Source organism: Enterobacter sp. SENG-6 (assembly GCF_001605945.1).
Lineage (GTDB): Bacteria > Pseudomonadota > Gammaproteobacteria > Enterobacterales > Enterobacteriaceae > Enterobacter > Enterobacter cloacae.
Genome location: NZ_LOMM01000044.1, coordinates 1 through 57671, shown reverse-complemented (window position 1 = coordinate 57671; position 57671 = coordinate 1). Strand labels below are relative to the sequence as shown.

The window sequence follows — 57671 nt, the reverse complement described above, 5'->3', positions numbered from 1 at the left end:
GCAGGGGCGGGAAGTGGTGTGCTTACCTGCCAGACCAATAAATCATAAAAATTTATCGGCCTGGCATCAATCATTCGTGGGGTTTATGCCACGTTGCGGGCGTGGCCGGCAAGAACAGCCAGCGCTTCACCGTTTTCGATGGTGATGTATTTACCTTTAACGGCCAGCATGCCGCTTTTCTGGAAACGGCCAAGCAGACGGCTGATGGTTTCCACGGTCAGGCCCAGGTAGTTACCAATATCGCCACGGGTCATGGTGAGACGGAACTCACGTGGAGAGAAGCCACGTTCGGCGAAACGGCGGGAGAGGTTATAGATAAATGCAGCCAGGCGCTCTTCCGCATTCTTTTTGGACAGCAGCAGGATCATGTCCTGATCGCCTTTGATCTCACCGCTCATCAGACGCATCATCTGCTGACGCAGGTTTGGCATTTTGCCTGACAGATCGTCCAGCGTTTCAAACGGGATTTCGCAGACCATTGAGGTTTCCAGCGCCTGCGCAAAGCTCGGGTGATGGCCAGTACCGATGGCGTCAAAGCCGACCAGATCGCCTGCCAGATGGAAGCCGGTGATCTGCTCATCACCCTGTTCGGTGATGGTATAGCTTTTGATGGTGCCAGAACGGATAGCATAGAGCGATTTCAGTTCGTCTCCCGCTTTAAACAGCGTCTGCCCTTTCTGAATAGGCTTTTTACGCTCGATGATGTTATCAAGCTGGTCAAGCTCATGCTCATTCAGGGTAAACGGGATACAGAGCTGGCTGATGCTGCAATCCTGGCAATGGATAGCACAACCGCCAGACTGAATGCGTCGTATAATTCGCTTTTCTGGGATCATAGGTTTGCTCAAGCCTTAATTGATATTGGTCAATTTTAACATCTTTTTGGTAAGTACGTAAGCCTGGCAAACCATCAATAAGGACAAGAGACGGCAACGTGTTGCCATCTTCTTGAAATTCCACAGCTTGATTATGGATTTTTAGCCTAACCGGTAGAAAATTAAGCACAAAAAGCCTGGGAACTACAGCAAAAGATACCCTTCGTGACGCAGTAACCACTCCTTGCGCTGCACGCCGCCGGCATAGCCGGTCATGGTGCCGTTGCGGCCGATCACACGATGGCAGGGCACCACGATACTGACGGGGTTAGAACCGTTCGCGGCACCCACCGCCCGCGCCGCGCCCGCGCGGCCTAACTGTTCTGCGAGCTGGCCGTAGTGCATAACCTGACCACACGGAATATCGCGTAGCGCCTGCCAGACTTCGCGCTGGAATGGCGTACCGGCCGTGGCGGTTGGCAGGTCATTGATGATGCTGAGATCGCCCTCGAAGTACGCCGCCAGCTTGTCGCTCAGCCCACCTGGATTGGTGGCACTGATACGCTCAAAACCCTGGGCGCGGTAATGGATGTTGAGCAGCTCTTCCATGCGATCGCTGTGCTCTTCCCATTCCACGGCACGCAGATGGAACTGCTCGTCGGCGATAACCCACAGCGGCCCAAGCGGCGTTGCAATTTTATCTTCGAGTAATCTCAGCATCCTCTTTCCTTTAATTCAGCCTCGGGTAGATACCCGGTCCTATCGGCAGGCCGACAAGATACCATGCCACCAGCATCACCAGCCATACCCCTAAAAAGATAAGCGGATAGGGTAAAACCAGCGAATAGTAGGTACCCAGCTTCGCCTCCGGTTTATAGCGCTGCAGGAAGCCCAAAAACAGCGGTACGAATGGCGAAACCGGCGCCAGCGGGATCACCGAGGAGTCGGCGATACGGAACAGGATCTGCGCAAAGGCCGGATGGAAGCCCAGCATCATAAACATCGGCACGAAAATGGGGGCCAGAATCGACCAGATGGCGGATCCGCTGGCGATAAACATGCACAGCAGTGACGACAGCAGCGCCAGACCCACAAACGCCGGGACGCCGCTTAACCCGGCGGCTTCCAGCGCATCGGTCAGGCCAACGGCCATAAATTTGCCCATGTTGCTCCAGTTAAACATGGCGACAAACTGGGCCAGCGGGAAGACCATCACGATAAAGCCCGCCATCTCCTTCATCGGCTCAATCATCAGTTGCGGCAGATCGGCCTGGCGGCGGATTTTGCCAGTGGCGATGCCATACGCGAGCGACACGACAAAGAAAAACAGAATGATCAGCGGCACAATGCCCTGTATAAACGGCGAGGGCAGGACGGTATGTTTCACCGGGTCGCGCAGGATACCGTTCTCCGGCACTACCATCAGCGCCACCATCGCGATAAATACCAGCGAGACTATCCCGGCGACACGCAGGCCAAAGCGTTGCTCTTTGCTCAGCGTTTCCAGCTTTTCGTCACTACGGCCTTCCCATTTCCCTAACCGCGGCTCGATGATCTTATCGGTAATCAGCCCGCCAACAAGCGTCAGGACGATGACCGAACTGGCCATAAAGTACCAGTTGTCGATCACGCTGACGTGCATGGCCGCATCGATTGTTTTCGCCGCCTCGGTGCTAATCCCCGAAAGCAGGACATCGGTGGTGACGATCAGCAGATTGGCAGTGAAACCGCATCCCACACCGGCAATTGCCGACAACAGACCCGCCACGGGGTGACGCCCGACGGCAAGGAAGATCAGCGCCCCCATCGGCGGCATGATTACCAGCGCGGCATCAGAAGAGATGTGGCTGAAAAACGCAATAAACAGCACCATATAGCTGGCGTAGCGTGCGCTGACGTGAGAAGCCATTTTCACCATCAGCGCGGGGAGCAGGCCAACGCGCTCAGCCAGTCCGGCCCCCAGCACCAGCGCCAGAATGGCGCCCAGCGGCGCAAAACCGCTGAAGTTTTTAATCACATTTGGTAAAAACCAGTGCAACCCTTCAATGCTCAGCAGGTTCTTTACGCTTACCATGCTGCCATCGGCCGGGCTGCGCACGCTCACCCCTAAGGCGGACAGCACGGCTGTCGCCACCATCAAAACCACGATCAACCAGATAAAAAGCAGGAAAGGGTGTGGCACTTTATTGCCGATCCTTTCAACCCAGCCATAGAGCTTACCGGATGGGGAATGCGAAGGTATGGATGACATACTCATGGGCGTTCCTCGGGACTGTTGTGTTGTTGTGTTGTGTTTTTTATTTTAAAGGTGACGGTGTCACGCCCGCAGGGATCGGACACACGTACGGTTTTTCTTGTGTTTGTTGTTCGAACTCTTCACGACATTTTTTCAGCAGGTCTGCGTCCTGCAGCAGATGTAGCGCGGTGGCGCCCATCACTTTCCCGGCCAGCAGCATGCCTTTATGGGCAATGGACGTTCGCCCCTGAGCCACCAGTTGCCAGGTGTGCAGCGGCGTGCCGACGGTAAAGCAGGGGCTGAAACACTGGGCGACGGGCATTTTCCAGCTAACGTCACCCACGTCCGTGGAGCCTGCCAGCACGTTATCGGTGATGGCGTAAGGCGCGACCTCGTCCACCAGCAGGGTCTCCTGGTGGCGGCGGGCAAAGGCTTTACCTTCGTTCCCCCCGGTTGCAGCAATGTTTCTGAGGCTGTTTTGCAGATCGTTTGCCGTCAGGGTGGCACGGATCTCCCGGGCAAAAGCGCGTTCTTCCTCCGTCCAGGCTGGCGTGCCGTAATGTTGCAGGGCGCGATACATCGCCGCTTCGAGCGTGCGGTTTGGCAGGTAGCTGGAGCAGGCTTTATCAAAGCGACACTCGACTGTGGTTTCGGTCATCAACGCCGCACCCTGCGCGATCTTCTCAATGCGCGCGTAGATTTGCTGCGCGTCGGCCATCTCCGGGGCGCGGATCAGGTACAGCACTTCGGCCTGCGCCTGCACCACGTTGGGTGAGATGCCGCCGGTATCGGTTATGGCGTAATGGACGCGTGCTTTCTCGATGATATGTTCGTTGAGGAAGTTGGTGCCGGTGGTCATCAGCGTCACCGCATCCAGCGCGCTGCGCCCCAGATGCGGCGAGTTTGCCGCATGCGCCGCCACGCCCTTAAAGCGCCAGGCGGCCTGGATATTGGCCAGCGTACTGACGTTAAACATGCCGGCAAACGCTTCCGGGTGCCAGGTGACCGCGGCGTCAACATCGTCAAACAAGCCCTCACGGACCATAAACGTTTTACCGGAACCGCCTTCTTCGCCGGGACAACCGTAAAAACGCACGGTTCCACTCCCGCCGTGCTGCTCCAGCCAGCTTTTCACCGCAACGGCACCTGCAAACGCCGCGGTGCCGAGCAGGTTATGCCCGCAGCCGTGGCCGTTAGCACCGGGCGTGGTGGCGTGTGCCGTCGCGCAATGTGCCTGCTGGCTTAATCCGGCCAGCGCGTCATATTCGCCGAGCAGGGCAATCACCGGTTTACCGCTACCGAAGCTGGCGATAAAGGCATTCGGAATGCCGCCAGCCTCACGGGTCAGGGTGAAGCCTTCCGCTTCCAGCGCGCTGGCCAGCCGCTCTGCGGACCAGAACTCTTCAAAGCGGGTTTCCGGGTGATCCCAGATTTCGTCGGCAATGTCGGTGAACGTCTGACATCGCGTGTCGATTGCATCGGCAATAAAAGCGTAGTTCTCCTGCATTACACACCTCGCGTCCAGGGGAAATTCAGCGCAGTGCGCGCCAGCGTTTCGATAGCGACGGTCATGACGCGCTCATCAAAGTCGAATTTTTCATTGTGATGTCCGGCGCTCAAATCGGTGCCAAACACCATGTAGGAGGCCATGCCGCCGTTTTCTTGCACCCGGGCCATCATCAGCGTGGCGTCTTCAGAACCGGCCGGGGCTTTGACCTTATCAATGGCCTGTTCCACACCGGGCACCTGGCTTGCCTGCTGGCGCAGATAATCCACCCAGGCAGGTGTCGGAGCGCTGGCGGTGGCAGCCCCCATCAGGCGCATCTCAGCCGTCACGCCGTACAGCGCGGCGGCACCGGTAATGACGGATTGCGCGCGTTCGAACACATACTGATTGATCGCCTCGCTCTCGCCGCGGGTTTCGACCTTAAGCAGGGCATGGGCGGGTACCACGTTGCGTCCGCTGCCGGCCTGCATCACTCCCACATTCACCCGGGAAGCCCCTTCGCTGTGTGGCGCAATGCTGTGCAGCGCGAGCGCGGCCTGGGCGGCGGCGAGCAGGGCGTTACGGCCTTCTTCCGGTTTACCGCCTGCGTGTGCGGCAACGCCGGTAAACGTCGCGTCAAACTTGGTTGTCGCCATAAAGTTATCGCTGCCGCAGATCACCGTCCCGGCAGGCACCCCGGTACCAATGTGAATGGCGGTGAAATAGTCCACCCCGTCCAGTGCCCCGGCGGCCACCATGGCGCGTGCGCCGCGAGTGCCTTCTTCGGCAGGCTGGAAGATCAGCCTGATGGTGCCGTTCAGCTGCGCTTTGTTGTGCATGAGCACGTGCGCCAGCCCAAGGCCAATCGTGGTGTGGCCGTCGTGCGCGCAGGCGTGCATCATGCCCGGATTGCAGGAGGCAAAACCGTCGCGGAACGGGCGGTGGCTGTCGTCGAGCGCTTCGCTCAGGTCGAGAGCGTCCATGTCCACGCGAAACGCCAGCGTCGGGCCGGGACGGCCGGTGTTAAGCGTGGCAACCAGGCCGGTGAAGCCGCCTTCAAACGGCGCGAGCCATTTTTCGGGCGCGCCCTGCGCACGGGCGCGGGCAAATTCTCGCGTCAGGGTAGCGTTATCCGGCAACCCCATACGGCTTTCGGCATCCACCACGTCGCGGCCCATCGCCAGGTCATAACCCAGGCTATCCAGGATCTCCGCGACCTTTGCGGCAGTCCGAAATTCCACCCAGCCGGATTCGGCAAAATGGTGAAAATCGCGACGCCATGCGCTCAGTTGCGGGGCTAAGGTTTGGATGTACTGTGCCAGTGAGTCCATATCTGTTCCTGTCATCATTAAAATATGTGAACTGCTTCACGCTGTGATAGTTTTTACTTATCACTAACCGATTTTTCACAGTTTTAACCGTTCAGGAATTACCCTCGCACATCCCTTTCCATTAAAGTAGATGACAGTTTCTTTACTCTGATAAACAACGGTTATCGGTCGGGCTATGTCATTTCAGATTAAATTTCATCAAATTCGGGCGTTCGTTGAAGTGGCGCGTCAGGGCAGCATTCGCGGCGCCAGCAGGACGCTGAATCTTTCGCAACCGGCGTTGACCAAATCGATCAAAGAGCTGGAAGAGGGCATGGCGGCGCAGCTCTTTGTGCGCCGAAGCAAAGGCGTGGCGTTAACCGAGTGTGGCGAAGGCTTCTATCAGCGCGCCAGGCTGATTCTGGAAGAGCTGCGCGCGGCGCAGGATGACATTCGCCAGCGGCAGGGCGAGCTGGCCGGGCAGATCAATATCGGGATGGGGGCGAGTATTTCGCGAAGCCTTATGCCTGCGGTTATCACCCGCTTTCATGCGCAGCATCCGCAGGTTAAGGTGCGAATTATGGAAGGGCAGCTGGTATCGATGATCAATGAATTACGCCAGGGCGAACTGGACTTCACCATCAATACCTATTATCAGGGGCCTTACGATCATGAATTTACGTTTGAAAAGCTATTAGAAAAACCGTTTGCCGTATTTTGCCGGGAGGGGCATCCGGCGACGGGAGCAACCTCCATTAACGATCTGCTGCATTATAACTGGACCATGCCAACGCCCCGGGGAAGTTATTATAAGCAGTTAGAGGATGTATTTAGCCATCGCTCGCAAATACCCCGCATTGGCGTGGTCTGCGAAACATTTTCGTCGTGTATCAGCCTTGTCGCACAAAGCGATTTTTTAAGCATATTGCCGCAGGAGCTGGGTTGTGACCCCCTGTTGGCGGGGCGTCTGGTTATGCTGCCGGTTGTCGAATCACTTCCAAAAGCGACGTATTATTTAATTCAGCGTCGGGATTCGCGCCAGACCCCGCTTACGGAGTCGTTAATTACGCAATTCAGACGCGAGGCGCGGGCAATCGTCTCTGCGTGAAACATCATCCATAAAAAACAGGGCCTGTCCGACATCAGACAGACCCTTCAGTACACACAGCAGTGCATCCCTTCGCATATCCTGGATGTTATATCCATGAGGCAGGTTAATTAAGTTATAACAGCTTTCTCTCAAAATGAAAGGCGGTTGAGTGTTTGATTTTATGGATGTTTAAGCCAAATTGCGTGTTTTATTTACGCTGAAGTTTGAGTTAAGTGATGTTTAATTTTTCCCCGGCTGTCGATTGATATTCATCAGCTTGCTTTCAGCGCCACCCTACCCGGGGGAACGGCTGTTGAGGCACACCCCCCGCGAAGGTATAGTACAGGCTCAGATGTAGCCGGAGGATTTCCATGAACCCTGACGACAAATCACTGTTTCTTGACGCCATGGAGGATGTCCAGCCCCTGAAGCGCTGCGCAGATATTCACTGGCAGCCGAGCCGCAACACGCGGGCGCGCCAGGAGATTGATACCGAGCAACTGGATAACTTCCTCACCCTGGGCTTTCTGGAACTTCTGCCCCTGGATGAGCCGCTGGCATTTCAGCGTGAAGGGATACAACAGGGCGTAATGGATAAGCTGCGCTCGGGGAAATACTCCCGCGAGGCCAGCCTGAACTTGTTACGTCAGCCCGCCGAGCGTTGCCGCCAGATGCTGTACGCCTTTATTCGCCAGGCCGGACGCGACGGATTACGCAATCTGATTATCATTCATGGAAAAGGGCGCGAACAGAATGCTCATCCCAACGTGATACGTAGCTATCTGGCGCGCTGGTTAACAGAGTTTGAGGAAGTACAGGCCTTCTGCGTGGCGCTGCCGCATCACGGCGGCAGCGGGGCCTGTTATGTTTCACTGCGAAAATCCAACGACGCGAAACAGGAGAACTGGGAACGGCACGCCAAGCGCAGCCGTTAACGGGATTAGCGCGGGCGAGGTGCTCGCCCGCGCTGAACTCAGAAGGTTTCCCAGTTGCTGTCGGTGGCGGTGCTTGCCGTGGCCGGGCGCAACAGCTGTGGTGTTTTCACATGCGTTGTACGGGGCGCGGTGGCCTGTTGTTTACCGTTCAGACGAAATGCCGCCACCGCCTGGCGCAGCTGTTCGGACTGATCTTCCAGCGCCGCTGCCGCCGTGGCGGACTGCTGCACCAGCGCGGCGTTTTGCTGGGTGACGCTGTCCATCTGCGAAACGGCCAGGCTCACCTGTTCAATACCGCGACTCTGCTCATCGGACGCAGATGAAATCTCGCCCATGATATCGGTCACGCGGGTGACCGCCGCCACAATTTCCTTCATCGTTGCACCGGCTTCGCTGACCTGTTCAGAGCCGGTATTCACGCGGCTGACAGAGTTCTCGATAAGGCCCTTGATCTCTTTTGCCGCCTGCGCGCTGCGGCTCGCCAGGGTACGTACTTCCCCGGCGACCACCGCAAAGCCACGGCCCTGTTCCCCGGCGCGTGCGGCTTCTACCGCGGCATTCAGTGCCAGAATGTTGGTCTGGAAGGCAATGCTGTCAATCACGCCAGTGATGTGGGCAATTTGCTGCGAACTGTCGGCAATTTCCGTCATCGTGCGGACAACGTTATCCACCACATGACCGCCGCGCGCCGCTGTTTCAGACGCGTTCTTCGCCAGCAGGGTCGCCTGACGGGCGTTGTCGGAGTTCTGTTTCACCGTGGCGGTCAGCTCTTCCATGCTGGCTGCGGTCTCTTCCAGCGAGGCGGCCTGTTCTTCCGTACGGGCGGAAAGATCGTTGCTCCCGGCGGCAATTTCGCCTGCGCCGGTGTAGATGGAGTCGGTACTGCCGCGTACGGCGCTGACCGTGGTGACCAGAGATTGCTGCATCTCATGCAGACCGGCCGCCAGCTGGCCCATCTCATTGCGGCCAGAGAGGGTAATATCCTGCGTCAGGTCGCCCGCCGCAATGGTGCGAATATGGTTCATAATGGTTTGCAGCGGTTTTAACAGCAGGTGCTGTAACCCCTGCCAGATCACCACCAGCACGGCGATAACGGCCAGGAATATAGCCGCCAGCGTCCATTGCATCTGGGTAAAGCTGCTCTGGTTCTCTTCGGCCGCGGCTTTCAGCAGCGTGTTGTTTTCGGCGCGCCAGCGGTTATAGACCGCTTCCATATCGTCCTGTGCCTGCTGCGCATCCAGATCGCCATAGGCCTGATAGTTGTCGGCACGCAGATACTCAATCGACAGACGCATCACTTCGTGCATCTGGTTCCAGGATTTCAGCATCTCGTCGGTTAGCGCCGCACTCTGGCCGTTAACCTGCGGCAGGGTCTGCCACTGTTTGTTATAGGCTTCTGCTTTAGCCAGAGAGTTACCCGCGGTGCCAAGCAGTTTGTTGATCGCCTCAAGGGACGCCGGATCGCGCTGATTTTTCAGATAGCGGATGGCCACGCGCGTCACGGTAACGCGCGTTTTGATGAGGGTGTTAACGCTGTCACTCAGGCTCTCCTGCTGGGCATTAAGCACCCCGGAGTTCTGGAAGTTATGGCGATCGTTGCTGACGGCAGAGTAGAACAACCCTCCCGTGACAACTTGTAGCAGGCAGAATATGGTGAGAGCAAAGATAATACCGGTAATCACGTGCAGATTTTTCAGCATAGCGGTCGTCCGTAAGAAAGTGCAGGGGTACACAAATACTATCGTCGTCTAAAATTTAAACTTTAATTTAACTCGCGCTTAACTATGGGTTCTGGTCGGGAACCTGTTGTAAATCCGGATCTTTTTTATGAGGAAGGTGAACATGAGCAGCATCGATAAAAGCGGGACATACGCGCTGGGCACACGCACGGTTAAACGGCTGGGTTACGGCGCAATGCAGCTGGCCGGGCCGGGCGTTTTTGGGCCACCGAAGGACAAAAATGCCGCGCTGGAGGTGCTCCGGGAAGCCGTGGCGGCGGGCGTGAATCATATCGATACCAGCGATTTTTATGGTCCGCATGTGACTAACCAGCTGATCCGCGAGGCGCTGCATCCGTACCGGGACGATCTTACCCTCGTCACCAAAATCGGTGCGCGACGCGATGATAAAGGCGCCTGGCTGCCGGCCTTTTCCGCCCAGGAGCTGACCCAGGCGGTACACGACAACCTGCGCAATCTGCAGCTGGATGTGCTGGACGTGGTGAACCTGCGGATTATGTTTAGCGCACACGGACCGGCGGAAGGCTCGATCGCTGAACCGCTGTCCACCCTGGCAGAGCTACAGCAGCAAGGGCTGGTGCGACATATTGGTCTGAGCAATGTCACCGCCACGCAGGTTGCCGAGGCGCAGAAGATGGTGCCCGTGGTGTGTGTGCAAAACATGTACAACATCGTGAACCGTAGTGACGATGCGCTGGTGGATTCGCTTGCGCAGCAGGGGATTGCTTATGTGCCGTTCTTCCCGCTGGGCGGTTTTACGCCGCTGCAATCTTCCGGGCTGCAGGCGGTGGCGGACGACCTGGGGGCGACACCGATGCAGGTTGCGCTGGCCTGGCTGCTGCAGCGTTCTCCGAACATTCTGCTGATCCCGGGAACCTCTTCCGTGGCGCATCTGCGGCAAAACCTCGCGGCAGGGGAGCTGGTGTTACCGCCTGACGCGCTGGCTACGCTGAATGCGCTGGTGTAACCACGTATAAACAGAGCCCGGAGGGATCCGGGCTTTGTTATTTAACGATCGGCAAATCGGAATAGCGCGTGGTGTAGCAGGGCGACAGCATATCCCGCTTCATCGCCCAGGATTTCACCGCCCCCTGGCCCGCAAACCACACAGACCCCCGGCCTGAACGGTTAAGGCGGTCGATAACCTGCATCAGGGCTGTACTGTCTGGCCGCGGTGGGTGTTCATCGAACAGGCTAAGTTGCGCCACGCCCTGACTGAAAAAGTCACTGAGCATGACGCCCGCTTTCATATAGCGATGCCCGTCTTTCCAGATTCGGTTTAATGACTCGATAGCTACCCTGATAATATCCCGCGTATCGTTGGTGGGGATCGTCAGCTTGCCGGAGGCCTGGTTACCATAAAAAACCTCGTCCTCCGCATGCGGGCTGGTGCGAATAAAGACGCTGATATAGCAGCAAAACTGTTTCTCTTCGCGCAGCTTCTCGGCGGCGCGTTCGGCATAGGCGCAGATCGCCTGGTGCATATCGTCATACCGGGTGATACGGCTGCCGAAGGAGCGGCTGCAGATGATTTGTTGCTTTGTTGGCGAAAACTCTTCCAGCGCCAGACACGGTTCACCGCGTAACTCGCGGGCGGTTCTTTCCAGCACGACATTAAAGTGTTTACGGATCACCCAGCTTGAACATTCCGCCAGATGCAGGGCAGTCTCGATCCCCATCAGATTCAGTTTTTTGCTGATCCTGCGCCCGACGCCCCACACTTCGCTGACCGGTACCAGTGACAGCAGTTTACGCTGACGATCGATATTCGATAAATCCACCACACCGTTGGTTTTCTTCCAGGTTTTGGCGGCATGGTTAGCCAGCTTGGCTAAGGTTTTGGTGGGCGCGATACCGACCCCGACCAGCAGGCCGGTCTCTTTGTACAGGCGCTGGCGGATAGCCTGACCGAACGCCTCCAGAGACATACACTGGCTGACGCCCGTCAGATCCAGAAAGGCTTCATCAATCGAGTAGATCTCCACTCTCGGGGCCATCTCTTCGAGAATGGTCATCACCCGGCGGCTCATATCCGCATACAGCGCATAATTGGAGCTAAAGACGTGTACCTTCTGGCGTCTCAGCTCATCCTTCAGCTTGAAGTAGGGACCGGCCATGCCGATCCCCAATGCTTTTGCTTCTGCTGAACGTGAAATGATACAGCCGTCGTTATTTGAAACGACCACCACGGGTTTCCCCTTAAGGTCGGGCCGAAACGCCGTCTCGCAGGAGGTGTAAAAACTGTTTACGTCAACGAGCGCGAACATGGCGGTTAGCTTTCAGGGTAAACGTCACAACGCCGAAGATCTCCAGCTCGTCTTCTGCGGCAAAAACGACCGGTGCGTAGTCAGGATTATGGGGGATGAGCTGAAGACGCGGATGCGTTTGCAACTCCTTCACGGTAAATTCGCCCGCGACCGCCGCAATCACAATATCGCCATGAACGGCGGTTAACGAACGGTCAACCACCAGCAGGTCACCATGGCTGATGCCTGCGCCGATCATCGAATCACCGCTCACCCTGACAAAATAGGTCGCGCTGGGGTGTTTGATCACCAGCTTGTTCAGATCAAGGCTATCTTCGACATAATCCTGAGCAGGGCTGGGGAAGCCACAGGGCACCCGCTCCATAAACAACGGAAGCAATAACGTGGCATCAGGCCCCAAAGGAGAGATCAACTGCATAATGGTTAACTCATATTACTGTGTTTATATACAGTATTCATGATTAACCAGAACGATCAAGAGACGGGAGGGGAATTTTCCGGAACTCGTTGAAAGTCGAAAATTTTTAGTTCAACAAGGCGCGCTGGCGAGTATGCATTCTGGAATGTTTAATTTTTCTTAATTATTTCAGGCAGTAGCTGTTCTATAACCCCCACAACGCTTCTGACTCTGTGTGGAATAAAGCGAGCGTCCGGATAAACCGCATAGAGAAAGCGGTCGGGTAACCGCCACGCGGGGAGTACCTGCACCAGCGTGCCGGTTTGCAACGCCCGTGCCGCGAGCGGTAGCTGCATACCGCCAATACCCATGCCTGCCTCCAGCGCCTGTAACAGGGCGTCGCTGGTATTGGCGCGGAAAACGGTATTCACTGCAATATCAATCGTTTCGTCATCAGAAACCAGGCGTAAGGGAGCGTCCAGCGGGATGCCGCTGAATCGCACGTGGGGAAGCGCCGCCAGCGCGTACACGGACTCGACCGGCGGGAATGACGGGGCGGCAAAGAGCGGCGTTTCAATGCGTGCCAGTACGCGTGCGGCATGGGTTTGCGGAGGCTCCGCGCTCAGCCGAAGCGCCACATCCACCCCTTCGGTGACCAGATCGGCGATGCGGTCATCAAGCGAAACCTGCAGATGTAATTCAGGATTCATGCGCTGTAGCGTCAGCAGGCGCGGCAACACGATCTGGCCCAGGCCGCTCGGCAACTGCACATGTACGGCCCCCTGATATTGATGCTCAACCGGGTTCAGGCGTCGCTCTGCTTCCTGCATGGCCTCCAGCACAAGCTGCATATCCCGCCGGTAACGCTCACCCTGCGCGGTGAGCTTCATCCTGCGCGTTGTACGATGCAGCAATACCACACCGAGCTCTTCCTCAAGGGCGGCGATCTGCTGGCTGACGGCGGACTGCTTGATCCCGGCCAGGCGGGCGGCAGCGGAAAAGGAGCCCGCTTCGGCGACGCGCAGAAAGGTGGAAATGGCGTTGAGCTTATTATTCATTTCGTGATTCTGCTTATAAATGCCATCGGATTCGGGGGATATATCAGAAAAAAATAATAGATCACACTGTGTCTGTCACCCCTTTCGGAGAAACACCATGAATAAGACGCAGCAACACAGGGTCGCGCTGGTCGCTGGCGCCAGCGGGATTGTTGGCAACCAGCTGGTCAAAACGCTTTTGCGCCATCAGTGGGAGGTCATTGGCCTGAGCCGCCAGGCGGTATCTCACCCTGAAGGCATTGCGATGGTTAATGTTGATTTACTGGATGCACAGGACAGCGCGCGGGCACTGTCATCGCTCAGCGGGATCACTCATGTGTTTTACAGCGCCTGGGCCAATGCCGCGAACTGGACAGAGATGGTTGAACCGAACGTCACCATGCTGCGCCATCTGGTCAGTAACCTCGAAAACACGGCGCCCCTTGAGACGGTCAGCCTGATGCAGGGCTACAAAGTCTACGGCGCGCATCTTGGCCCGTTCAAAACCCCGGCACGTGAAAGCGATCCCGGCGTACCGGGCGCTGAGTTTAACGCGGCCCAGCTCAGGTGGCTTAGCGATTTTCAGCGGGGAAAAGCGTGGCACTGGAACGCCATCCGGCCGGGCGTGGTGGGCAGCACGGTGCCGGGTAACGCCATGAATCTTGCCCTGAGCATCGCGCTGTACGCATCGCTGTGTAAGGCGCTGAATTTACCGCTGCGTTTTCCCGGCGCCGAACAGACCTGGCACAGCATTGTTGATCATACAGACGGTGAATTGCTGGCAGAGGCGACCGTGTGGGCCGCCACGTCGCCGGTAGCAGAGAACCAGGCATTCAATGTGAATAACGGTGACATCTGGCGCTGGAGCGAGCTGTGGCCACGCATTGCACACTGGTTTGAACTGGAGTCTGCACCCCCGGTCCGGCTCTCATTTCAGCAGCTGTTTACGGACTACCGCACGGTATGGCGCGAACTCGCCGCAGCTCGCGGGCTGGTGGAAAGCGATATTTTGCAGCTGAACGACGGACAGTTTGCCGACTTCGTGTTTAGCTGGGATTACGATATGTTTGGCGATGGCAGCAAGCTGCGTCGGGCCGGGTTCACCGCCATGCGGGCCACCGACGAAATGTTTTTCAGCCTGTTCGCACAGCTCAGGGCGGCACGCATTATTCCCTGACAGGGGGATGTTGTTCTCAGGAACGAACCCTTTATACTCGCTCATGACTGTGATCAACGGGATTGGTGAATATGCGGGAAGCAATCAGCGTTTTATTAATGGCTCTGCCGGTTATTGGGTTATATCTGGTGATAAGGAATGGCGTGAGGTCATTTCGCCAGCCAAAACGCATCGTTTCAGATGCCCAGGGCAAGAAGAAAATATCCACTAACCCGTGGTTTTTTGATTGTTTTTCCCGCAAGGTTTATTTTTATGATGACCGCTATTTTTATGAAATTCAGAAGGATAGAACCACTCAGGTTGAACTGACCAGAATAGTAAACATTAAGCCGGGATCGACGATGGTCAATAGTCGTCGGATCTGGTCAGTAATCTATGTTGAAAACGGAAGGGAAAAACAGGTGCAGTTTTACCCGAACGTAACGATGTTTAATCATAATTTCTCTGCTTTTTTGATAGCGGTAAAAAACGCCAATCCACACGCCGATATTAAAGATCTTTCCGTTTTCAATTTCTGAATGCCACCATGCGGCATTCAGAGACGATCCTCACTAACCATTAACGCATCGACGCTCCGAACGCGGTACCCGCCAGCTCGTGACAAATCGCGCCGATGCACCTCCAGCGCATTGATCAGACCTTCGGCCTCCTGGCAACGAAGGAGGACGCCAGATCCTGCTGGGCAATATGCTGAAGACCATCACCGCAAATGGCACAAAGACACAGCAACTGGCGGAAGAGGATATTGCTGAGGTCCTGAGAACCCGTTTTGCGCTGACGGCCGTGTAACGGATCGGGGGACAATTTCGCTTTCAGCACAGACCGGGTTTTATACGCTGTGCCGGTTGCGTAAACCGTCCCCCCACTGTAATAACAGACTGAACGACGCGGGCAGTACCGTGAGTGTGACCAGCGTCGCGACCAGCAACCCCCCGATAATGGCATACGCCATAGGTCCCCAGAATACCTGGTGCGAGATGGGGATCATGCCCAGAATGGCGGCACAGGCGGTCAGACAGATAGGTCTGGCCCGGTGCTCTGCGGCTGCGATAATGGCGGCATCGTTCGTCATCCCCTGAGCCAGATTGCTGTCAGCTTCGCCGATCAGGATCACCGCGTTACGAATGATCATGCCCGCCAGCGCGATCACGCCCAGCAGGGCGACGAACCCCATCGGTGTTCCACCCGGCAGCATCGCCAGAACGATGCCCGGTAAGCCAAACGGGGCCATGAACAGGGCCAGAAACATCCGGGAATAGCGTCGTAGCTGAAGCATCAGCAATAACAACATAATGACCAGCGTCACCGGAAGAACGGTAAAGACAGAGCGGTTTCCTTTATCAGACTCCGCAACCGCGCCGCCTTCCTCAATACTGTAGCCCGCAGGCAAACGGGCACGCAGTTTATCCACTGCCGGGCGCAGCGCGGCGGAGACGACCTCGGCTCTGAGTCCCGGCGCAAGGTCAGTTTGCACGGTGATAAACGGCAGGCGCTGACGACGCCAGACAACCGGATCGTCCACACCCCAGACCGGCGTTGCGACAGCACTGAGCGGAATTTTTTTGCCATCGTTCCCCTCAACGGTCAGTGACGACAGTGTGGCCAGATTAAGACGTTCACTGTCTCTGGCGCGGAGCACCACATCCACCAGCCGGTCATTATTCCGTATTGAGGTCACGACGCTGCCGGACCAGACCGTATTCAGCGTCCGGGCCAGACTTTCTGACGACACGCCCGCAGCCCGGGCCGCCGTCTGATTCACCTCAAGGGTAATCACTCTCTCCGGTTCACCGGCGGTCTGGTTGACTTCACGTGAGAGCGGTGACTGGCCAATCACTTCCGTCAGGTGATTCGCCAGCGCCCGAACCTTTACATAGTCCGGTCCGCTAACCCGGTATTTGATTGGCCAGCCGACCGGGGGGCCGAGCTCCAGAGGCGATACGCGTGTGATGATGTCGCTAAATTGCGTCGCCAGTATCTTGTTCAGCTGTGCGTGCAGACGGTCGCGGGCGGCGAGGTTTTTCGCGACCACCACCAACTGGGCACTGTTTTCATTCTCCAGCAGCACATCCATTGGCAGATAAAAACGGATAGCGCCCGATCCTACGTATGTTGAGTAATGATCGATATTGCTATTGCCTGCCAGCGCCTTCTCCAGCTTTTCGGCCTCTCTTTGCGTTTCCGGCTGTGAGGCGTTGGCCGGAAGCGTCAGGCTCACCAGCAGCTCTGGTCTGTCGGAAGCGGGAAAAAACTCGCCTTGCATAAACGTCGTCCCGTACAGGGACAAACCCAGTGCGCCAAGGGCACAAAGCACGGTGGTGAGTCGGTGGCGCAATACCTTACGCAGCAGCCAGTGATACCCGCGTGCTATCCGACCCGGGCCGGAGGCATGATGCCTGACGTTCTCCGGCAGCAGCCATGTCCCGGTCAGCGGTGAAAACAGGATTGCGACCACCCATGAACACAGCAGGGCAATCAGCACGACCGCAAACAGAGAAAAGCAGTATTCACCCGCGCTGGATGCCGCAAAGCCGACCGGAATAAATCCGGCGATCATCACCAGTGTGCCGGTGAGCATCGGGAATGCCGTCGTGGTGAACGCCCGGGTTGCCGCTTGCCGACGGGAATCGCCAGCCTCCAGACGAGAAACCATGGTTTCCACGGTGATCATGGCGTCATCCACCAGCAGACCCAGCGCAATAATCAGTGCCCCGAGCGAGATGCGCTGCAGGCCAATCCCGGCCAGCATCATTCCGGCGAAGGTCATGGCCAGAACCAGCGGGATTGCCGCAGCCACAACCAGCCCCGCCCGTAGCCCCAGAGAGACAAATGAAACGGCCAGGACGATAACCACCGCTTCAATAAGGACCCTGATAAAACCACTCACCGCGTCGCTGACTACCGCGGATTGATCGGCGACCTTCACCATCTCGATACCGTGCGGCAGCCCGGCGCTGAGGGCTGCCACTCTTTGATTCAACGCGGCGCCAAAGCGCAGCATATTGCCTGTCGGCGCCATTGAAATCGCCAGCCCGATAGCCGGTTTTCCGTTAACCCGAAACGCCGGTGAGGGCGGCTCGGCGCTTTCCCGGGTGAGGGTGGCAATGTCGGTCAAGGGAATATAACGATTGTTAATATGCAGCGTGACCGCGCGTAAACTCTCCTCTGAGGTGAGCGCACCGCTGACGTGGAGTGCGATGTTCTCCTGCCCCGTGCGTATGATGCCCGCCGGGACGACTGCATTCTGCGCCCTGAGCGCCTCCGCCACCTGCTGAATATCCAGACCCATCCCCGCCAGACGGGCCGGGGAAAAGGCCAGAACCATCTGTTCCTGCTGTTCACCCAGCAGGGTGGTTTTGCCGATATCCGGCAGGGACATCAGTTCCCGACGCAGTGTCTCCACCCGATCCCGAACCTCCCGCAGGGTATAGCCTTCGGGGATGAAGCCATAAATTGTGCCGAACGTGTCGTCAAATTCGTCGTTGACATCAGGGCCCTGAACGCCTTCTGGCAGAGACGGAGCGATATCCTGCATTTTCTTCCGCACCTGGTACCAGATATCCGGCACCGTTTGCGGCGGCGTATCATCGCGCAGGTTGACATGAATAACGGTGCGTCCTGCCCGGGTTTCGCTTTCGATATAATCAAGCCAGGGGATCTCCTGTAACTTTTTCTCAAGCGTATCCGTCAGCAGGCGAGTCGTGTCCGCTACCGATGCCCCCGGCCATTGCGCGGAGACCACGGCCGTTTTGATGGTAAACGCCGGATCTTCGTTGCGCGGCAGGCGCTCGTAACAGAACACGCCCATCGCCATCACCAGCAGCATAAAGAAACTGACCATCTGCTGATTTTTAAGCGCCCAGGCGGAGAGGTTAAATGTCTCTTTTGTGCTTCTCATGTTCATGGCTGCTCCTCCCCGGCAATCACCTGTTCTCCTGAGCGTAATTTGCTCACGCCAGCCGTAATCACCCTGTCACCGGGCGCAAGACCGGAGGCGATGATGACGGAGGAGGCCGTGTAACGTGCAGGCACAACCACGCGCAGTTGCGCCTGAGATTGCCGGTTGATTACAAACACAGCGGGCTTGTCTGCGTAACGACTCAGTGCCGACGCAGGAAGGACGTAACCGCACGCGGCACTGGAGGGCAGGGTTACGGTGACGCTGGCACCCAGTGCCATGGCGGCGGGCGGGTTGTTCAGGGTGGCTCTGACCCGCCAGGTACGGGTCAGGGGATCGGCCTGAGGCGTGATATCGCGTAACACCGCTGAAGCATTGACCGTCGGGTCGCTGAGCAAGGCGACGCGGAAATCAGCCTTATCCGGTGAGGGGATATCATCAGGCGCGGCAATATCGAACACCACATCGCGGGCTTCACCGGTCGCCAGCGTCAGCACCGACTGGCCTGCGCTGACAATCTGGCCCGCAGAGGCGCTAACCGCGGTAATGATGCCTTCCTTCGGCGAGAGAAGGCGGGTCCAGCCCAGGCTTTCCCGGGCGTTGCGCAGTGCCGCCTCGCTACTTTTCAGACGCGCGCTGGCGACAAGCCAGTCTGCACGGGCTGTGTCGAGTTGTGTGCGGGCTATAGCGCCGGTGGACATCAGCGTTTGCATTCTGTTGACGTTGAGCGCGGCAATCTGCGCTGAGGCTTTGGCACCCTCATAGTCAGCGGTGGCCGCGTCGAGCTGATTTTGTCCGGTGGTATTGTCGAGGGTCGCCAGCAGTTGCCCGGCGGTAACCCGATCGCCAATATCGACGACGCGCGTGAGGATCCTGCCCCCGGTACGGAAACTCAGCGTCGTCTCATCATGGGCATGGATCTCACCGGTTCTTTCCAGTGCTGGCAGCGTTTTCGCTGAACCCACCACACTGTAGCGTACCGCCCGCACGGGGGGCGGCGTGTTTTCGTGTTTATCGCCGCAACCGGTTAGCGGGAAGATAGGCAGGGCAAGTATCACCAGGGGAATAAAGTGTAGCCAGGAAAGGGTGCGCGCCACGCTGTATACATGATGCAGGCTGTGGCGGAGGGAGAGAATGAATTCGTCTGACATAACGCCGCTCCAGAAAAGGGATGGCGTTATTTAATCGGCTGTTCATCGAGAAAGATTCGATGTTGTGTCAAGGGTTTATCAAGAGCGGGAATTTTCCTCGTCACAAGCGCGCCAGGGCAACTGGATGCGCACCAGAAGCCCTCCGGTTTCTGGTAATGACGCGCTAATACTTCCCCCATGCGCCTGACAAATCGCCTGCGCAATTGATAAACCGAGGCCGCTGCCACCGGAGTGCCGGGCGCGTGATTGTTCCTCGCGGCTAAATCGCTTAAACATGTCCGGTAAAAAGTGCTTTGATACACCCGGACCGTCATCGGCGAATTCGAGGGTGTACTGCCCCTGGGCATAATGCAGGGCCACCTCCAGATGGCCTCCCTCGCGTCCATAGCGGAGTGAATTCTCCATGAGGATCGTAAATACCTGTCCCATACGGAACGCATCGCCTCTGAAGGGGCATGGGCGCGGGTTACGCAACGTTATCGTAAAATTTTGTGCATCGGCCTGCGGGGTTATCCAGTCTGCCCGCTCCTGAATCAGCTCATCCAGACGGAATGGCCTGTCTTCAAGCACAAGATTTCCCGCATCAGCCAAAGAGAGAAGGTGCAATTCATCGGTCAGCCGGTTGAGGTGCTGGAGCTGTTTCATCACCATCCCCAACTGCTCCGGGGTGGCGTCAAACACGCCGTCCATCATACCCTGCAGACGTCCAATGGCTGCCGTCAGGGGAGAGCGCAGCTCATGTGCCATGGCAACGTGCGAGGCGCGAAGCTCTTTTTCATAGCGAGCCAGTTGTCCGGTCATGGTATTAAAGTCAGCCGCAAAGCTGATCATTTCTGCGGGCGCATCTTTCACCAGCTCTGCCTGTCGGCCAAACTGCCCATCGGCCACATCTTTGGCCGCATCACGAAGACAGCTGAACTGCAGCGCCAGAGGACGAGCGTGCTTAAGTCCCATCACCACAATGAAGGGGATCATCACCAGCACCAGCAGAGCCACGGTGACCCAGTCAGCCGAGGCGATAGATGGGGTGGAGTAACTGAGCCCCCACCAGCTGTCTACAATATCGTGAAAGCGGGCCGGGTTTGACTGCGGATTCTGGCTGAGCGTGAGAAACTCCTGCCGGACCGCTGCGGGCATTTTGCCCATTATCCAGTAGTTCTGCACGGCGTAACGCAGCCACATACAGGCTGCTATAACGATCACGCTGCCAATCGCCAGCGCCAGGATGCGCGCGCAAATCCAGCGCCAGAGGGAGGAATGACGGGTCTTTATCATGGCTGTCTGAACCTGTAACCCACGCCGCGAACGTTAACCAGCACGCCGGAAAGACCCGCGGCTTCGAGTTTTTTACGCAGGTTATAAATATGGGTATCCACCACCCGCTCCAGGGCCTCGCTTTCCGGCAAACAGTGCTCCAGTAAATATTGACGGGAAAAAGGACGCGAAGGTGAACGCATCAGCGTGGTCAGTAGCGAAAATTCCGTTGGGGTCAGATCCAGAACCCGCGGCGTGTTGTCATCATTGATGATGCTCGCCACAATGGCCGTGACATCCACCTCCAGCGTCTGCCAGCGAAGGATCTCTTCTTCGCGCGTGTTTTTATTGCTCCGGCGCAGCACCGCCTGCACCCGTGCCACGACTTCACCTGGATGATAGGGTTTAACGACATAGTCATCAGCCCCGTATCTCAACGCGCCGATGCGATCGGGCGTATCGCCCATAGCCGTCACCATGATAACGGGCACATCGCTTTTGCGACGCAGGCTGGCCAGCACCTCAGTTCCGTTGAGTCCGGGAAGCATGACATCCAGCAAGACAAGATCGGGTTTCCAGCGTTGCGCCATCTCCAGCCCGGCCAGCCCGTCCCCCGTGACGGTCACATCGTAATTTTCACGGCGTAAATAAGCTTCAAGTACACCAGCCGCATCGGCATCATCTTCAATAATCAGCACTCTTCTGGACAACATCTGTTCACCTTGACCGTTTCTTAACACTATCCCGACTATTCATTGATTTAGCCAAATCATACTGCGCACAACGTAGAAGTGGAGACCAGTATGATAGCGAGAAAAAAAGCCCTGTATATGACCGTTCCGTTTCTGATGACGGCAGCATCCGGCGTACACGCCGATGAGGCACAAACGTCTTCCGACTATTTGACGATTGGGGCAGGAGGACGCTATGCGCCTCGTTATTCAGGCTCTGACAAGCAGGTATGGCAAGGGGTGCCTGTTTTACAGGGGCGCAAAGGTGCATTCTTTATTGATGCGCAGAAAGGCATTGGATATGACCTGCAAAATGACAGCGGCGTGTACCTTGAACATACGCTGGGTTACGACCTGGGGAGGGCGGACGAAAACGCCAGCTGGCGAGAGGGAGCGAATAATCTGAAAGGGATGGGAGAGATAGATACCAGCCTGAATACCGGACTGGCGGTCGGCTGGCAAATCACTTCCTGGCTGAGTGTGGAAGGCAAAGCGACCCTGCCTGTAACGGACAGTCAGGGGGTAAACTACCAGGCCTCTGTTACGCTGCTCCCTCTACAAACCAGTCAGGACACGATTGCTTTTCAGTCTGCATCCCTGTTTGGCGACAGCCGTTACCTCAATACCTGGTATGGGGTCAGTCAGCAGCAGAGTCAGCGCTCCGGTTATAGCCGTTATTCAGCGCCCGGTGGATTCTACGGTATAGACAGCAGCCTGACATGGAGTCATCAGTTCGATACCCATTGGGGCACGGTCCTGAGTGCCGACTACACCTGGCTTGGGGAGCATGCAAATAACAGCCCGATCGTATCGCGACGTAACGAAGGCGCTGTCACCGCCGCCATCACCTGGACATTCTAGTGTGGAGGTGAGAGATGCGATCTTCCTCGGCGTAGCCGGGGTAATCATTACGGCCATCTATGTCATTACCTGGTACGTCTATGTATACGGGTGAACAGAGCTGGCCGGAGCGAGAAAATTCCTGGAAGATTATTTCTTCTTGTTCATCATCGCTTTCAAATCAGCAAACGGATTAAAGGTGGCGACACCCACATCTTTTTGCGCGTCTTCTCCCGCGACAACGGTGGTGCCGTACTGATCCGCTTCGGTGTACTTCGAGTGTTCATGATCGTGGCAAAACAGGCACAACAGCTCCCAGTTACTGCCATCTTCCGGGTTATTGGTATGGTCGTGATCGATATGGTGAACCGTCAGTTCCCGAAGGTTGGAATAGACAAATTCCCGTGAGCAGCGCCCACAGACCCATGGATAAATTTTTAATGCTTTTTCACGGTAGCCGCTTTCCAGCCGCGCGTAGTTTTTAGGGATCAGAGCCATTGCCGGTTTTACCTGCCAGGAAAAGAGTGAGCGAAATTATATCCCATTATGGAACGCAATAGCGATCTGCTCAGGTCAGTCAATTTATTTGACGCTTTCCGTTAAATAAACGGCATTTATTGTTGCCTGGTAATGCGTAGAGTAGAAGAAACGCAACACATTCTCAGGATTACCCCTTATGAAAAAGATCGGATTTTTATCATTTGGTCACTGGACGCCGTCGCCACAGTCCGGTACCCGAACCGCAGCGGACACGCTGCTGCAGTCCATCGACCTGGCCGTGGCCGCTGAAGAACTGGGTGCCGATGGCGCTTATTTCCGTGTGCACCACTTTGCCCGGCAGCTCAGCTCGCCGTTCCCCTTGCTGGCGGCGATAGGCGCAAAAACCAAAACCATCGAGATCGGTACCGGCGTGATCGATATGCGGTATGAAAACCCAATGTACATGGCGGAGGATGCCGGGGCGGCGGATCTGATCTCTGGCGGGCGTTTGCAGCTGGGAATTAGCCGCGGCTCGCCGGAGCAGGTGATTGATGGCTGGCGTCACTTTGGCTATGTCCCGCAGGAAGGGGAAAACGAATCGGATATGGCGCGTCGTCATACCGAGGTGCTGCTTGAGGTGCTGCGCGGAGAAGGGTTTGCGAAACCAAACCCGCAACCGATGTTCCCGAACCCGCCTGGCCTGCTGCGCCTGGAGCCTCATTCCGAAGGTTTACGCGACCGCATCTGGTGGGGCGCCGGTTCAAATGCAACGGCGGTCTGGGCCGCAAAACTGGGCATGAACCTGCAAAGCTCAACGCTGAAAGACGATGAAACCGGCGAGCCGTTCCATATTCAGCAGGCAAAACAGATCCGCGCGTATCGTCAGGCCTGGGCTGAGGCGGGCCATACCCGTCAGCCGCGCGTGTCGGTGAGCCGCAGTATCTTTGCCCTGATGGACGATCGTGACCGGATGTATTTCGGGGCCAGCCGCAACGACAGCGATAGCGTGGGCTATCTGGATGAAAAAACGCGGGCGATTTTCGGGCGCAGCTATGCGGCAGAGCCCGACAAGCTGGTTGAACAATTGAAGCAGGACGACGCGATAGCCGAAGCGGATACCCTGTTACTGACCGTACCGAATCAGCTTGGCGTGGACTACAACGCGCATGTGATTGAGTCGATCCTCAAACATGTGGCGCCAGCAATGGGCTGGCGCGAATAGGTTAACTGACGGGTTGCTCAGCCTCTGTGACTCATATCGCTCAGCAGTACGGCGATACTTTGCCCGCCCGCCGTCTGCTCAAGCGCAATCTTGACGATGATGGTCAGCGGAACGGAGAGCAGCATGCCAACGGGGCCGAGCAGCCAACCCCAGAATATCAGGGACAAAAACACCACCAGGGTCGAAAGCCCAAGCCCGCGTCCCATCATGCGCGGTTCAAGAATGTTTCCGAAGACCAGGTTAATCACCAGATAACCGGCCAGCAGAATCAGGGCATCATACAAACCACTGAAAACCAGCACCTGCAGAATAGGCGGGATGGCCGCCAGCACGGAACCGATGTTGGGAATATAGTTAAGCGCAAAGGCGAGCAGTCCCCAGACGAACGCAAACCGCACATCCAGCGCAACCAGCATGCCCCAGACAACACACCCGGTGACGAGACTGATCGCCGTTTTCAGCACCAGATAGCGGGAAACACTGTCCAGTGCACGCTGAATCGCGCCCATGCCTTCCACCGGCCGAACCATTATATGCTGTAGTTTGGCAGGCAGTTGCGGCACCTCCAGCAGCATAAACACCACGGTTAAAAACAGCAGGAAAATAGAGGTCATGGCGTTGGAGAGCTGCGCCAGCAGGCTGGTGACGAGGGTCATTGCTGCGTTGGGGTCGATATACTTCAGCAGTTCCTCAACGGAGACCTCAATGCCCGCGCGCTGCAGCCAGGGTTCAATCTGCAACAGGGGTATCACCAGCGACGAGCGGTATTTCGGCAGCGTGCGCGCCAGTTCATTCAGGGATGTGCCCAGATAAGCGACCAGCAGCACCATCGCGATAATAATGATGCTGATGAGCAGGGTGATCGCCAGCACGCGCGGTATGCGTATCCGCACCATGCGCTGAACCAGCGGGTTAAGGATCACTGCAATAAACAGCGCCAGAATAAAAGGCACGATAATATCGGCGGCAAAACGAACGCCCGTCAGGATGATCACCAGCATACCGAGCATGATCACAATCTTAAGGCCGTTCAGGGTAATGATGGGTTTAGCCATGGCAATTCCTGCGTATTTTTTTATTTATAATAAAGGCGAAAGGCGTTTAATAAACTAACCAAAATCAAACGGCCTCGGTAAAGAATTGAAAAGACTTTGAGTAAAATCCTGGCTTATGGTACAAATTTAGCGTGTTTAACTACCGAGGACAATTTTGATCCGCAAAGACGAGAAGCAACACCGCGGATAATTGTAATTTTATGGACAATTTGTTCAGGACGTATTCTTCAAACCATACTGCTGTATTCTCCACCTCTTTCTTCCTTCTGTCCGGTGAGCAACACTGGCGCAACGCGCTATAGTCACGTCTTCTGCCTGAGCTGGCGCCATGCGCTTAGCTATCTGATTTAATTTCCTTTTTTGGGTTTGCTGTTCGCAGCGAGCCGCGATGGATTATATTCTCAAGCAGGAGAAAAACATGTTTTACTGGATTTTATTAGCCCTGGCTATTCTCGCTGAAATTACCGGCACGCTGTCTATGAAATGGGCAAGCGTCAGCGATGGCAATACCGGTTTTATTTTAATGCTGGTGATGATTTCGCTTTCCTATATTTTCCTCTCGTTTGCGGTGAAGAAAATCGCGCTGGGGGTGGCTTATGCCCTCTGGGAAGGTATCGGTATTTTGTTGATTACGCTGTTCAGCGTTTTGTTATTTGACGAAACCTTATCAACAATGAAGATCGCCGGATTGACGACGCTGGTAGTCGGGATTGTGCTGATTAAATCGGGTACACGTAAACCGACAAAACCGCAGAAGGAGCAGACCCATGCAGCAGTTTGAATGGATCCACGCGGCCTGGCTGGGGTTCGCCATTGTTCTGGAAATTCTGGCGAACGTGTTTCTGAAATTCTCTGATGGTTTTCGCCGTAAAGTTTACGGTCTGATGTCGATTGCCGCTGTGCTGGGGGCGTTTAGCGCCCTGTCTCAGGCGGTCAAAGGTATCGATCTGTCTGTAGCCTATGCCCTGTGGGGCGGGTTTGGTATTGCCGCGACCCTGGCAGCAGGGTGGGTGCTCTTCGGCCAACGGTTAAATAATAAAGGCTGGATCGGCCTGGTATTGCTGCTGGCCGGTATGATTATGATAAAACTCGCCTGATGACGTCAGGCGAGGCGGCGCTGGCCTGTTATTGTGCCAGCGCATCCAGCTTGTCGCGAAAACCGGTCACCGAGAGAGCACGGTTATCCGCGCGCCATCGGTCTTTGGCCGCCGGAGCTGAACTCTGCACACCAATCAACTGCCAGCCGTTATCCGTTTTCAGCATCAGCGGTGAGCCGCTGTCGCCCGGTAACGTATCGCACTGGTGAGAGAGCACGCTGTTTTGCGCCCAGCCGGTCACAATGCAGTCGGTGTGGGTATACAGCGTATCCAGATGATCGACCGGATAACCGGATTGCGTCACCTTGCGATCGACGGCTTTCAGCGCGGCGGTCAGCGCGGCTTTATCGCCATCAAACAGGGGTAGTGGAGTGATTCCAGAAGGCGGGTAGCGCAAAATGATGAGACCGAAATCCCAGGAGGCCGCAGCGGGCGGGACTATCCAGCCGTCGCCGTCCGGTTTCAGGCGCTTACCCAGCGAAGGGTCAACCCGGCCTTCAATCCCGTGAATTTCATAGCGCCACATCCCTTTCTGAGACACAAATCGCAGTACCACGGCTTTGTCGGGTTTGCCGTCCGGCGGCGTCAACAGGCAATGGCCTGCGGTCAGGGCAAGCTGAGGGGTAATCAGCGTGGCGGTGCATAAGTTACCGCTGGCGGTTTCCAGTTGCCCGATGGCATCCCACGGGGCCTGGGTAGGATCGGCGACACGCGTACGATCATCATGACCGAAAAACAGCGTTTTAAGCTCTTTCGCGCTAATGGTGTCATCATCGCCATCATCCGCATGCGCGAATCCAGAAAAAAGAGCAAACGTTCCCAGTAATAACACAACAGATTTACGCATATCACACTCTGGTGGGGGTAATTATGATTATTAAAAGTGAACCCTATGAAAATACTATAGACGGGACAGCGCTAAAGTGGGAGTAAAATCAGCGTGCTACGATCAGGAAAGATAAAACTGGCTTGCGATGAGCGCGCATAAAATAAGCAGGATAAGGATCAACTCAAACCGATAGCGTCGCAGCATACGCCCTCCGGATAAAAAAACGGCGCTGTATTGAAAGGTTCAGCGCCGGTTTACCAACGTGCCCCGAAGGGCACGGTTTAGCTTGTACTCTTACGCAGCTGGCTGAGCAGCTGGTTTAGCAGCTTCGTGTTTTACTGCTTTTTTGTGATGCTTTTTAGCGGCCTGAGCTTTCTGCTCTACAGCGGGTTTAGTCGCTTTTTTGTGGTGCTTTTTGGCGGCCTGTGCTTTCTGCTCAACAGCAGGTTTAGCGGCGTCTTGTTTTACGGCTTTTTTGTGGTGCTTTTTAGCCGCCTGCGCTTTTTGCTCAGCAGCAGGTTTAGCAGCTTTGTGATGTTTCTTGTGGTGTACCGTTTTTGCCGGTGCAGCGGTGGTTGCAGCAGGTGCAGCGGCAGCTGGAGCAGTTGCAGTAGTCTCAGCAGCGAACGCAGCAGAAGACAGACCCATAGCAGCGGCAACAACCAGAGCTAATACTTTATTCATGTTCATACCCTCGAATTTGGTTTTTCATTTAACCCCACTGCGGGGCCGTTGAAATAACTATATCCCTGTAAATTCGGGGTTTCCGTGAGTGATTGGTATCGGCGTGTAACCGTTTGTACAACGCCGGGGGCTTTCCCCGGCGTGGGTCATTACAGGTAACGCGAGGTCAGGTGTTCACGGAAGTAGCGGATATTCAGATCTTCTCCCGTCGCCTGGGTGATCAGCTGTGATGTGGTAAACCGGCTGCCGTGTTGCCAGACGTTCTGGCGCAGCCAGTCAAACAGGGCCGACAGATCCCCGTCAGCGATAGAGGCCTGCAGACCTGGCAGCGCCGTTTTCGCGGCATGGAACAGCTGCGCGGCGTACATCGCCCCCAGCGTATAAGACGGGAAGTAACCGAATCCGCCGTCGGTCCAGTGGATATCCTGCATACAGCCGTTGCGGTAGTTGTTTTTGGTGGATAACCCGAGCCACGCCTGCATTTTCTCATCCCACAGGGCCGGGATGTCCTCCACCTCGATATCGCCATTGATCAGCGCCCGCTCAATCTCATAGCGCAGCACCACGTGTGCCGGGTAGCTCACTTCGTCGGCATCGACGCGGATATAGCCCGGCTTCACGCGCTGGTTCCAGGCGATAAAGTTCTCTTCGCTAAACGCCGCCTGGCTGCCAAAACGGGCATGAACGGCAGGGAGGAGATGTTTCAGGAACGCCTCGCTGCGGCCAAGCTGCATCTCAAAGAACAGACTCTGGGATTCGTGGATTGCCGTTGAACGCGCCAGGGCAACGGGCTGACCGGCCCACGCGCGCGGCAGGTTCTGTTCGTAGCGCGCGTGTCCGGTTTCGTGGATCACGCCAAACAGGGCGCTGAGGAGTTCATCTTCGTCATACCGCGTGGTAATGCGCACATCTTCCGGCACGCCGCCGCAGAACGGGTGCGCGCTCACGTCCAGACGACCGCCGTTGAAATCGAAGCCGAGCATCTTCATGGCTTCCAGCCCCAGCTCACGCTGCGTTGCCGTCGGGAAGGGGCCCTGAGGCGGAACGAAGGTCTGCCTGGCCTGCTTGTCGACCACGTTTGCCAGCAGATCCGGCAGCCACGACTTCATGTCGGCAAAGAGCACGTCCAGACGGGCGCTGGTCATGTCTGGCTCAAAAATATCCAGCAGCGCATCGTAAGGTGAGCAACCTTTTGCCTCCGCGCGCAAACGCGCCTCTTCACGGCTGAGTTTTACCACCTCTTTCAGATTGGCGGAAAAGCCTTGCCAGTCATTGGCCGGACGCTGGGTACGCCAGGCGTGCTCACATTTGCTGCCCGCCAGCGATTTGGCTTCCACCAGCGATTCCGGCAGCAGCGAGGCCTGCTGATATTGACGCGTCATTTCACGCAGGTTGGCCTGTTCGACGTCATTCAAATCTTCACCTGCCGCTGCAGCCAGCCATTCACCCACTTTTTTGTCGGTCAGGATCTGATGTTGCAGGACGCTCATCTCCGCCAGCGCTTCACCGCGCGCGGCGCTGCCGCCGGGCGGCATCATGGTGAACATGTCCCAGCTGGCGATGGAGGAGAGGTGCGAGAAGCGGGAGAGACGCTGGAAGGTTTTCACAAGTGACTGATAGGCGGATGTTTTTTGCAATTCTTATTTCCTCTTGCCAGGGATGTGTTTCAGGGAGCATACAATGAAACAGACCAAATTCCCCAGCATTTCCCACATGGAGGAAATCTAAGCCGATCTCCTCCGTTGAAACCGTCTCCGGAATGCCGGGAGACGGTTTTCGGTAGGTAATTAGGCCTTATCACGCATAACCTGTTGCAAGATCGCCAGCGCCTGGGTGAACTGGGCATCCGGAATGGTCAGCGGATAAAGGAAGCGGATCACGTTGCCGTACTGGCCGCAGATCAATAACAGCAGGCCCTGGGCGAGTGCTTTTTGCTGGATCGCCTGTGCGATGGCGGCCGAAGGTGCACGGCTCTCGGGATCAAAAAACTCCGCCGCAATCATCGATCCTCTTCCCCTTATCGCCACGAGCGCAGGGAAGGTGCCCTGAATCTCTTCCAGGGTGGCTTTCAGTCGATCGCCCAGATGTCGGGCGCGGGCGCACAGTGACTCGTTGTCGATAATATTCAGCACCGCGTGCGCGGCGGCCACCGCCAGCGGGTTGCCTGCATAGGTCCCCCCCAGACCGCCGGGCGCCGGCGCGTCCATGATTTCGGCGCGACCCACCACGCCGGACAGCGGCATTCCGCCTGCCAGGCTTTTCGCCATCGTCATCAGGTCGGGCTTGTCGGCGTAGTGTTCCATGGCAAACAGTTTCCCCGTACGGGCGAAGCCGCTCTGTACTTCGTCGGCAATCATCACGATCCCGTGTTCATCACAGATACGGCGGATGGCGGCCACCAGATCTGGCGGGGCGACGTTGAATCCGCCTTCACCCTGAATGGGTTCAAAAATAATCGCCGCTACCTGTTTCGCCTCAATGTCTGCTTTGAACAGACGTTTTATCGCCGTGATGGCATCCTGCGTCGTGATGCCGTGCAGCTCCGAGGGATAGGGCACGTGATAAACCGACCCCGGGAAGGGGCCAAATCCCAGCTTATAAGGCGCGACCTTGCCGGTTAATGCCATGGTCATATAGGTTCGACCGTGAAAGCCTCCTCCGAAGGCAATCACGCCCGGTCTGCCGGTGTGGGCCCGGGCGATTTTAATGGCATTTTCCACCGCTTCTGCGCCCGTTGTGAAGAATGCCGTTTTGGCCGGGCTCTGCACCGGGGCCAGCTCATTAAGTTTTTCGGCTAATGAGACGTAGCTTTCATACGGCACAATCTGGTAGGCCGTGTGGGTGAACTGGTGAAGCTGTTTTTCCACTGCGGCCACCAGTTCAGGATGCCGATGGCCGGTATTCAGTACCGCGATCCCGGCGGCGAAATCAATATAGTCGTTGCCTTCCACGTCGGTAAGCGTGGCATTCTCCGCCGTGCGGGCAAAGAAATCACACATTACGCCTACGCCGCGCGGGGTGGCAGAAAGTCTACGCTGATGAAATTCCTGGTTACTCATGTCAGATACCCTTTTGTCGAAACGCTCATACGCCAAGACGATCGCGCAGGCTGTAATACGCCGCACCCATCGCCGTGAATGGAATCCGCAGGCTGCGACCGCCCGGGAAGGGGTAGTGCGGAAGGTTGGCAAACGCATCAAAGCGCTCAGCGTCACCGCGCAACAGTTCCGAGATCAGCCGTCCGGCCAGGTGGGTGCAGGTCACGCCGTGGCCGCTGTAGCCCTGCATGTAATAGATGTTTTTATCCAGACGACCAAACTGCGGCATGCGCGACAGGGTCAGCAGGAAGTTGCCCGTCCAGCGGTAGTCGATTTTGACGCCGGCCAGCTGTGGGAAGGTTTTCAGCAGCTTTGGCATCACCAGACGCTCGACATCGTCCGGATCGCGCGCGCCATAGACGACGCCACCGCCGTACAGCAGGCGGTTGTCGGCGGTAAGACGGTAGTAATCCAGCAGGTAGTTACAATCTTCCACGCAGTAGTTATTGGGGATCAGCGTGCGGACGACCGCTTCCGGCAGCGGGGCGGTGGTCACAACCTGAGTGCCGCAGGGCATGCTGCGTTTTGCCAGTTCCGGTTCTATCTTATCGCCCAGATAGGCATTCCCGGCGACGATCACATAGCGGGCCGTCACCTGGCCATGCTGCGTGCTTACCACCGCCGGGCTGGTGTGCTGAATGGCGGTCACCGGGGACTGTTCATACACCCGCCCGCCGTTCAGGCGAATCGCGTCCGCTTCGCCGATCGCCAGGTTCAGTGGATGAATATGCCCCCCGCTGCGGTCCAGCAGCGCGCCGGTATAGCGTTCGCTGTCGACTTCCCGGCGGATGGCACTGGCGTCCAGCAACTCCAGCTGCGTATTGCCGTAGCGTTCCCAGTTGGCTTTTTGCTCCTCCAGCGTCTCGAGCTGCTTATGGTTTAGCGCCACAAACAGCCCGCCGGGACGATAGTCGCACTGGATCTGATAGCGCTGGATACGCTCCCGGATGATCTCCCCGCCTTCAAACATCATGCTCCCGAGGACTCTGGCGGCATCGGGTCCGTAGTTTTTCTCAATCACGTCGATATCGCGGCTGTAAGAGTTAACCAGCTGGCCGCCGTTGCGTCCGCTGGCGCCGAAGCCGATGCGCGCCCCTTCAAGGAGCACCACGTCGTAGCCCATTTCGGCGAGATGCAGCGCGGAGGAGAGGCCGGTATAGCCGCCGCCCACCACGCACACGTCACAGCTGATCGACTCGTTAAGCGTCGGGAAAGGTTCGTAAGCGTTCGCGCTGGCCGCGTAGTAGCTGGTGGTATGTTCGGTCATGATTGAGACTCCAGGGCAATCCAGATGGTTTTCAGTTCGGTAAATTTTTCCAGCGCGTGCAGGGACTTATCGCGACCGTTGCCGCTCTGCTTATAGCCGCCAAAGGGTACGGTCATATCGCCGTCGTTATAGTTATTGACGAAGACCGAGCCTGCTTTCAGGCGGCGGCTCATGCGGTGCGCGCGGGAAAGATCGCGGGTCCATACCGCCGCGCCAAGCCCATATTCACTGTCGTTGGCCAGCGTTAAGGCTTCTTCTTCGGTTTTAAAACGGGTGACGACCAGCACCGGTCCGAAAATCTCTTCGCGACACAGCGGGGAGGCAGGGTCGATGTCGACAAAAATGGTGGGACCGACTGCACAAGGCCATGCTTGTTCCCGCCCGTCCAGCAGCAGCGTACCTTTTCGGGTTCCCTCGCGAATAAACGTGTGGACGGTATCGGCATGCGCAGCGTCGATGAGCATGCCCATCGTGCTGTCAGGGTCGAGCGGATCGCCCGGCTGCCAGTGACGGGCCTGCGCTTTTAGCTTTGCCAGAAAGTCGTCGGCGATGCTGTCTTCGAGCAGCAGGCGGGTACCGGCGATACAGACTTGCCCCTGGTTATAAAAAATCCCGGCGGCGGTTGCGCTCACGGCTTTGTCGAGGTCCGGACAGTCGGCAAAGATAATGTTGGCGCTCTTGCCGCCCGCCTCCAGCCAGACGCGCTTCATGTTGCTTTCACCCGCGTCCTTCAACAGCTGCTTGCCGGTACGGGTAGAGCCGGTAAAGGTCAGCACCTCGACTTCTGGATGCAATGCCAGCGCCTGGCCCGCTTCGTGGCCGTAACCGCTTATCACATTCAGCACGCCGTCCGGCAGGCCTGCCTCTTTCGCCAGCCCGGCCAGCCGCAGGGCGGTGAGTGGCGATTTCTCCGACGGTTTCAATACCACGCTGTTGCCCGCGATCAGTGCCGGGCCCAGCTTCCAGCAGGCCAGCAGCAGCGGGAAGTTCCAGGGAACGATGGCCGCAACCACCCCGATCGGCTCGCGCACGATCATCGCCAGTTCGCCCGGCCCCGTAGGCGCTACTTCGCCGTAGACTTTATCCGCCGCTTCGGCGTACCAGCGAATGGCGCGCGCCGCGCCGGGAATATCGTCGCGCAGGCTGTGGCGGATGGGTTTACCGGTGTCCAGTGTTTCCAGTAAGGCCAGCTCTTCGCCGTGGCGTTCCATTAAATCGGCGAGCTTATTGAGCACGGCCTTGCGCTGCGCCGGAGACGCCTGCGACCAGTCACCGCGCTCAAATACCTCACGCGCCGCCTGAACTGCACGGTCCACGTCCGCCTGCTTGCCCCGGGCCACGTTCGCCAGCGTCTGTTGTGTCGCGGGATTGACGGTTTCAAACGTGGCATTATCGGCGGCGTCACAATAGGCACCGTTAATAAATAACCGGGTCTCAATGGCGCTGTTTTTTGCTTTATCCTGCCAGTAAGTCAGGTGCTGAAAATGCATATTCACTCCTTTCTTTCGCAATCAGATAAATAAGGTCATGGCCGTTTCAGGCAATACGAAGCCGTGAGGCATCCCGGGAATTAACCCGTAGAATGCCGACATTGATCGTTTTTATTTGTCCCGGCGTAAGCGCACTTACGCCGGGACTGAGTGGTAATTAGAACGTGGTGGGGGTGTGGGCACTGATAATGCGGCAGATGCCTGCCGAGGTGTTGCTGAAGCTGTGCGGTATGCCGGTATTAATGGCATAGCTTTGCCCCGCAACCAGGTGATAAGGCTGGCCATTAATGGTCAGCACTATTTCACCTTCCAGTATCGTACCGATCTCCTCACCCTGGTGTTTGATCCTCTCTCCGGTCGTGGTTCCTGGCTGGTAAGTTTCAAAAATCATCGCCAGCGTACGGTTCGGATTTCCGTTATGAACCAGCTTCATCGAAACCCCCTGACTGCCTATTTCGATAAGGTCTTCCTGATTAATAACCACCTGCGGTTCATCAGGTTTTTCCGGTTCCGAAAAGAATTCCGAGAGCGACAGCCCATAAACTTTCAGCAGCTTTTGCAGCGTACTGATGGCAGGACTGACTTTGTCCTGCTCAATGGTGCTGATGGCACTGTGTGTTAACCCAGACAGTTCGGCGGCACGCCGCTGCGAGAGACCCAATTGCTGGCGGATCTCAGACAGACGTTTCCCTGGCGCCAGTCCGTCATCGCTCATAGTTGCATTTCCTTTACGGTAGTGGTCAAAGCCGTTGCTTCTCGGCAATGTGGCTTTGACAGGCGGTGATAAAACCTTCAAACAACATGCGTGACAGGGCGTACTCGCTGCTGTTCCATTCGGGGTGCCATTGCACACCGAGGGCAAAAGGGTGGTCATGAACGCTGACCGCTTCGACGAGCCCGTCCGTCGAGCGGGCCTCCACGCGAAGCCGTGGTCCTAACGTTCGTGCACCTTGCCCGTGTAACGAGTTTACCCAAAATGTGTTACAGCCTGGTATTAATTGAGACAGCAGTCCTCCCTCCTGAACCTGAACTTCATGAGAAGGGGCGTATTGTAGCTCAACCGGCAGTTCAGGATCTTCCCGGTGCTCAAGCAGGTCGTTCTGCTCGAACAGGCGGCGATACAGCGTCCCTCCCGTGGCAACAACCATTTCCTGCAGCCCCCGGCAGATGGCGAAAATGGGGATGCGCCTTTCGAGCGCGGCAGCAATCAGCGCCATACTCAGAAGATCTCGCCCGGGATCGGCGTCAGGCTCATCGCCGTTTTCACCATAAAGGTGCGGCTGCACGTTACTTGGGCTGCCCGGCAGGTAAATTCCGTCCAGGGTTGGCAGCAGAGCGGTAATAAGCTCTGGCTCTGCCAGCGCATGCGGTAAGGCAACAGGTAAGCCCCCCGCGTTAATAATGGCATTCAGGTACTTTTCTTGCAGGGTCTGGGTCTCATGACCCTTAAGCCTGTTTCTGCACATCACCACGCCAATAACTGGCTTGTTCATTATATTTTCCATGATCGCCCTCACAAAGTGGACTAAATTTAGGCCATTCTCGCCTGTGAAACGGCCTTTTCGTTCAATATTTTCTCAATCTAGCAACGAGATCTGCCTTTTGCAAACTTAATTTAACATTTGACAAACAATTTGTTTGCATACAGATTCGATAGTGTGGACATTATATTTGACAGTCCAGAGCAGCGAACGCAAATCCCAAAAACGGTGGTAAATCATGGAAACCAATATCGTAGAAGTTGAGAACTTTGTGCAGCACACGGATGAGAGGCGGGGCAGCGCCTTTACGCAGGAAGTGAAGCGCTATTTAGAAAAGTATCCTGACACCCAGTTTATTGATGTCCTCCTGACCGACCTGAACGGCTGTTTTCGCGGCAAACGTATCCCGGTTGCCGGACTGAGCAAACTTGAAAAAGGCTGCTATTTCCCGGCATCGGTTTTCGCCATGGACATTCTGGGTAACGTTGTGGAAGAGGCAGGGCTGGGGCAGGAGCTGGGCGAGCCGGACTGTATCTGTGTGCCGGTGCCGGGCACCCTGACACCCTACGCCGCCGACCCGGAGTACATTGGTCAGGTGCAGCTCACCATGGTCGATGAAGATGGCGCTCCCTTTGACGTTGAGCCGCGGAACGTACTCAACCGACTCTGGCAGCAGCTGCGCCAGCGCGGTCTGTTCCCCGTGGTAGCGGTAGAGCTGGAGTTCTATTTACTTGACCGTAAACGCGATGCCGACGGCTATCTGCAGCCACCCTGCGCGCCGGGCACCGACGTGCGTAACACGCAGAGTCAGGTCTACTCGGTTGATAATCTCAACCACTTTGCTGACGTGCTGAATGACATTGACGAACTGGCGCAACTGCAGTTGATCCCCGCCGACGGGGCAGTGGCTGAAGCCTCCCCGGGACAGTTTGAGATTAACCTGCACCATACAGAAAACGTGCTGGATGCCTGCGATGATGCGCTGGCGCTAAAACGTCTCGTCAGGCAGATGGCGGAAAAACACAAGATGCACGCCACGTTTATGGCAAAGCCGTATGAAGAACATGCGGGCAGCGGGATGCATATCCACATCAGCATGCAAAACAACAGAGGCGAAAACGTGTTCGCAGACGCCAGCGGTGAGGATTCCACGCTGCTGAAACGCGCGCTGGCCGGGATGATCGATCTGATGCCAGCGTCCATGGCACTGCTGGCGCCGAACGTCAACTCCTACCGCCGTTTCCAGCCGGGAATGTACGTGCCGACGCAGGCGTCATGGGGACACAATAATCGCACGGTTGCCCTGCGTATCCCCTGCGGCGATCGCCATAACCATCGGGTCGAATACCGGGTGGCGGGAGCAGACGCGAATCCGTATCTGGTGATGGCGGCGATTTTTGCCGGCATTTTACACGGGCTGGATAACGATTTACCCCTGCAGGAAGAAGTTGAAGGCAATGGTCTGGAGCAGGACGGATTGCCGTTCCCGATTCGTCAGAGCGATGCGCTGTGGGAGTTTATGCAAAACGATCACCTTCGCGAGCGACTGGGCGAACGTTTCTGCCACGTCTATCACGCCTGCAAAAATGATGAATTACTGCAGTTCGAACGCCTGATTACCGAAACTGAAATCGAGTGGATGCTGAAAAACGCCTGATGACGTGCCCCGGTCAGGGGCCGCTTTGTTTCATCGCATATGTATCACCAAACGGCCTGCGCGGAGCCTGGCCGAACTGTTCGCTGGCACGCCAGCTATCTCCCGGGAGTCGCGTTATGGAGCGCAGGCGGCACAGGGACTTTCTTAACGACACTGTGTGACGAGGTAGGAAATGATGCAGATGTTCAACTATCCGCAGGGCGAAGGGGGCCAGTCAGGCGCCTGCTGTGAGTGCGAGCGAGAGACGCTGCGCTGGTACGATCGCGTATGTTCTTTACAACTTCCCCCTTTGCTAAGCAGGTTTGCGTTAAGGTCAACGCGATTGCAAACCACGGTAAGCATGGGGGGGATGGTCTATGGCGACTAACACATCTCTTGATTCGCCGGGCATGGCCGGAAGAACCCGGCTGCGCAGTTCCCTCAAGCTCTGGCAGGTGGTGATGATGGGGCTGGCTTACCTCACCCCCATGACCGTGTTTGATACCTTCGGCATTGTGTCCGGTATCAGCAATGGCCACGTGCCCGCCTCGTATCTCCTGGCGCTGGCGGGCGTCATGTTTACCGCCATCAGCTACGGCAAACTGGTACGACAGTTCCCGGAAGCGGGCTCTGCGTACACCTACACGCAGAAATCGATCGGACCCCATCTGGGGTTTATGGTCGGCTGGTCCTCGCTGCTGGACTATCTCTTCCTGCCGATGATCAACGTGCTGCTGGCGAAGATCTACCTTTCCGCATTGTTCCCGGAAGTCCCGCCGTGGGTGTGGGTGGTGGGGTTTGTGACGATCCTGACGCTGGCGAACCTGAAGAGTGTTAATTTGGTCGCCAACTTTAACACCCTGTTTGTGCTGGTGCAGATCGCCATCATGGTGGTGTTTGTCATACTCGTGGTGCATGGCCTGCACAAGGGGGAGGGCGTGGGCACCGTCTGGTCGCTGCAGCCGTTTATCAGCGAGAACGCACATCTGATCCCGATTATTACCGGCGCGACTATCGTCTGCTTCTCTTTCCTCGGGTTTGACGCGGTCACCACGCTGTCGGAAGAGACGCCAAACGCGGCGCGGGTTATTCCCAAAGCCATTTTCCTGACCGCACTGTATGGCGGGCTGATATTCATTGTTGCCTCGTTTTTCATGCAACTCTTCTTCCCGACGATTGCGCGCTTCAAGAACCCGGACGCCGCGCTGCCGGAAATTGCGCTGTACGTGGGTGGCAAGCTCTTCCAGTCGGTGTTTCTGTGTACCACGTTTGTGAATACGCTCGCTTCAGGCCTGGCTTCACACGCCAGCGTCTCACGCTTATTGTATGTGATGGGGCGTGACAACGTCTTTCCGGAGCGGGTGTTTGGCTACGTGCATCCGAAATGGCGTACTCCGGCCCTGAACGTCATTATGGTAGGGATAGTGGCGCTGTCGGCCCTGTACTTTGACCTCGTGACCGCGACGGCGCTGATCAACTTTGGCGCGCTGGTGGCGTTTACGTTTGTTAATCTCTCGGTGTACAACCATTTCTGGCGGCGTAAGGGGCTGAACAAAACGTGGAAAGATCGGTTCCACTATCTCCTGCTGCCACTCATTGGTGCCGTAACGGTCGGCGTGCTGTGGATAAACCTCGAAGCGACGTCCCTGACGCTTGGCCTCATCTGGGCGGCACTGGGGGTCCTTTATCTGACATGGCTGACGCGCCGTTTCCGAAAACCGCCTCCGCAGTTTGAAGCCGCTAAGATAGAGCAGGCCTGGGATTCCTGAATGTAAAAACGGCACCAGTACGCTGGTGCCGTTTATCTGGATCGCTCGTCTTACCGGACATCAGCCAGCAGGCGGATTATCTCAGACGTTTATGAAGACTGGCCCCTACCAGCAGTGCCCCGCAGAGCATCAGCGCGATAAACCCGCCCACGCCGTTCCAGCCGTAGTTGTGCCAGAATACGCCGCCCAGCGTCCCGGCGAAGCTGGAGCCAAGATAATAGCTAAACAGATACAAAGAGGATGCCTGGCCTTTGGCACGACGGGCGCGCGGGCCAATCCAGCTGCTGGCAACGGAATGCGCGGCGAAGAAACCGGCAGAGAAGAGCAGCATTCCGGTGAAAATCAGCCACAGGGACGAGAAGAGCGTCAGCAACAGGCCCAGCAACATCACGGCGGTTGAGACCAGCATCACGGGCCCACGGCCATAGCGGGCGGTCATCGCTCCGGCTTTTGGCGAGCTCCAGGTCCCGGTCAGATACGCCACGGAGAGCAGGCCCACCACCGCCTGGCTCAGATGCCACGGCGAAAGCATCAGACGATAGCCAATATAGTTAAACAGCGTGACGAATGACCCCATCAGCAGAAAGCCGGTCAGGAACAGCCGCGGCAGCCCTTTATCCCGCCAGTGCAGGCGGAAGTTGATAAACAGCGTTTTCGGACGCAGGGAGGTGGGGCGGAAGTGGCGTGATTCCGGCAGAATTTTCCAGAACATCAGCGCAGAGGCCAGCGCAAAGCAGCCAATCACCGCCAGCGCAATGCGCCAGTTAAAGAAGTCTGTAAACACGCCGCTCAGCAGGCGTCCGCTCATACCGCCAATGGAGTTCCCGCTGATGTACAGCCCCATGGAGAACGCGACAAAGCTCGGGTGGATCTCTTCACTGAGATAAGTCATCCCGACCGCCGCCACGCCGCTGAGGGATAACCCGATGAGCGCGCGCATCATCAGGATCCCGTGCCAGCTGGTCATCATGGTGGAGAGCAACGTACAAACCGACGCCAGCATCAGCGCGGTCACCATCACCTGTTTACGCCCAATGGCATCAGAGAGAGGGCCGGTAAAAAGCAGGCCGACAGCCAGCATCCCGGTTGAAATAGAGAGAGAAATACTGCTGCTGGCCGGTGAGACGCCAAACTCATGTGACAGCACGGGAAGGATAGGCTGAACGCAGTAGAGCAGGGCAAAGGTTGCCAGACCGGCTGAGAACAGCGCCAGCGTGACGCGCATAAATTGGGAGGTACCACGTTTAATAAACTGCGCCGGCTGAGAAGCTGCGGGTAAATCATCGATATCGCGTGCCGGTTCGATATCAACGGTAGATGTACGACTCACACATGTTCCTTGCTTAAACATCCCCGTGGTTTCTGGTGACGGGTATGACCACCTCTTCAGGGTAGGAAAATGTAAATATTCTGTCTAATATATTAATAATCTCAAATGATACATATAAAATATGAATATCGAACTACGTCATTTACGCTACTTTGTCGCGGTGGCAGAAGAACTCCATTTTGGCCGCGCCGCCGCGCGCCTGAACATTTCGCAGCCGCCGCTCAGCCAGCAAATTCAGATCCTGGAGCAGCAGATTGGCGCCCGTCTTCTCGCCCGCACCAACCGTAGCGTGAGCCTGACGGCGGCAGGCAGGCAATTTCTGGCCGACAGCCGACAAATTCTGAGCATGGTTGACGACGCCGCCGCCCGCGCAGAGCGGCTCTACCTGGGGGAAGCCGGTGAATTGCGCATCGGGTTTACCTCGTCTGCCCCGTTTATCAGCGCCGTCTCGCAAACCCTGTCGTCGTTTCGCCGTGACTTCCCGGACGTGCATATTCAGACGCGCGAAATTAATACCCGGGAACAAATTGCTCCGCTGAATGAAGGGGCGCTGGATTTAGGGCTGATGCGCAACACTCAACTGCCGGACTCGCTGGCGTGGCAGGTGATCCTGCGCGAGCCGCTGATGGCGATGATCCCGCGCGATCACCCCCTGGCGTCGAAACCTGCCGTCACGCTGGCGGAGCTGGCGAAAGAGCCGTTTGTCTTTTTCGACCCGCAGGTGGGAACCGGTCTGTATGACGATATTCTGGGCCTGATGCGCCGCTACGATCTCGCCCCGGTCATTACCCAGGAGGTAGGAGAGGCGATGACAATAATAGGCCTGGTCGCCGCCGGGCTGGGGGTTTCTATTCTCCCGGCCTCCTTTAAACGGGTACAATTGCGTGAAATGTGCTGGGTTCCGCTTGCCGAAGACGATGCGGTATCGGAGATGTGGCTGGTGTGGTCCAGACATCATGAACAGAGCAATGCGGCACAGCGTTTTAAAAAGCAGCTTATCACCGCCTCTGCCGGGCGATATTTATAGGGAAAAATGGGCAAAAATGTGCAGTAAATCACATGGCTAAGTAAATATTTGACGACGGCCATGCAAGTGCTTCACCATAGCCCAAAGTTTATTTCGAAGCTCGAAAATAAGGGAGTACGAGGTGGTTGCTGATAGTCAGCCAGGGCATATTGATCAGATTAAGCAGACCAACGCTGGCGCGGTATATCGCCTGATTGATCAGCTTGGTCCGGTTTCGCGTATCGATTTGTCGCGCCTGGCCCAACTGGCTCCCGCCAGTATTACCAAGATTGTTCGCGAAATGCTGGAAGCCCATCTGGTTCAGGAGACGGAGATTCAGGAGCCGGGGAGCCGGGGCCGTCCGGCGGTCGGGCTGGTGGTGGAGACGGAAGCGTGGCATTACCTGTCGCTGCGCATCAGCCGGGGCGAGATCTTTCTTGCGCTGCGCGATCTCAGCAGCAAGCTGGTGGTGGAAGACCGGCTGGAGCTGCCGCTTAACGCTGATCAACCGCTTCTTGAGGCGATTGTCACGCATATCGATCATTTCTTTATTCGTCACCAGCAGAAGCTTGAACGCTTAACGGCGATTGCCATCACCATGCCGGGCATTATTGATACCGAGAACGGCATTGTGCACCGCATGCCGTTTTATGAAGACGTTAAAGAGATGCCGCTGGGTGAGGTCCTGAAAAACCATACCGGCGTACCGGTCTACATTCAGCATGACATCAGCGCCTGGACTATGGCGGAGGCGCTGTTTGGCGCGTCACGCGGGGCGCGGGATGTCATTCAGGTGGTGATCGACCATAACGTCGGGGCGGGCGTCATCACCGACGGACGCCTGTTGCATGCGGGCAGCAGTAGCCTGGTGGAGATCGGCCACACGCAGGTCGATCCCTACGGGAAACGCTGCTACTGCGGCAACCACGGCTGCCTGGAGACCATTGCCAGCGTGGAAAGCGTGCTTGAGCTGGCGCAGGTGAGGCTCAGCCAGTCCATGAGCTCCTCGTTGCACGGGCAACCCCTGACGGTAGATTCCTTGTGCACAGCGGCGCGGCAGGGCGATCTGCTGGCTAAGGACATCATTACTGGCGTAGGGAATAACGTCGGGCGCATTCTCGCCATTATGGTGAATCTGTTTAACCCGCAAAAAATCCTGATCGGCTCCCCGCTCAGCCAGGCGGCGGATATCCTCTTCCCGGCGATCTCGGCCTGCATTAATCAGCAGGCGCTGCCCGCCTACAGCAAAAACATAGTGGTCGAAAGCACGCAGTTTTCGAACCAGGGCACCATGGCCGGCGCCGCGCTGGTAAAAGATGCAATGTATAACGGCTCCTTACTGATCCGCCTGCTGCAGGGCTAACTCTTTTCCACAGATTTACTAAAAATTGCGCTATCTCAAGCCGGATAGCGCACGCTTCCCGTAGACTTCCCCCACTGAATTATTTACCTGGTTTATATTTTCGAAGCATACCCAAGAGGTGGAATGAGTCATGCTTAAGCGTTTGTTTGTTACTGGTACAGATACCTCTGTCGGCAAGACTGTTGTATCGCGCGCGTTGCTACAGGCGCTGGCAGCAAGCGGTAAACGTGTTGCAGGGTACAAACCGGTCGCAAAAGGCAGTAAAGAGACGCCAGAGGGGCTGCGCAATAAAGATGCCCTGGTTTTGCAAAGCGTCTCATCCCTGGAGCTGCCTTATGACGCGGTCAATCCTATTGCCCTGAGCGAAGAGGAGAGCAGCGTGGCGCACAGCGGGCTGATCAATTACACCCTGCTGTCGGATGGGCTGGCGAACCTGAGCGAGAAGGTTGATCACGTTGTGGTTGAAGGCACGGGCGGCTGGCGCAGCCTGATGAACGATTTGCGTCCACTTTCCGAGTGGGTGGTGCAGGAACAACTGCCGGTGGTGATGGTGGTGGGCATCCAGGAAGGGTGTATCAACCATGCGCTGCTCACGGCGCAGGCGATCGCCAATGACGGCCTGCCGTTAGTGGGCTGGGTGGCAAACCGCATCAACCCAGGCCTTGCGCACTATGCAGAAATCATCGACGTGCTGAGCAAAAAACTGCCCGGCCCTCTGGTGGGCGAACTGCCTTATTTGCCGCGCGCCGAGCAGCGCGAACTAGCGCAGTACATCGATCTCTCTGCTCTCGGCAGTGTGCTGGCCGTAGATCGAGTCGTGGCGTAACGTTCGCGAGAGTACGGACGCAACAACGCAGGCAATCAGCAGGCCGGGTAGCAGAAAATACTGCCCGGTCATTTCACACACCATCAGCGCCGACATAATAGGCGCATGCGTCGTGGCAGCGAGCAACGTCGCCATCCCCGCCAGTCCCAGCAAAATCGCCGTTTCAGAACCCGGCAGCCACAGCGCAAAAAGCTGCGCAAAGAGCATTCCTGTCGCCAGCCCGACAAACAGCGTCGGCGTGAAGACCCCGCCCGGTGCGCCCGAACCGCTGCTTGCCAGGACCGCCAGCAGCTTACAGATAAACACGCCCGCAATAACGGACAGCAGCGGCGGTGAGAGCAGAAAGGCCTGCACCACGCTATAGCCGTTGCCCCACACTTTGGGCGTGAGAAGCGACAACATCCCGACGATCAGCCCCCCGAGCGCCAGCTGCCAGGGCGGTGAGAGTTTGAGACGCAGAAACAGGGCGTGGCTAACCGTCATCAGCCACATCAGCAGCGGGCCGCAGACGCCCGCCAGCAGACCGATGATAACGATCAATCCGTAATCGCCTGCAGTGAGCGTTTCGCTGAGATGCACCTCATACAGCGTGGTAGCGCCAGGGCTTAACAGACGCGTCGTCAGCAGCGCGACGACGGCCGCAATGACTACCGGACCGAGCGAGGCCAGCATTAGCGTGCCGAACAGGATTTCCGCAATAAACAGGCTTCCGGCTAGCGGCGCGTGGTAGGCGCTGGCCATTCCCGCCGCCGCCCCGCAGGCTATCCATAATTTCCATTCGGACTTCGGCGTAAAGCGCTGCGCAAACAAGGAGGCGGCGAGGGCAGCGAGCAGGATCATCGCCCCTTCACGCCCGATGGCGCTTCCGCTGGAAACCACCAGCAGTGATGCCAGGGATTTAATCAGGCTGGCACCGTAATCGAACTGCCCATCACCCGTTTCCAGCGCTTCCATATAATCCGTTGGCGCATGCGGGCGTTGCGCTGTCAGCCGCTGCCATCCCCACAGCAACAATCCGGCTGCCAGGCCGCCAAGAGCAGGCGTGAGCATGCGACGCCAGGGGGACAACGCCGCCGCGGCATTCACCAGGCTGCCGCTGTCGTTACTGAGAAACAGCCACTCCAGCAGATACATGCTGTGGCGAAACACGGCAACGGCCAGCGCGGCCAGTACGCCCGTGACGGTGGCAATCAGAAGCCGGCGAAACATCGCGCGGATATCGGGGTAAGTATGAAGACGTTGCATGGGTCGCGAGTAAACGGGGTCGATGCAATATTGTGGCGGGAAATGACGGGGTTAGCAAAAGGTCTGCGTGCGAAAAAAAGCCGGGCAAGCCCGGCCGGAAGAATTAACTTTCACTGTGGATATTCAGCGCCCGGCGCGTACGCCCTGAGCTGAGGTACTCCGCGATATAGTCCTGCGAAATCTCGCCGTTATAGCGACCCTCTTCATCCACAATCGGCATCCAGCTGGTGTTGCTTTCATACAGGCGAGAGAGCACCACGCGCAGGTTATCTTCCGCTTTGCCGGTCATGCGGAACGGATGCAGGATATCGGCACAGGTGCCGCTGGCGTTGCGCGCTTCCCGGCGTTTCACAAATCCCAGCGGTTTACCGTGTTCGTCCACCACGGTGATGGCGCGGATATCGTTATCATCCATGGTGGCAAAGGCCTCTGGAAGCGGGGTAGAGCCGCGTACCGTGATAGTGGGCTGCTGGTCGGTGACGTCGCCTGCCGACACCAGCAGCAGGCGCTTCAGGGTGCGGTCCTGACCCACAAACGAGCCGACAAACTCGTTCGCCGGCTTCGCCAGCAGCTCGTCCGGGCTGGCGCACTGAACAATCTTCCCCTGACGGAAAACGGCGATACGATCGCCCAGCTTCAGGGCTTCATCGATATCGTGGCTGACCAGCATCACCGTTTTCTTCAGCTTGCGCTGCATCTCCAGAAACTGGTTCTGGATCACTTCACGGTTGATGGGGTCCACCGCGCCGAAGGGCTCATCCATCAGCAGTACCGGCGGATCGGCCGCCAGCGCGCGGATCACGCCGATACGTTGCTGCTGGCCGCCGGACATCTCGCGCGGATAGCGGTGAAGAAACTTACGTGGATCCAGCGCCACCATATCCATCAGCTCTTCGGCACGGGTTTTACACCGGGCTTTATCCCAGCCCAGCATGCGCGGCACCACGGTAATGTTCTCTTCGATGGTCATGTTCGGGAACAGGCCAATTTGCTGAATCACGTAGCCAATGTTGCGGCGCAGCGTCACCGTATCCATCCCGCTGGTGTCTTCACCGTTAATCAGGATCGTGCCGCTGCTTGGCGTAATCAGGCGGTTGATCATCTTAAGGGTGGTGGTTTTCCCGCAGCCGGACGGGCCGAGCAGGACGCACATTTCCCCTTCGGGCACGTTCAGGTTGACGTTGTCCACGGCCTTAAAGGTCTGGCCATGCTTCTGTGAAAAATGTTTGGTGAGGTTTTCCAGTTTTATCATTATCGAATCCCCTTCGGAGTCAGTACCACCTGCAGACGGTGCAGCAGCCAGTCGAGCACAATCGCTAAAAGACAAATCATCAGCGCCCCCGCAATCAACATGCGGATATCGCTCCCGCCGATGCCGTTAAGCAGCAGCAGGCCCAGGCCGCCCGCGCCAATCACGGCGGCAATTGCCATTACGCCGATGTTCATCACCACGGCGGTGCGGATGCCGCCGAAAATCACCGGTAGCGCCATGGGAATTTCAACCCAGCGCAGCCGCTGCCAGAAGGTCATGCCGATGCCGCGTCCGGCCTCACGCAGACCCGGTGGCAGGCTGTCCAGCGCGGTATGGGTGTTGCGTACAATCGGCAGCAGCGAGTAGAGAAACACCGCGGTAATGGCGGGCAGGGCGCCAATGCCCTGACCGATCAGCGAAAACAGCGGGATCATCAGGCCAAACAGGGCGATGGACGGAATGGTCAGCACGATGGTCGCGATGCCCAGCACCGGTGTCGCCAGCCATTTGTGACGGACAATTAGAATGCCGAGCGGAACGCCGATAATAATGGCCAGGCCAACCGCCAGCGCCACCAGCCACAGATGCTGCAGCGTCAGGGTTAACAGGTAATCCCAGTTATCCAGAATGTAGTGAATCGTCTCCATAGCGCCTCCTACAACAGCTTTTTGCTACGCAGGAAATCACGGGCGACCTGCTGCGGTGACTGATGATCGATATCCACCTTCTTGTTCAGCTCGGTGATAACGTCGTTGTTGAGCTGGGCGGAGAGGGTGTTTAGCGCCTCTTCCAGCCCCGGGTTTGCCTCCAGCGTGTCTTTACGCACCACCGGGGTGACGGCATAGCTCGGGAAGAAGCCTTTATCATCTTCCAGTACTTTGAGGTCGAAACCTTTCACGCGGCCGTCGGTGGTGTAGATCAGCCCGGCATCAACAAAACCGTCGCGCACCGCGTTATACACCAGGCCGGGATCCATCTGGCGGATCTGCGGACGGTCCAGCGCCATGTTGTAGGCTTTCTGCAGCGGCTTCATCCCATCGCTGCGCCCGGCAAACTCAAGATCCAGTCCCAGCAGCCAGTTTTTATCCGGGTTGGTTTTACGGACCTGCTCAATCTTCGCCACCATCTCAGACATGGTGTTGATATGTTCCGCTTCGGCGCGTTTACGCTGCATGGCGAAGGCATAGGTGTTGTTCATATCGGCGGGTTTGAGCCAGACCAGACCGTGTTTCGCGTCCAGACGCTTAACCGTCTCGTAAGACTCCTGCGGCGACATGCGCTTGTTGATGTGGTTAAAGATGATCAACGACGTACCGGTGTACTCCCAGGTCATATCAATTTGTTTGTTGATCATCGCGTTACGGGAGATAACGGTCGCAATATTGGTTTGCGGCTGCACCTGGAACCCTTTCTTTTGCAGATACTGCACGGTCATGGCCGAGAGAATATGCTGCTCGGTAAAGCTCTTGGTCGCCAGAATCAGCGGGGCGGCTATCGCCTGGCTGGTGAAGAGCGCCGCGGCACACAGCGCCGTCAGGCTGGATATCAGTCTCATGAAAGCTCCTTGTTATTGTTATCGAGCGAGATGGGGACTCATCGCGCGACCCAGCGCAGCCAGCAGGGTGTCGAGGATCAGGGCAAACAGCGCGGTGGCCGCCGCGCCCAGGATCAGCGTCGGGAAGTCGTTCAGGTAGATGCCGGGGAAAATCAGCTCGCCGTAACTGCTGGCGCCAATCAGGAAGGCCAGCGGAGCTGTACCCACATTAATGGCGGTGGCGATGCGGATGCCCGAGAGCATCACCGGCCAGGCGTTAGGTAACTCCACCTGGCGCAGACGCTGCCATTTGGTCATCCCAATCCCGTTTGCCGCTTCCAGTAATGACGACGGCACCGAGCACAGCCCGGCGTAGGTATTGCGCACAATCGGCAGCAGCGAGGCAAGAAACAGGGCGATGATGGCTGGCGTATCGCCAATGCTAATCACCACCATCGCCAGCGCCAGAACGGCCAGCGGCGGCAGGGTGTTGCCGATGTTGAAGATTTGCATCACGTATTCGGCTACCCCACGCGCCGCCGGGCGGCTGAGCAGGATACCCGCCGGAATGCCAACCAGCAGTGCGAAGAACATCGAGGAAAATACGAGGATTAAATGCTGTTGCCCGAGGTAGATCAGGTCAACCTGACGCGCCTTGATCGTCTCCAGCCCAATGCCCCAGGTGAGGAGGGCCAGAACCACGATAATGGCGCCGACAAACAGCAGCGAGCGTTTGAGTAATGGATGCATTGCGGTGTGTCTCCCTGTGCGCATGCGTTATCGCAACCAGCGGTTGCCTGTTTTTATGCCATGTTTCGGCAGGGGTAGTTGACCTATAGCAAGCGTTTGGGAAGGGTTCCAGCGAAGGGGGAAAATCAGTAACCCTATGAAACTAGGGACAACCTTGATTAAGCCTTATGAGGTAAGGGCTGGCTGTGAGAGGGCAGAATAGTCCTAAAGCGACTTCATGAAAGTGACGGTGTCACAACTGTCGCGATATTCTGCCCTCTGCGTTTTGACTATCGGCCGAGGGCTGCGCGAACTTTGCGCACGCGCACCGCGATGGTAATCATGGAACAAACGGATACCAGCGCCAGTATGACACCCAGCGCCAGCATCGCATTAAAGCCAATCCACCGGAACAGGAGTAACCCCGCGATACCGCCCGTAATAAACGAGAACAGGGTGGTTAAGTGGGTTTTAAGCTGGCTTTTCTGCGCCGCCGTGTCTTTGGAGTAGTCCCGGCGCAGCATCGCCACGACTACCGAGGCCAGCGATATTCCCGCGTCCGTCAGCGTGCCGGTGATGTGCGTCGATCTCACCCGGCCGCTGGAGAGCTGGGTGGAGGTGGAATTGTGGATCCCCATCAGACCACAGAGAAAGATAATAATTGTGCGGTTGCTGGTGAGGGCATGGAAATACATCTCGTAAACCGAAATACCGGTCAGTAATAACCCTTCGACAAACAGGATCTGGCAAAAAACCAGGCGGATATTATGGATAATGCCCCAGATAACAATAATGCGCGCAAGAATGGCACCCGTGACAAACGCCAGAATAATGGAGCCAAAGAAAATAATATCGTTCAGATCGGTGGAAGAGACTTCGCTGGATAATTGTGAGGTATTGCCGGTCATGTGAGAGGGGAAAAAGCCAAATGCCCCAAGGGCGATGGCGTTGAGCAAGCCGGCGGATGTCGCCAGCCAGAGGGCTAACCGGCGATCCTCCTGATGCGTTCGTTCTTTTTTGAGTTTAATCAGCAAGAATACCTCCGGGGTGAGCTTTGCCTGAAACGTCAGGCTAGCAAAGCGATACAACGGACAGTCCAGGATATGGCTTAATTATTATTCCCTCTGACGACATGCAGGGTTTTGTAATTAAATAAAATATCCTTGCTGAATATAGGGCCGTGGGGGATTCAGACCATGCCGTTATTTCCGTGTCGCAAAAATGCCGGGCGCTGATTAAGACGTTCAAACCAGGCATCAATGGCAGGCACCGCGGGTTTGTCAAAAGGCGTCATCTTCCAGCGGTTCACCGACAGCCCCAGCACCACATCTGCAAGCGTAAACGTTTCTCCCGCAGTAAAGGCGCCGGTGCGCTGCAACTGCTGCTCAAGAATGCCGATGCAGTGGTTCCACTCTTTTATCCCGGCGGCAATCCGCACGGGATCGTTATAGTCCGGGTTTTTGCGCCCCAGCGCCGGGAAGACATAGCGCCAGGCGTTGTTGAATTCGGTTGCCTGCCAGTCCATCCAGCGCTCGACGTTAGCGCAGGCCTGCGGGTGAGACGGCAGCAGGTCATTGCGATCGGCTTTGCGCACCAGGTAGCGGCAGATTGAATTCGATTCCCACAGCACAAAATCGCCGTCGATCAGCACCGGCACCATGGCGTTGGGGTTCAGGGCGCGGAAGGCGTCCGTTTCCGTCGAGGCAAATCCGCTGCCGTAATCTTCCTGCTGATATGCAATTCCGGCTTCTTCGCAGGTCCAGAGGACTTTACGCACGTTAATGGAGGTGGTTTTGCCAAGGATGGTGATCATGCTGTCGCGCCTCTTCACAGTGATTGTGGGTTCAAAAACAATACACCAGCGCCACAGAAAAGCGGCAATTAATCCTCTGCGGCGTTATCTGTTCAGACGTGCGAGTCGCCATGTCACTCCAGCCGCACTGAGAAGCAGCAGGCCGCTCATGAGAAAGGTGCTCTGCCAGCCCAAATAGTCAAACATCATGCCTCCGGTAGTTGATCCCAGCGCAATGGCAAGCTGGATCACCGCAACCATTAACCCACCGCCCGCCTCTGCATCTTCCGGAAGCGTACGGGCGATCCACGTCCACCACCCGGCAGGTGCCGCCGTCGCCAGCATTCCCCAGAGCCCTAACAGCGCGGCAACGGCCCATACGTTGTGCCCGGTCAGAATCAACCCGCCCGCAATGGTGGCCATCAGCAGGGGAATGGCCATTAACGTCAGGTAAAATGACGCGTTGAGCGCCATGGCAATCACGAGCGTACCTACAAAACCTGAAACGCCGATGGTTAACAATATCAACGACAACCCGGAGTCGCTAACGTGGGTAACGGTTTCAAGGAACGGACGCACATAGGTAAATAACGCAAACTGACCCATAAAGAACAGGCCGCAGGCAAGCATGCCTGCAATAACGGCCGTCTGACGAAACAACCGAAAGACCGTCCCACGCGACGTTGCCCGGTCATTCCCCTTCATATCAGGCAGGCTATAGCATTGCCAAATGAACGCGACTATTGCCACGGGCACCAGACACAGGAAGGCGCCACGCCAGCCAATAGTCGCGCCGAGATAACTGCCAAGTGGAGCGGCAACCACCGTCGCCAGCGCGTTGCCCCCGTTGAAAATAGCCAGCGCGCGCGATACCTGATGTTGTGGCACCAGGCGAATAGCCGTTGCCGCAGACATGGACCAGAATCCGCCGATGGCAATACCGATCAGGGCGCGGCCGGTTATATAGACCGGATAGTTCGGTGCAAAGGCAATAATCGTTCCCGACAGGGCCATCAATAGCGTCATTCCCAGCAGGAGATATTTTCTGTTCATGATGCCAGCCAGTTGAGAAAGCGTCAGGCTGGTCAGGACGGCCAGTGCGCCGGAGACAGCAATCCCCTGGCCCGCCAGCCCCTCGGTGACACTTAAATCTCGGGCGAGCGGGGTAAGCAGGCTAACGGGCATAAATTCAGAGGCGATCAAAACAAATACGCACAGGGTCAGGGCAAAAATGCCGCCCCAGTACGTATGTTCACGGTTCGATTGCGTGGTTTGGCTTAGTGCGGACATAGTCAGATTTCATCAAGGCGTAGAGAGGGCCACCCGTTTGGCTCGGGTGGCGTATGCTCGTCATGCTTCAGGCCAAAGCGTATGCGGCCTGCAGGATCCCGGGCAGAACGGCTTATTTCAGGCTGGTTTTGAAGAATCGCTCAAACTGTGCAAACGGGATCTTTCCGGCGGCATTGTCGTAAAGATCGACATGGTTTGCGCCCGGGACAATGACCAGCTCTTTCTGTTTGCTGCCAACGGCTTTAAACGCGTCCTCGGCAAAATAGCGGGAGTGCGCTTTTTCACCCGTCACGATAAGCGTCGGGATGCTGATCTCCCCGGCGTAGCTTAACAGCGGCATGTTCATAAAAGACAACGGCATGGTTGCTGTCCATGCGCCGGTGGAGTTGACGGAGCGTGTATGGAATCCGCGCGGCATCCGGTAGTAGTCATAAAACTCCTTCAGAACCGGATTCGGGTTGGCGGGTAATGCTTCTGGCAGAATACGCTCAGCCGCCGTTACGTTGCCGTTTTCATCGACATAGATATCATGGCCGCCGTGCGCGAAGGTGCCGTTTTCGGCATCTTTCCAGCGCTGCTCGTTCAGATACTGCAGTACGGCCCGACGATCGGCCGTGGAATAGCGATCTTTTCCGTCGCCAACGCCGTGGCCCATGGCACGGCTCATGTCATACATCACGCTGGTGGCAACCGCTTTTACGCGGGTGTCCATTGCTGCCGCGTTCAGTGCCATGCCGCCCCAGCCACAAATACCCAGAATGCCGATACGGTTTCGATCAACCTCTTGTTGCAGGCCCAGGAAATCGACCGCGGCGCTGAAGTCTTCGGTGTTGATGTCCGGCGAGGCCACGTTGCGTGGCTGGCCGCCGCTTTCGCCAGTGTAAGACGGGTCGAACGCCAGCGTGACAAACCCTTGTTCGGCCATCGTCTGCGCATAGAGCCCGCTGGATTGCTCCTTGACCGCGCCAAACGGCCCGCTAACGGCAATCGCCGCCAGCTTGCGGTCCCCACGGTTTTTAGGCAGATAAAGATCTCCCACCAGGGTAATGCCGTATCGGTTCTGGAATGTCACCTTACGATGGTCAACCTTATCACTTTTGGCGAAGGTTTTATCCCAGGTGGTCACCATCGAAATGGGCGCGTTTGGGTTAGTCGTTTCTGCATAACTCATTGTTGTCACTCCACTTAAAGATGCACACAGCAGCATCGCCACTGACAGTTTTTGGGTGAATGTTTTCATTAGAGATCCCGTGCGTTGTTGTGATAAGGGGAGTATAGGGAGCAGAAATCGTGCTGATTAGAGGGTGAAAATTGCTAAGATTAATACCAATTTGTTATGAATCAGAGAGCAGGCGCGATGGCGAAACGGGAAAACTACAACGAGCTGTACTTGTTTATGCAGGTGGTACGCGAGGGAAGCTTCACGGCAGCCGCGCAGCGACTCGGGCTGGCACAATCCGGGATCAGCCGCTCGGTACGTGAGCTGGAGGCGCGGTTGGGCGTTCAGCTTCTGGTGCGTACCACACGAAAATTGTCACTTACCCACGCCGGGGAGCAGCTTTATCAAACCACGGAGTCAGCATTCGATACGCTTGATACCGGGCTGGCCACCCTGGCCCATTACCGCCAGACGCCGTCCGGTACGGTGCGCATCAATGCCAGCCAGCACGCTATCGATAAATGCCTGCTGCCAAAGCTCGCCATCTTCAAGCAGCGTTACCCGGATATCCGCCTTGAACTGATGAATGAAAGCCGCTTCGTTGACATCATTGCCGAGCGGTTTGATGCGGGCGTCAGGCTGGGGCCTGAGGTCGGGCAGGGGATGATTGCGGTACGCATCACGGCTGACATGGAAATGGGCGTGGTTGCGGCACCAGAGCACTTCCGCCGCTATGGTTTTCCGCAAACACCTGAGGATTTGGTGAGGCACCCCTGCATTGCGTATCAGTTTGCCGACGGTAATCTTTATCACTGGGAACTGGTTCAGGACGACAAGAAAATCTTTCACCGGCCAGAAGGACAATGGGCGCTGTCGGACAGTTACATGGAAGCGGAAGCTGCCCGGCTGGGCCTGGGGCTAGCCTATATTCCGGTGGAGCTCGTGGCGGACGATCTGGAACGCGGAACGCTTATCCGGGTCTTGCAACGCTACAGCCTGCGGATGGACGGGTTGTTTCTCTATTATCCGCATCGCAATGTGTCGCCAGCCCTGAGAGCAGTGATCGATACGCTGAAAATGTAGGCGGGAAGACTGGCTTTCTGGAAGGAGCCTCGCAAACCTAAAAGTAACCCGGTGAAAATGAGGGTTAATGCTTTTATTCCGGTTACCTGGGTCGTAAAGTGACGGCGTTGCGGCACATCCGCAATCGGGTGTAGGAACCCGTATTCCATATAGCGATATTTAGTATGTCGTGGCAGCGTTTATCCCGTTACAATCTCGGTGGCGCTGGCGGAGCAGCCGTAAGGCTGGCCGTTTTCTATGTGGGCGGTATTCCTACCTCCGTCAGTGCTACCCCCGAGCGTAGGAACTCACAAGGTAGTGAATAAAATTACATGTAGAGGATGCCCTAATATGGCGACTATCCAGACCCTGATTTTCCCGCAATCTGACGAAAACATTATTCAACAGCTTATTACGCGACCCCTTCCGGTTGACGCCGATCTCTTTGACGTGGCGGACAACTGCGCCGCGCTGGTGACCGTGCTGGTCGAAAGTGATGACCGCGTCATTTGCACTGCGCTCTGTGAGCGTCTGCTGCAAGCGCTTCATCGACTCCGCGAACTCTGCGATGCCGATCTCCCGCCGAACCTTATTGAACAGCTGATTGTGGGAGAGAAAATGACCTCCTGTGTGCCGGACTGCTGGCATGACACGGCTACCCAGATTGACTATGCGCTGGCACTTACCCAAGCCGTTAAAGGGGGGACATTGCCCGCGAACGTTGCAAAAGAGCTTACGGGGCTGCTGCACGATATGATCTGGCTACTGGCGGAGTTTGTGAAGGAGCCGCGAATTGTGGCGCACTGAGTGTGGGCAGGCTTGGTTAGCTCCTTAGAGGGTGGTGTGGGAAAGGGGCTGGGTGGGCCCCTTTGAGGTTTTTGAGGGGGGGTATTGCTTTCGAGATTGGGGCGGGTAAATGGCTGCTATGAGTGAACAGATGAAGTTAACTTCTGGGTAACCGAATCCGCATGCCAATGGATTGCTAAAAAGATAATGGGTCGTTTAAATGGAGGAGTTGCACCTACCTTGCCGAAAGGTTGTACACTGATCACCTTCTATAAATGATTCTGAGTATTTTATGATTTTGTACAAATACATAGACCACGCGTCATTAGATCACTTCTTTAAAGATCGCTACATTTCTATAAAATTCACTCCTCATAGCGAGTTTAACGATCCTTTCGAAAGTTATGGATATGCACTTGATGATGAATCAATTGAATCATTAACTATGAGGTATGAAATCAATCAAAGTCTTGCCTGCTTATGCCTTTCTAAAAATCCACTCAACGTGTTGATGTGGTCACATTATGGTGACAAGCATCAGGGTTTTGTTGTAGCAATCGACACTGAGAAAGCAGGATACGATGATGAAGCAAAATGCCTGATTACAGCTCCGAAAGGTGATATTGATTATTTAGAAAGCCGCATAAAAAGCAAACTTAAAATCAGCCCCAAAAACATCCATGATACTGATATGATTCGTAAATTATTACTATCCAAATCATTGCACTGGAAATATGAAGAAGAAGTTAGAATAATAAAAAAAACAGAATCATTACAAAGGCGTGGCACTCTTTTAATTGATGAAATAGTTGATTTAAAATCGGTGGTAGGTATTTACATCGGGATTAATAGCAAAGGGATTGATGAAATAATCAGAAATAACAATACATTAGAGGCATTGGTTATGGATAAGTCAGTGCAATTATATCAGTGTGAATTCAAGAAAAGTACATGGGATCTAGCAACAGAAGGTTATGAATATTCCAAATGCCAGCATGACATGCAAAGAATGGATATATTTGATTCTGCAGAGAAGATTTTAAGAGCGATGGAAAGAAATCTCATTGATGATTGAGGTTATTGTAACGATTATTATGTATGGAATGTCCGCTTCTGGCACGAAGCGGACTAGTTGACTGGTCTGAAGGTCTCGCTGTGAGCGAGATGCGGAATTTGGCGATTATTTTTACAGTGAATAAACATATTAATAAGATCATAGATGTATTGATCAACGGGGAGAAAGTCAGAGGTGAAGGACAGTAAAAATATGTAAAATCTTTATTTTTCTGAGTAGAAAAGTGAAATTATAGGGCCAAAATACGGAGAGATATATGAACGTATCAATGCCCTGGAGTTTAGTTGGACGTCTTTTTAAGTGGATATGGGACAAAATCACTCGATTATGGTTACTTAAAACTTATCAAAAATCCCACGACTATAAAGCGAGTCGCCTTCGGTTAGGAGCTCGTTGGGAACCACTTGGTGAGCACTTGGAGTACTCGTTGCGGCTTTCTAGTCCTGCCGACCATGAAACGGTAAAATCCCGTGTAGCTTTTCGGGCAAAAGAAAATTTGGTAGAGAAGGCCACACTTTATTTTGAAGCATCTGGACATGGTATCCGCTACCAGCAGAAAATTGAGTTGGTAAATCTGGACCAATCTGTCCTGATTGTTTACTTAGATCAAATTCCTCGACAGGAACTTTTGGAGGCTTCTGAGCGCGGTATATTCTTTTCGATTACCGAAACGCAGTTTATTCAATGTGTCATTACGTTACCCGGAGGCCAACAACAGCAACCCTTTGATTCCAGAAGGTCCCACCTAACATATAACTGGTTGCTTAATGACAAATGGGTGCGACGTTGGGGAGAGTTATGGAACTGTAATGCCATTGAGCATGCGAAAACTGAAATGAAGTTTTATTGGCGTTGGCGATTGGGCGAATTTAAACATTTTTCCCTTTACAGTGCTGGGCTCGGGTCTTACCCCTGGAAAGGAATATTACGTAAAAGCCTGTGCAAGTTTTTGATCAACCATCATATTATCACAGTGCAGTTCTGGCTAGCGGTACACTCTGGGCGGTATGTTCTTGGAGATGGAAAACTGAAGCTAAATAAGCGAAGAATTCGAAAAGTAAAATCCAGCAAAGCTTCTAACCTTTGAGATCAGTTGTATTGTTTATTCCGAATCCTGGGCGCAGGGAGTCTGATAAAGATATTATCGTGAATAAATGGCCTTCACTGCTGAAACTGACAGGCTCGGACTCAAGGCTAAATTATTTTTGACTTCCTTCCCACCAAACCATTAACCCGTGTATTTTCTCCAGAATCGCCAGGATTTGTAAGACAGGACTGGCGGCTGAGTAAAAACAACGATGATGATAGCGATGAGTATTGATATTCCACCACCCACAACGGTTTCTTTCGCAGCAAACAACACAAGAAGGATAAAAACCATCAGGCAAGATGATGTTATCCATAAAATAACCCGGAATCGATTATCCAGATCCTGAATTGCTTCCCCCAATGTTCCACCATAACTTTCAACATTGTTCTTTATCTTTTGCAAATCGGATTGCGTAAAGCCAGAACTCAACAAAGCTTCTTCAGTAACATCCATATTGTATTCTCCGTAAATCTTAACTGGCGATGCTGCCAGCAATCATACAAATGTACATTAACGCATTCCAGCCAAAACGGTTTCTGTGATACTGAAACGAACTACCGTTTTCGGCAAATCTTTATCTTCAAGCTCATGTAATCCATACTCCGCCATAATTGTCCTTTGTAATGAATGATAAGGATCTACGCTAGTGGAGCAAGCGGAACAGATCATCTTCAGCCTTCTTTACCGCACAAAAAATACTAACTCCAACCCTAACTTGCCCTCAATCTGACAACAACCTTTTTTAGCTGTTTATTTTTCGCCCCTTCAGGCTGTGGGGGATCTCTTTGAAATTGTGAGCAATTGCGCCACACAGGCACACATAAACAGGGGCAAGCTGTCCTAAAACATTGCAAAAGAGCTCACGGGCTTCTGCATGATATGGATCTGGCTGTTAGCTTAGTGTATGAGGGGGGCGCGGTTTGTTGAGCAGTTAGTGCTATTAAAAAAGTAAGAGCCTTTAGCTGGTAACGTTAATAGCGGGGCAGTTATCTGCCCCTTGTAGGTTTAAAAACAACGCACTGCTTCATTAGGAAATTAGAATGAAAGAGCAAGGTTTTCATTATTCACTATCATTTTTTTGTGATTTATAACTAGCAGAGAGGTGGTTCCTACCCCAATAAAAAGTGCATCACCCTTGAAGAATGTCTGTTTTGAATCTCCCGTTATGTTTCTGGCCATTTCCAAATCATTACCTTGCAGAAAAAATGTTACATCGTGTTTTCTTACACCAATGACACCCATCCCCGCATCGCTCAGAATTGATGGCATTCCTGATACGGCGAAAAACAAAAATAATGCAACAGCAGCTAGTGATGCTGAGTGTTTCTTTTTGTCCTCTTTTTTAATTCTTTTGTCAAAATAAACGTTTGGTATCAATGTAATAAAGGTTGCAGTTACAGCGATTGAAAGAAGTATCGATGTGATATCATTTCTCCCTGATTTTAATGCCAGATAAATTACAATTATTCCAATTATTGATGTTGTAATGTGTACTAAAATAGGTTCGTGAATTTTCATTCGCCTCGCCATTCTATAGGTTCCTTTGAAGGAATAGGGCGGGCGTTTACGTGTCATTCTGATGTAGCCCCCTGAAACACCAGACAGTAGCTGTATCTCCAGATAAGAGATAGGCTTGAATATATGTCTAACACTAACACCAA

Annotated in this window: 54 protein-coding genes and 1 pseudogene; 20 read left to right on the top strand and 35 right to left on the bottom strand. The window is 55.6% G+C overall.

From position 1 onward, the window contains the following. Positions 1-83: 83 nt before the first annotated feature. The 5 genes from fnr to AX755_RS18140 form a co-directional block, all read right to left on the bottom strand. Positions 84-836, bottom strand: coding sequence for a fumarate/nitrate reduction transcriptional regulator Fnr (gene fnr, locus AX755_RS18160; protein WP_006174991.1), 753 nt, complete (start codon positions 834-836; stop codon positions 84-86). A 183-nt stretch (positions 837-1019) separates the two neighbouring features. After that, positions 1020-1535 (bottom strand): methylated-DNA--[protein]-cysteine S-methyltransferase, encoded by a 516-nt coding sequence (ogt, locus tag AX755_RS18155; RefSeq protein ID WP_013096864.1) that lies wholly within the window; start codon positions 1533-1535, stop codon positions 1020-1022. A 10-nt stretch (positions 1536-1545) separates the two neighbouring features. After that, entirely contained in the window at positions 1546-3072 is a 1527-nt protein-coding gene (gene abgT / locus AX755_RS18150) for a p-aminobenzoyl-glutamate transporter (RefSeq protein ID WP_020688271.1), read from the bottom strand. Between the two features lie 40 nt (positions 3073-3112). Next, entirely contained in the window at positions 3113-4558 is a 1446-nt protein-coding gene (locus AX755_RS18145; RefSeq protein ID WP_058679536.1) for a M20 family metallopeptidase, read from the bottom strand. After that, a complete protein-coding gene (locus AX755_RS18140; protein ID WP_013096861.1) occupies positions 4558-5868 on the bottom strand; it encodes a M20 family metallo-hydrolase in 1311 nt (436 codons plus the stop codon). Before AX755_RS18140 ends, AX755_RS18145 begins: the two co-directional genes overlap by 1 nt. Before the next feature lie 175 nt (positions 5869-6043). Here AX755_RS18140 and AX755_RS18135 point away from each other — a divergent pair, with 175 nt between their 5' ends. Then, on the top strand, positions 6044-6955 hold the full coding sequence (locus AX755_RS18135; RefSeq protein WP_020688268.1) for a LysR family transcriptional regulator: 912 nt from the start codon (positions 6044-6046) through the stop codon (positions 6953-6955). 353 nt (positions 6956-7308) lie between these two features. Further along, a complete protein-coding gene (smrA, locus tag AX755_RS18130; RefSeq protein ID WP_013096859.1) occupies positions 7309-7872 on the top strand; it encodes a DNA endonuclease SmrA in 564 nt (187 codons plus the stop codon). A 38-nt stretch (positions 7873-7910) separates the two neighbouring features. On the opposite strand, the gene tcp is transcribed toward smrA, so the two are convergent. Then, entirely contained in the window at positions 7911-9572 is a 1662-nt protein-coding gene (tcp, locus tag AX755_RS18125) for a methyl-accepting chemotaxis citrate transducer (RefSeq protein WP_062857205.1), read from the bottom strand. A 142-nt stretch (positions 9573-9714) separates the two neighbouring features. Here tcp and AX755_RS18120 point away from each other — a divergent pair, with 142 nt between their 5' ends. After that, positions 9715-10578 (top strand): aldo/keto reductase family oxidoreductase, encoded by an 864-nt coding sequence (locus AX755_RS18120; protein ID WP_013096857.1) that lies wholly within the window; start codon positions 9715-9717, stop codon positions 10576-10578. Between the two features lie 37 nt (positions 10579-10615). Here AX755_RS18120 and umuC read toward each other — a convergent pair whose 3' ends face one another. The 3 genes from umuC to AX755_RS18105 all read right to left on the bottom strand — a co-directional run bounded on the left by umuC (position 10616) and on the right by AX755_RS18105 (position 13333). Next, positions 10616-11878 carry a translesion error-prone DNA polymerase V subunit UmuC gene (gene umuC, locus AX755_RS18115; RefSeq protein ID WP_062857204.1) on the bottom strand — a complete coding sequence of 421 codons (1263 nt, stop codon included), beginning with the start codon at positions 11876-11878 and terminating at the stop codon, positions 10616-10618. After that, a complete protein-coding gene (gene umuD, locus AX755_RS18110) occupies positions 11862-12296 on the bottom strand; it encodes a translesion error-prone DNA polymerase V autoproteolytic subunit (protein ID WP_043951617.1) in 435 nt (144 codons plus the stop codon). Before umuD ends, umuC begins: the two co-directional genes overlap by 17 nt. A 149-nt stretch (positions 12297-12445) precedes the next feature. Then, entirely contained in the window at positions 12446-13333 is an 888-nt protein-coding gene (locus AX755_RS18105; protein WP_048971262.1) for a LysR family transcriptional regulator, read from the bottom strand. 97 nt (positions 13334-13430) lie between these two features. Between AX755_RS18105 and AX755_RS18100 the strand changes: the two genes are divergently transcribed. Continuing rightward, positions 13431-14489, top strand: a complete 1059-nt coding sequence (locus AX755_RS18100) for an SDR family oxidoreductase (protein WP_062857203.1) — start codon at positions 13431-13433, stop codon at positions 14487-14489. Positions 14490-14560: 71 nt separating this feature from the next. Continuing rightward, positions 14561-15007, top strand: coding sequence for a hypothetical protein (locus AX755_RS18095; RefSeq protein WP_062857202.1), 447 nt, complete (start codon positions 14561-14563; stop codon positions 15005-15007). Positions 15008-15318: 311 nt separating this feature from the next. On the opposite strand, the gene AX755_RS18090 is transcribed toward AX755_RS18095, so the two are convergent. From AX755_RS18090 to AX755_RS18075, 4 genes are all read right to left on the bottom strand, one after another. Further along, positions 15319-18393 (bottom strand): efflux RND transporter permease subunit, encoded by a 3075-nt coding sequence (locus tag AX755_RS18090; RefSeq protein WP_062857201.1) that lies wholly within the window; start codon positions 18391-18393, stop codon positions 15319-15321. Further along, positions 18390-19538: an efflux RND transporter periplasmic adaptor subunit gene (locus AX755_RS18085; RefSeq protein ID WP_062857200.1), complete on the bottom strand. Its 1149-nt coding sequence runs from the start codon at positions 19536-19538 to the stop codon at positions 18390-18392. The genes AX755_RS18090 and AX755_RS18085 overlap by 4 nt, the downstream gene beginning before the upstream one ends. A gap of 78 nt (positions 19539-19616) precedes the next feature. Then, the gene (locus AX755_RS18080; RefSeq protein WP_062857199.1) at positions 19617-20813 is read right to left on the bottom strand and encodes a sensor histidine kinase; all 1197 of its coding nucleotides are present in this window, start codon (positions 20811-20813) and stop codon (positions 19617-19619) included. Further along, positions 20810-21505, bottom strand: coding sequence for a response regulator (locus AX755_RS18075; protein WP_038419267.1), 696 nt, complete (start codon positions 21503-21505; stop codon positions 20810-20812). The genes AX755_RS18080 and AX755_RS18075 overlap by 4 nt, the downstream gene beginning before the upstream one ends. Positions 21506-21595: 90 nt before the next feature. Here AX755_RS18075 and AX755_RS18070 point away from each other — a divergent pair, with 90 nt between their 5' ends. Further along, the gene (locus AX755_RS18070; RefSeq protein WP_038419268.1) at positions 21596-22384 is read left to right on the top strand and encodes a MipA/OmpV family protein; all 789 of its coding nucleotides are present in this window, start codon (positions 21596-21598) and stop codon (positions 22382-22384) included. 129 nt (positions 22385-22513) lie between these two features. Here the strand turns inward: AX755_RS18070 and yajD are convergent, their stop codons facing one another. Continuing rightward, the gene (gene yajD / locus AX755_RS18065) at positions 22514-22861 is read right to left on the bottom strand and encodes an HNH nuclease YajD (protein ID WP_006808895.1); all 348 of its coding nucleotides are present in this window, start codon (positions 22859-22861) and stop codon (positions 22514-22516) included. Between the two features lie 178 nt (positions 22862-23039). Between yajD and AX755_RS18060 the strand changes: the two genes are divergently transcribed. Next, entirely contained in the window at positions 23040-24065 is a 1026-nt protein-coding gene (locus tag AX755_RS18060; protein WP_038419270.1) for an LLM class flavin-dependent oxidoreductase, read from the top strand. A gap of 17 nt (positions 24066-24082) precedes the next feature. On the opposite strand, the gene AX755_RS18055 is transcribed toward AX755_RS18060, so the two are convergent. Beyond that, positions 24083-25120, bottom strand: coding sequence for an AI-2E family transporter (locus AX755_RS18055; protein WP_020688252.1), 1038 nt, complete (start codon positions 25118-25120; stop codon positions 24083-24085). A 131-nt stretch (positions 25121-25251) separates the two neighbouring features. Between AX755_RS18055 and AX755_RS26115 the strand changes: the two are divergent. The 3 genes and pseudogenes from AX755_RS26115 (at position 25252) to mdtI (ending at position 26217) form a co-directional block, all read left to right on the top strand. Further along, a pseudogene (locus tag AX755_RS26115) lies at positions 25252-25422 on the top strand (protein YdgV). 116 nt (positions 25423-25538) lie between these two features. Then, positions 25539-25901, top strand: coding sequence for a multidrug/spermidine efflux SMR transporter subunit MdtJ (gene mdtJ / locus AX755_RS18050; protein ID WP_029882799.1), 363 nt, complete (start codon positions 25539-25541; stop codon positions 25899-25901). Next, entirely contained in the window at positions 25888-26217 is a 330-nt protein-coding gene (mdtI, locus tag AX755_RS18045; RefSeq protein WP_013096842.1) for a multidrug/spermidine efflux SMR transporter subunit MdtI, read from the top strand. Before mdtJ ends, mdtI begins: the two co-directional genes overlap by 14 nt. 28 nt (positions 26218-26245) lie before the next feature. Here mdtI and AX755_RS18040 read toward each other — a convergent pair whose 3' ends face one another. From AX755_RS18040 to puuD, 8 genes are all read right to left on the bottom strand, one after another. Further along, positions 26246-27064, bottom strand: a complete 819-nt coding sequence (locus AX755_RS18040) for a trypsin-like serine peptidase (protein WP_047023657.1) — start codon at positions 27062-27064, stop codon at positions 26246-26248. A gap of 276 nt (positions 27065-27340) precedes the next feature. Next, a complete protein-coding gene (gene asr, locus AX755_RS18035) occupies positions 27341-27730 on the bottom strand; it encodes an acid resistance repetitive basic protein Asr (protein ID WP_013096840.1) in 390 nt (129 codons plus the stop codon). Between the two features lie 149 nt (positions 27731-27879). Continuing rightward, positions 27880-29367 carry a carboxypeptidase M32 gene (locus AX755_RS18030; RefSeq protein ID WP_062857198.1) on the bottom strand — a complete coding sequence of 496 codons (1488 nt, stop codon included), beginning with the start codon at positions 29365-29367 and terminating at the stop codon, positions 27880-27882. Between the two features lie 150 nt (positions 29368-29517). After that, complete coding sequence (puuE, locus tag AX755_RS18025; protein ID WP_062857197.1) at positions 29518-30789, bottom strand: 4-aminobutyrate transaminase; 1272 nt, start codon at positions 30787-30789, stop codon at positions 29518-29520. 25 nt (positions 30790-30814) lie between these two features. Further along, positions 30815-32095 carry an NAD(P)/FAD-dependent oxidoreductase gene (locus AX755_RS18020; RefSeq protein WP_013096837.1) on the bottom strand — a complete coding sequence of 427 codons (1281 nt, stop codon included), beginning with the start codon at positions 32093-32095 and terminating at the stop codon, positions 30815-30817. Beyond that, positions 32092-33585: an aldehyde dehydrogenase PuuC gene (gene puuC, locus AX755_RS18015; protein ID WP_048971280.1), complete on the bottom strand. Its 1494-nt coding sequence runs from the start codon at positions 33583-33585 to the stop codon at positions 32092-32094. Before puuC ends, AX755_RS18020 begins: the two co-directional genes overlap by 4 nt. Before the next feature lie 157 nt (positions 33586-33742). After that, entirely contained in the window at positions 33743-34300 is a 558-nt protein-coding gene (gene puuR / locus AX755_RS18010) for an HTH-type transcriptional regulator PuuR (protein ID WP_013096835.1), read from the bottom strand. A gap of 25 nt (positions 34301-34325) precedes the next feature. Then, positions 34326-35090 (bottom strand): gamma-glutamyl-gamma-aminobutyrate hydrolase, encoded by a 765-nt coding sequence (gene puuD / locus AX755_RS18005; protein WP_014831700.1) that lies wholly within the window; start codon positions 35088-35090, stop codon positions 34326-34328. Between the two features lie 214 nt (positions 35091-35304). Here puuD and AX755_RS18000 point away from each other — a divergent pair, with 214 nt between their 5' ends. The 3 genes from AX755_RS18000 to AX755_RS17990 all read left to right on the top strand — a co-directional run bounded on the left by AX755_RS18000 (position 35305) and on the right by AX755_RS17990 (position 38471). Then, the gene (locus tag AX755_RS18000) at positions 35305-36723 is read left to right on the top strand and encodes a glutamine synthetase family protein (RefSeq protein ID WP_062857196.1); all 1419 of its coding nucleotides are present in this window, start codon (positions 35305-35307) and stop codon (positions 36721-36723) included. Positions 36724-36895: 172 nt separating this feature from the next. Then, complete coding sequence (locus AX755_RS26110) at positions 36896-37090, top strand: YmjE family protein (RefSeq protein ID WP_032618525.1); 195 nt, start codon at positions 36896-36898, stop codon at positions 37088-37090. Beyond that, complete coding sequence (locus AX755_RS17990) at positions 37080-38471, top strand: APC family permease (RefSeq protein WP_013096830.1); 1392 nt, start codon at positions 37080-37082, stop codon at positions 38469-38471. Before AX755_RS26110 ends, AX755_RS17990 begins: the two co-directional genes overlap by 11 nt. Positions 38472-38547: 76 nt before the next feature. Here the strand turns inward: AX755_RS17990 and AX755_RS17985 are convergent, their stop codons facing one another. Beyond that, the gene (locus tag AX755_RS17985) at positions 38548-39801 is read right to left on the bottom strand and encodes an MFS transporter (protein ID WP_013096829.1); all 1254 of its coding nucleotides are present in this window, start codon (positions 39799-39801) and stop codon (positions 38548-38550) included. A 121-nt stretch (positions 39802-39922) separates the two neighbouring features. Here AX755_RS17985 and AX755_RS17980 point away from each other — a divergent pair, with 121 nt between their 5' ends. The 3 genes from AX755_RS17980 to bioD all read left to right on the top strand — a co-directional run bounded on the left by AX755_RS17980 (position 39923) and on the right by bioD (position 42996). After that, on the top strand, positions 39923-40828 hold the full coding sequence (locus AX755_RS17980; protein WP_023620317.1) for a LysR family transcriptional regulator: 906 nt from the start codon (positions 39923-39925) through the stop codon (positions 40826-40828). A 121-nt stretch (positions 40829-40949) separates the two neighbouring features. Beyond that, on the top strand, positions 40950-42170 hold the full coding sequence (gene mlc / locus AX755_RS17975; protein ID WP_013096827.1) for a sugar metabolism global transcriptional regulator Mlc: 1221 nt from the start codon (positions 40950-40952) through the stop codon (positions 42168-42170). 130 nt (positions 42171-42300) lie between these two features. Then, positions 42301-42996: a dethiobiotin synthase gene (gene bioD, locus AX755_RS17970; RefSeq protein ID WP_062857195.1), complete on the top strand. Its 696-nt coding sequence runs from the start codon at positions 42301-42303 to the stop codon at positions 42994-42996. On the opposite strand, the gene clcB is transcribed toward bioD, so the two are convergent. The 9 genes from clcB to AX755_RS17925 form a co-directional block, all read right to left on the bottom strand. Continuing rightward, positions 42931-44241 (bottom strand): voltage-gated ClC-type chloride channel ClcB, encoded by a 1311-nt coding sequence (gene clcB, locus AX755_RS17965; RefSeq protein ID WP_062857194.1) that lies wholly within the window; start codon positions 44239-44241, stop codon positions 42931-42933. The two genes, bioD and clcB, sit on opposite strands and share 66 nt — an antisense overlap. Before the next feature lie 103 nt (positions 44242-44344). Then, a complete protein-coding gene (gene osmV, locus AX755_RS17960) occupies positions 44345-45493 on the bottom strand; it encodes an osmoprotectant ABC transporter ATP-binding protein OsmV (protein WP_029882806.1) in 1149 nt (382 codons plus the stop codon). Further along, the gene (osmW, locus tag AX755_RS17955) at positions 45493-46140 is read right to left on the bottom strand and encodes an osmoprotectant ABC transporter permease OsmW (protein WP_006808875.1); all 648 of its coding nucleotides are present in this window, start codon (positions 46138-46140) and stop codon (positions 45493-45495) included. The genes osmV and osmW overlap by 1 nt, the downstream gene beginning before the upstream one ends. An 8-nt stretch (positions 46141-46148) precedes the next feature. After that, positions 46149-47048: an osmoprotectant ABC transporter substrate-binding protein OsmX gene (osmX, locus tag AX755_RS17950; protein WP_013096822.1), complete on the bottom strand. Its 900-nt coding sequence runs from the start codon at positions 47046-47048 to the stop codon at positions 46149-46151. 18 nt (positions 47049-47066) lie between these two features. Beyond that, positions 47067-47777 (bottom strand): osmoprotectant ABC transporter permease OsmY, encoded by a 711-nt coding sequence (gene osmY, locus AX755_RS17945; protein ID WP_062857193.1) that lies wholly within the window; start codon positions 47775-47777, stop codon positions 47067-47069. Between the two features lie 269 nt (positions 47778-48046). After that, positions 48047-48790 (bottom strand): YoaK family protein, encoded by a 744-nt coding sequence (locus AX755_RS17940; protein ID WP_014831711.1) that lies wholly within the window; start codon positions 48788-48790, stop codon positions 48047-48049. 155 nt (positions 48791-48945) lie between these two features. Then, positions 48946-49569 (bottom strand): glutathione S-transferase family protein, encoded by a 624-nt coding sequence (locus AX755_RS17935; RefSeq protein ID WP_062857192.1) that lies wholly within the window; start codon positions 49567-49569, stop codon positions 48946-48948. 84 nt (positions 49570-49653) lie between these two features. Next, positions 49654-50838 (bottom strand): MFS transporter, encoded by a 1185-nt coding sequence (locus AX755_RS17930; protein WP_062857191.1) that lies wholly within the window; start codon positions 50836-50838, stop codon positions 49654-49656. Between the two features lie 112 nt (positions 50839-50950). After that, positions 50951-52078, bottom strand: a complete 1128-nt coding sequence (locus AX755_RS17925; protein WP_073971478.1) for an alpha/beta hydrolase — start codon at positions 52076-52078, stop codon at positions 50951-50953. 117 nt (positions 52079-52195) lie between these two features. Here AX755_RS17925 and AX755_RS17920 point away from each other — a divergent pair, with 117 nt between their 5' ends. From AX755_RS17920 to AX755_RS17905, 4 genes are all read left to right on the top strand, one after another. Continuing rightward, positions 52196-53080, top strand: a complete 885-nt coding sequence (locus tag AX755_RS17920) for a LysR family transcriptional regulator (RefSeq protein WP_062857189.1) — start codon at positions 52196-52198, stop codon at positions 53078-53080. A 330-nt stretch (positions 53081-53410) separates the two neighbouring features. After that, the gene (locus AX755_RS17915) at positions 53411-53866 is read left to right on the top strand and encodes a hypothetical protein (protein WP_062857188.1); all 456 of its coding nucleotides are present in this window, start codon (positions 53411-53413) and stop codon (positions 53864-53866) included. Positions 53867-54137: 271 nt separating this feature from the next. Further along, positions 54138-54920, top strand: a complete 783-nt coding sequence (locus AX755_RS17910; protein ID WP_062857187.1) for a DUF2971 domain-containing protein — start codon at positions 54138-54140, stop codon at positions 54918-54920. Positions 54921-55176: 256 nt separating this feature from the next. Then, on the top strand, positions 55177-56007 hold the full coding sequence (locus AX755_RS17905; RefSeq protein WP_062857186.1) for a hypothetical protein: 831 nt from the start codon (positions 55177-55179) through the stop codon (positions 56005-56007). Positions 56008-56148: 141 nt separating this feature from the next. Here AX755_RS17905 and AX755_RS17900 read toward each other — a convergent pair whose 3' ends face one another. Continuing rightward, the gene (locus AX755_RS17900) at positions 56149-56463 is read right to left on the bottom strand and encodes a hypothetical protein (protein WP_062857185.1); all 315 of its coding nucleotides are present in this window, start codon (positions 56461-56463) and stop codon (positions 56149-56151) included. Positions 56464-57045: 582 nt separating this feature from the next. Then, positions 57046-57671, bottom strand: a 626-nt coding sequence (locus AX755_RS17895) for a hypothetical protein (RefSeq protein ID WP_231883368.1), incomplete at its 5' end; no start/stop codon positions are given.

Bases quoted from the DNA above. Each gene is read 5' to 3' on its own strand.
- tcp (WP_062857205.1), bottom strand. From the start codon at position 9,572: ATGCTGAAAAATCTGCACGTGATTACCGGTATTATCTTTGCTCTCACC.
- asr (WP_013096840.1), bottom strand. From the start codon at position 27,730: ATGAATAAAGTATTAGCTCTGGTTGTTGCCGCTGCTATGGGTCTGTCT.
- AX755_RS17905 (WP_062857186.1), top strand. From the start codon at position 55,177: ATGAACGTATCAATGCCCTGGAGTTTAGTTGGACGTCTTTTTAAGTGG.
- bioD (WP_062857195.1), top strand. From the start codon at position 42,301: ATGCTTAAGCGTTTGTTTGTTACTGGTACAGATACCTCTGTCGGCAAG.
- AX755_RS17915 (WP_062857188.1), top strand. From the start codon at position 53,411: ATGGCGACTATCCAGACCCTGATTTTCCCGCAATCTGACGAAAACATT.
- AX755_RS17900 (WP_062857185.1), bottom strand. From the start codon at position 56,463: ATGGATGTTACTGAAGAAGCTTTGTTGAGTTCTGGCTTTACGCAATCC.
- osmX (WP_013096822.1), bottom strand. From the start codon at position 47,048: ATGAGACTGATATCCAGCCTGACGGCGCTGTGTGCCGCGGCGCTCTTC.
- AX755_RS17990 (WP_013096830.1), top strand. From the start codon at position 37,080: ATGGCGACTAACACATCTCTTGATTCGCCGGGCATGGCCGGAAGAACC.
- puuD (WP_014831700.1), bottom strand. From the start codon at position 35,090: ATGGAAAATATAATGAACAAGCCAGTTATTGGCGTGGTGATGTGCAGA.
- AX755_RS18055 (WP_020688252.1), bottom strand. From the start codon at position 25,120: ATGGCTAAACCCATCATTACCCTGAACGGCCTTAAGATTGTGATCATG.
- AX755_RS17935 (WP_062857192.1), bottom strand. From the start codon at position 49,569: ATGATCACCATCCTTGGCAAAACCACCTCCATTAACGTGCGTAAAGTC.
- AX755_RS17930 (WP_062857191.1), bottom strand. From the start codon at position 50,838: ATGTCCGCACTAAGCCAAACCACGCAATCGAACCGTGAACATACGTAC.
- AX755_RS18085 (WP_062857200.1), bottom strand. From the start codon at position 19,538: ATGTCAGACGAATTCATTCTCTCCCTCCGCCACAGCCTGCATCATGTA.
- AX755_RS17910 (WP_062857187.1), top strand. From the start codon at position 54,138: ATGATTTTGTACAAATACATAGACCACGCGTCATTAGATCACTTCTTT.
- mdtJ (WP_029882799.1), top strand. From the start codon at position 25,539: ATGTTTTACTGGATTTTATTAGCCCTGGCTATTCTCGCTGAAATTACC.
- AX755_RS18100 (WP_062857203.1), top strand. From the start codon at position 13,431: ATGAATAAGACGCAGCAACACAGGGTCGCGCTGGTCGCTGGCGCCAGC.
- AX755_RS18000 (WP_062857196.1), top strand. From the start codon at position 35,305: ATGGAAACCAATATCGTAGAAGTTGAGAACTTTGTGCAGCACACGGAT.
- osmY (WP_062857193.1), bottom strand. From the start codon at position 47,777: ATGCATCCATTACTCAAACGCTCGCTGCTGTTTGTCGGCGCCATTATC.
- smrA (WP_013096859.1), top strand. From the start codon at position 7,309: ATGAACCCTGACGACAAATCACTGTTTCTTGACGCCATGGAGGATGTC.
- AX755_RS26110 (WP_032618525.1), top strand. From the start codon at position 36,896: ATGATGCAGATGTTCAACTATCCGCAGGGCGAAGGGGGCCAGTCAGGC.
- AX755_RS18095 (WP_062857202.1), top strand. From the start codon at position 14,561: ATGCGGGAAGCAATCAGCGTTTTATTAATGGCTCTGCCGGTTATTGGG.
- AX755_RS18135 (WP_020688268.1), top strand. From the start codon at position 6,044: ATGTCATTTCAGATTAAATTTCATCAAATTCGGGCGTTCGTTGAAGTG.
- clcB (WP_062857194.1), bottom strand. From the start codon at position 44,241: ATGCAACGTCTTCATACTTACCCCGATATCCGCGCGATGTTTCGCCGG.
- umuD (WP_043951617.1), bottom strand. From the start codon at position 12,296: ATGCAGTTGATCTCTCCTTTGGGGCCTGATGCCACGTTATTGCTTCCG.
- AX755_RS18040 (WP_047023657.1), bottom strand. From the start codon at position 27,064: ATGCGTAAATCTGTTGTGTTATTACTGGGAACGTTTGCTCTTTTTTCT.
- AX755_RS18120 (WP_013096857.1), top strand. From the start codon at position 9,715: ATGAGCAGCATCGATAAAAGCGGGACATACGCGCTGGGCACACGCACG.
- AX755_RS18070 (WP_038419268.1), top strand. From the start codon at position 21,596: ATGATAGCGAGAAAAAAAGCCCTGTATATGACCGTTCCGTTTCTGATG.
- AX755_RS17925 (WP_073971478.1), bottom strand. From the start codon at position 52,078: ATGAAAACATTCACCCAAAAACTGTCAGTGGCGATGCTGCTGTGTGCA.
- osmV (WP_029882806.1), bottom strand. From the start codon at position 45,493: ATGATAAAACTGGAAAACCTCACCAAACATTTTTCACAGAAGCATGGC.
- puuR (WP_013096835.1), bottom strand. From the start codon at position 34,300: ATGAGCGATGACGGACTGGCGCCAGGGAAACGTCTGTCTGAGATCCGC.
- fnr (WP_006174991.1), bottom strand. From the start codon at position 836: ATGATCCCAGAAAAGCGAATTATACGACGCATTCAGTCTGGCGGTTGT.
- abgT (WP_020688271.1), bottom strand. From the start codon at position 3,072: ATGAGTATGTCATCCATACCTTCGCATTCCCCATCCGGTAAGCTCTAT.
- AX755_RS18140 (WP_013096861.1), bottom strand. From the start codon at position 5,868: ATGGACTCACTGGCACAGTACATCCAAACCTTAGCCCCGCAACTGAGC.
- umuC (WP_062857204.1), bottom strand. From the start codon at position 11,878: ATGTTCGCGCTCGTTGACGTAAACAGTTTTTACACCTCCTGCGAGACG.
- AX755_RS17980 (WP_023620317.1), top strand. From the start codon at position 39,923: ATGAATATCGAACTACGTCATTTACGCTACTTTGTCGCGGTGGCAGAA.
- yajD (WP_006808895.1), bottom strand. From the start codon at position 22,861: ATGGCTCTGATCCCTAAAAACTACGCGCGGCTGGAAAGCGGCTACCGT.
- AX755_RS18090 (WP_062857201.1), bottom strand. From the start codon at position 18,393: ATGAACATGAGAAGCACAAAAGAGACATTTAACCTCTCCGCCTGGGCG.
- puuE (WP_062857197.1), bottom strand. From the start codon at position 30,789: ATGAGTAACCAGGAATTTCATCAGCGTAGACTTTCTGCCACCCCGCGC.
- AX755_RS18105 (WP_048971262.1), bottom strand. From the start codon at position 13,333: ATGAATAATAAGCTCAACGCCATTTCCACCTTTCTGCGCGTCGCCGAA.
- AX755_RS18075 (WP_038419267.1), bottom strand. From the start codon at position 21,505: ATGTTGTCCAGAAGAGTGCTGATTATTGAAGATGATGCCGATGCGGCT.
- puuC (WP_048971280.1), bottom strand. From the start codon at position 33,585: ATGCATTTTCAGCACCTGACTTACTGGCAGGATAAAGCAAAAAACAGC.
- AX755_RS18145 (WP_058679536.1), bottom strand. From the start codon at position 4,558: ATGCAGGAGAACTACGCTTTTATTGCCGATGCAATCGACACGCGATGT.
- AX755_RS18060 (WP_038419270.1), top strand. From the start codon at position 23,040: ATGAAAAAGATCGGATTTTTATCATTTGGTCACTGGACGCCGTCGCCA.
- AX755_RS17920 (WP_062857189.1), top strand. From the start codon at position 52,196: ATGGCGAAACGGGAAAACTACAACGAGCTGTACTTGTTTATGCAGGTG.
- osmW (WP_006808875.1), bottom strand. From the start codon at position 46,140: ATGGAGACGATTCACTACATTCTGGATAACTGGGATTACCTGTTAACC.
- AX755_RS18080 (WP_062857199.1), bottom strand. From the start codon at position 20,813: ATGATAAAGACCCGTCATTCCTCCCTCTGGCGCTGGATTTGCGCGCGC.
- mdtI (WP_013096842.1), top strand. From the start codon at position 25,888: ATGCAGCAGTTTGAATGGATCCACGCGGCCTGGCTGGGGTTCGCCATT.
- AX755_RS18020 (WP_013096837.1), bottom strand. From the start codon at position 32,095: ATGACCGAACATACCACCAGCTACTACGCGGCCAGCGCGAACGCTTAC.
- ogt (WP_013096864.1), bottom strand. From the start codon at position 1,535: ATGCTGAGATTACTCGAAGATAAAATTGCAACGCCGCTTGGGCCGCTG.